The organism is Streptomyces sp. NPDC001135, from assembly GCF_053598395.1.
In genome coordinates this window covers 111,358-167,184 of sequence record NZ_JBSFKD010000016.1, presented here as the reverse complement: position 1 = coordinate 167,184, position 55,827 = coordinate 111,358, and the positions used below count along the sequence as shown (strand labels likewise).

The following is a 55,827-nucleotide window of genomic DNA, read 5'->3' as shown; positions in this document are numbered from 1 at the left end:
CCGGCGTGCGGCCCAGGAAGAGCACCTCCAGCTTGTGGGCGGTGGTGCCGTTCCGACCGCTGCCGTCGGCCGCCGACAGCCGCACGCCCGCGTACCCGGACTCGCCCGGCGCCAGGGACACCACGGCCTGCGGCTCGCTGTCCTTGATCACCTCCGGTGCCCACTGCGCCTCGTCGAAGCGCGGGGTCGGCCAGTACAACAGGTCGCAGCGCTTGCCGCTGGTGTTCGTCGCGGTGAGCAGCAGGTGGTTGAGCGGGCGGGACACCGGCGTGGCGGTCACCCTGGTGTTCGAGCCGTTGCAGGGGTGGAGCGCGGCGTCGGCCGTGTGCCTGCCCGGCTTCCCCGCCAAGGTGCGGGAGGACAGGGTGCCGGCGTGGGAGGCGGGCGCGTCGGTGCCGGGCGCGGTGCTCCTGTCCGCTGCCGCCGTGGAGGCCGTCGTGGGCTTGGGCTGGGCGGCGCCCTCGTCCTTCGTGCCGGTTCCGTCCGCTCCGCACGCCGTGAGGGCGAGAGCGGTCAGGGCGGTACCGGCCGCGACGTACAGACGGATGTGGCGCAAACGCATGGCAAGTCCTCTTTCGGGCCGGGTCCGTTGGCGTGTTTGGATGACACACAGCCTGTGCGGCGTTTCGTCCCGGTGGCCAGCGGCTACGGGAGATCCGGGACGCTGGAACGGCTGCATGGGGGATGACCTGCGGAAACATTCCCTCCCTGGAACGCCGGGATGGGACACGGGGGTGGAGGAACGGTGGCGGACGGCAGCACGGAGACCGGGTTCGCGGAATTACTGCGGGAGTTGAAGAACCGGTCCGGGCACAGCTACGGCACGCTTGCCAAGCGGCTCCACATGAGTACGTCGACGCTGCACCGCTACTGCAAGGGGGACGCCGTACCGGCCGACTACGCCCCCGTGGAACGCCTGGCCCGCCTGTGCAGGGCCACCCCGGGGGAACTCGTGGAACTGCACCGCAGGTGGGTGCTGGCGGATGCGGGCCGGGGACGGAAGCAGCCGGCACGGGAGGAGCCGGTGCCGGAGGAGCGGGTGCCTGACGTCCCGGTGCGGGAGGGGCCGGTGCCCAAGGAGCCGGTGTCTGACGTCCCGGTGCCGTTGGAGCCGGTACGTGGTGAGGGGGCCGTTCAGGAGCGGGGGCCCGGTGGACGGTCCCGCCGGCGCACCCGGACCGTCCTCCTCGCCGCCCTCGCCGTCACCGCCCTGCTGGGCACCGCGGCGCTCGCCCTCGGCACCGACCCCTCCTCCGGTGGCGCCGGACTCGACGGCAGCGCCGCCTCGCCCGCCGCCGGCACCCCCTCCGTACCGCACCGGACGCCGACGGCCGGTGCCACGCACGGAACGCGATCCGCCCGCCCGGCCGCCTCTCCCCCCGCCTCGCCCTCGACCGCCGGCACGCCGTCCGGGGCCGAGCCGGGCCCCCCGGGCACCGGCCGTACACCGGAGCACCGTGCGGCCGGCGCCCCGCCCCTCGCGGTCACCACCCACCCCTACGCCTGGCCGGGCCCCTGCTCCCAGCACTACCTGATCGACCGGGCCCCGGCCGGCGTCTCCCCGCCCCCGCTGGAACAGGACGCGCCCGCCTGGGTGGCCGTGCACAAGGCGGTCTCGGCGCGGGAGCAGTACGTGACGTTCACCGTGCAGGGCACCGGCTCGGACACCGTCGTCCTGGAGGGGCTGTCGGTGCGCATGGCGGGCCGGCGGGCGCCGCTCGCCTGGAACGACTACGCCATGGGCTACCCGGGCGTGGGCTGCGGCGGTGGCGTGCCGACCCGTTCCTTCACGATCGCCCTGGACGCCCTGCGCCCCGGGGTCGTACCGGACTCCGGGCACCGCGGCTTCCCGTTCAAGGTGAGCCGGTCGGACCCCGAGGAGTTCCACATCACGGCCGACGCCTCCGCGTACGACGTCAGCTGGTACCTGGAGCTGTCCTGGTCCAGCGGGACGCATCACGGCACACTGCGGATCGACGACGGTGGCCGGCCGTTCCGCACCAGCGGAAACAACGGACGGCCCGCGTACGCCTTCCCGCTGGGCGGCCGGAAGTGGGAACCGGCGTCGGACGCGAACGCGAGCTGAGCGACCGCATGCCGGGTTCGCACAATGGGACCGGGTGACGCGGTCCCGTGGCCGCCCGCCCCGCCGTCAGTCCCACCAGAAGGTCCAGACGGGCTCCCCGACCAGGTCCTTCGCGTACGCGCGGAGGGTGTCCTGCTCGCCCTGGAGCACGTTGTCCGGGCAGAACGCGAAGTGCTCCGCCGCCACCGCCTCGGCCTCCTCCTGCGTGGCCGGCGGGGCCGCGACGGACACGACGAGGGTGTCGAGACCGAGCGCCACGACCCGTATGCCGAAGCGGTCCTCCCAGGAGCGCAGCACCGCGCACATCCGGGCCACGTCGGCCTCGTAGTTCACCGGGCCGGTCCAGCCGATCGCCGCCGGGATGTCGGCGGACCGGCGGGCCGGAACCAGGGCGAGGTGCGCCTCCTCGACGCCCGACTCCGGATCCCCGCCCAGCGCGTCGGCGACCTGCGCGGCGCGGGTGTCCGGGTCGGCGGAGAGGGCGGCGGGGGCGGGCGCGAGTCCGGGCCACTCGTCCCCGAACGGCTCGACCTCCTCGGCTGTCCCGACGTCCTCCGTCTCCTCCTCCCAGTACTCCGCGAGGACGTCCTCGGCGTCGTGATCGCCCGGGTACGACGTCTCGCCGGGCAGCAGCACCCAGCTCTCCACGCCGTCCCCGGAGCCGCCTGCATCCACGAGTACCGGCAGCAGACCGGCGCGGGCAGCCGGTGCGCCCAGCGCCTTCCAGGTGCCCGGCGCGGCGGGCTTCTCCGCGTACCACAGCAGAGGTTCGTGCCAGGAGCCGTCGTAGGACAGGTCGACGAGCCTGCCGGGCGGCAGTTGGAGCCCGAGGGAACGCCCGCTGGGGTCGGTGGCCAGCTTGGGCAGCGGATTGGGAAGAGTCGCCATGCCCGTGACTGTAAAGCCCGGCACTGACAACGCCGTTGACCGGCCTTACCGATGAACCGGCGCCCGCCGAAGTCTCTCTTACCAGGCGGTGCTGTGATGGGGGCGGGTGACGGGTTGACGGGTGAGGGAAGGACGGAACGTGCGGATCGGGCGTTACCCGGTGCGATGGCACATCGTGCTGCTCACTCTGTGGACGGCCGCCTGGTTCGTCGTGGCCGAACGCCACGCCGCCATCTCCTGGCACTACCTGACCGACGGCCGCCAACTCCTCTTCGGCCAGAGGACAGGCGGCGGCCTCGCCCTCTATGCCAACCACCCCGAGTTGCAGATCGGCCCGGTCAGCTTCCTGACCGCCGGACTCTTCGCGCCCTTCCCGGCCGACGTCGGCGAGAAACTGGCCGACGCGTTCATGTCCGGCCTCGGCCTGTACATGCTCGTCCTGATCGGCCGCGCCGCCGCCGGCCACAACCTCGGCACCGGCCTCAACCACAAACGCCTCCAGCAACGCGTCCTGATCGCCGGCGCGGCCTTCATCCCCATGTGGGTCGAGGTCTCGGTCCGCTTCGCCCACCTCGACGACGTCCTGGCCCTGTTCTTCACCACCCTCGCCGTCCGCGCACTGGTCCGCGGCAACGCGACGGCGGTGGGTGTGCTCCTGGCACTGGCGGTCGACTCCAAACCCTGGGCGGTCGGTTTCCTGCCCTTGCTCCTGGCCCTGCCCCGCCCGACCCGGCTGCGCGCGGCGGCCTGGACCGTCGGCCTGGTGGCGGTGGCCTGGCTCCCCTTCTACCTGACCCACCTGGACACCCTGCACGCGGCCCGTTTCACCATCCCCAACCAACCAGCGACCTCACTGCGCTGGTTCGGTGTGAACGACCCTGTGACCCCGTGGTGGGACCGTCCCGCCCAGATGGCCCTGGGCATGGTGCTGGGCGCCCTCGCGGTACGCCGGAACCGCTGGCCGGCGGTCGTGTTCCTGGCCGCCGACGCGCGCATCCTGCTCGACCCCAGTGTGTACACGTACTACAACGCCTCGGTCCTCCTCGGCACCCTCCTCTGGGACTCGATAGGCCAACGCCGCCTGGTCCCGTGGGTGAGCTGGATCGCGTTGATCTCCCTCTACGGCAGCGCCCTGGTGGTCCCGTCGGACGCCGCCCAGGGGTTCATCCGCCTCGCCTTCGGGATCGGCTCGGCGGCGTACGTACTGTTCTGGCCCCAACGCGCGCCACGCGGCGGCCGGGGCCGACGGTCACGCCGGGACCCCGTCCGGGAAACCCTCATCAGCAGCTGACTAGACCAGCGTCGTGATGCAGAACGGGTGCCCGGCAGGGTCCAGCAGCACCCGCCACCGCTCCCCACCGGGCTGGAACCCGGGCTTGCCGGCGCCCAGTTCGAGCAGCCGCTGTTCCGCGGCGTCCAGGTCGTCGACGCCCAGCTCGATGTGCGCCTGCTTCTCCTGCGCGGGGTCCGGCCAGGTGGGCGGGCGGTAGTCGGCGAGACGGTTGAAACCGAGGCCGGTCGCGCCCTCCTTGCCGAGCAGGACGAAGTCGTCGCTGGAGTAGAGGACGGACATGCCGAGCAACTCGCCGTAGAAACGGGACAGTTCGGCGGGATCGGCGCAGTCGAAGGTGACGGCGGCGTAGCGGAAGGCGGGTGCGGAAGTGGTCTGTGTGGTCATGGGGAGGACGCTAGGACATGACCAGGACAGTTCCGGTCCTGGTCATCCCGGAAACGTGCCAGACTTCCCGCCGTGCTGAGCTCCTCCGCGCGCCTCCTACGGCTGCTGTCCCTGCTCTCCTCCCGCCCGTCCTGGACCTGCGCCGAGCTGGCCGAACGCATGGAGGTCACGGACCGTACGGTCCGCCGGGACGTGGCACGGCTCCGGGACCTCGGCTACTCCGTGGACTCGGAGGCCGGCCCCTGGGGCGGTTACCGGCTGCGCGCCGGGTCCCGGGTGCCGCCGCTGATCCTCGACGACGAGGAGGCGCTGGCCGTGGCGGTCGGCCTGCGCGAGGCGGCCCTCGCCGACGCGCTCGGCGGTGACCAGGCAGCCCTGTCGGCCCTGCTGAAGCTCAGGCAGGTCCTGCCCCGGCGCATCGCGGACCGCCTCGGTGACCTGGACGACGCCTTCGTACGGCTCCCCGGAGCCGACGGCCCCCGGATCAGGCCGGGCCTGCTGCTGGAACTGGCGGTCGCCTGCCGCCGAGGCGAACGGGCCCGGCTGTCGTACACGGACGGGGAGGGGAGGAGCACGGTCCGGGACGTCGACCCCTACCGACTGGTCCACACCGGCCGGCGCTGGTACCTCGTCGCGCGTGACGTGTCGCGAGGCCAGTGGCGTACGTTCCGCGCCGACCGGGTCGACCGCCTCCAGCCCACCGGCCACCCGGCGGACCTCACCGACTCACCCGACCCGGCGCGCCTGGTCTCCCGCAACATCGCGAACGGTCCCTACCCCGTGTCCGCGACCGTCCGCCTCCCCCTTCCCCTTGACCGGGCCCTGCGCCTCGTCCCGCCCACGGTCGGCACCCACCGCCCCGACGGCCCCGACGCCACCCTGGTCGACATCGGCGGCCCCGACCCGGACGGCCTCGCCCGCTACCTCCTCGGCCTGGGGACACCCCTGCGGGTCCTCGCCCCGGACGCCGTACGCCAGGCCCTGGCACGCCGCGCCCTGGAGCTTGCCGAGGAGAACGCGGCGCTCAGCCTCTGACGGAGATCATCGGGAGCGTTCCGACAGTGTCAGCAGCAGGTGGGCGGACTCGGCTCGCTGGAAGTCGGAGTGGGCGCCCGCGGGAGCCAGGCGGGTGAGCCGGCCGCCCCGGTAGAGCCAACCCGCGTCCACGTTGACGATGCGGTGGTCCAGCGCCTGCTGCGGATACACGGCGTCGGTGGGCAGCAGCCGGGTGGTGAACTGGGCCACGGGGGCGGCGCCGACCCCGGAGTGCCCGATGCCGGCGGCTCCTTCGGCGCGCAGATGCCAGAAGCCCGTGGCCCGGTCCCAGCGGGAGTGCGTCAGGACGAGAGGGCCCCTGAGCGGGGCGCCGGGATGCTCTTCGGAGGGGAACAGTCGGGGGAAGTGGCGGACGAAAGCGTCACGGGGAGCGGCCATCTGGAAGATCAGCATGCTGTCGACGGTGAAGGGCAGGCTGCGGTGTCGCGGAGTGCTCCAGCCGAGTACAGGGGGACGCGGTGGGCGTTCGGCCGCCCGCTGCACCGCCTCGCAGAGGAACCGCCCCCCGAAGGAGTGTCCCATGAGGTGCAGGTACTGCCCCGAGCGGTTGGCCAGCACCGAGGGGTCGGCGGGATGGGCCCGCCGGTCGTCCAGATAGCCGAGAAGATGGGCGAGTACGTAGGGCGCCTGGCCGACTCCCTGGGCGCTCATCGCATGGGCCCGGTCCCGGATCCTGCGGTAGCCCCTCAGCGAGGGCAGGCTGGAGGAGGGCCAGCGGATCACCACGCACCAGGGCCGGTAGCCGGCGCGTACGCCGGGATACCGTTCCGGCCGGGCGGACCGCAGGTCCGACGCGTGCCGCAGGAGCCGGGCCGCGCTGCGTACCGCTGTTTCGGGCGCGGTCTGCCAGCCGTGGACGTACACGTATATGTCGCTCGCCCAGGCGGGGATCCGCAGACGGCGTTCCAGATGTTCGCGGATCCTGCGGTCCGGCACCGGTGTGCCGGTGCCCGGCGTCCGGATCCTCCCCTGTTCGTCCAGGTCGATGACGGCGGGTCGGGGCGATGAAGGGGAACGTGCCGGCGTGCGTGTCACGAAGAGAGGTCCAGTCTGCTGTCGAGGCCGCAGTGCAGTGAGTAGGTCAGCGCGAGTGGATTGTGGAAGTCCTCGGCGAAGCGGCGCACCAGCCCTCGGCTGATCTCGCCCGCCGTGCACTCACCGCTCAGGTAGAGATTCAGGAACTCGTACGCGTACTCGCTCGCGAAGTCCTGGGGTATCTCGATCTGCGGTCCCAGTACACCGTCGGCGCCGAACTTGATGAGCGCCCGGCCCAGGTGCTCCAGCTGGGGAGCGGCTGCGGCCTGTCCGGCGTGGCAGGCGTTGAGCAGGACGAAGGGCTTGAAGCGAACACGTCCGGGATACTTGATGCGACTGCGCCTGAGTTCGACGCTGTCGGCATCGATGTGCCGCTCGTCGGAGAGCCGGAGCACCAGGTGTGGATGCGGCGATCCGTTGTCGACGAAATGGCCGTGGCACCAGAAGTACATGAGGTCTTCGTCGAAGTCCGAGCCGGACAACGCTTCGAGGAGCGGACCGGCCTCGGTGCGCACGGTGAGCCTGGAGCGTTCTTCCAGCAGTTTGCGTACGTCGGGTGCTCTGCCGACCGAGTCCAACTGGGTGTCGGTGTTGAGGCTGGTGATCGCCTGGGCGCGTGAGCCCCATCCGGTGTCGTACGGCGGCCACGGGCCGCCGGTCTGTTCGATCTGGTGCCGGTAGCCGAGGAACGAGCCCCACGGCCCGTCGTGGTCCGCCGGATCCAAGGACAGCATGGGCCAGGGCAGGTACAGCTCCGAGTCGAAGCTGATCCGCAGGGACCGGTCCCCGCCCAGGGCGTCCATGACGAGAGCCCGCAGCGAGCGCTCCTCGTGGCTGTCGCCGCCGAGCAGGCAGTCGAGCAGATAGGCGCCCTCCTCGGCCATCTCGCCGGTGAGCCGGTTCATCAGCTCGGCGTGCGCGGAGAGATCCGCCGTCTCGGCGAGCGGATAGCGGTCCTCTCCGTCAGTGGTTTCCGTGTGTCCGACCACGCGGTCCCGCCAGATCGACCGCAGCCGGGCGGCCTTCTGCACCAGGGTCGGGGCCGGGACGGACAGGGAGGCACGCGGTGAGCGGGTGCGTACGGGGGGTACCGCCTGCCCCCAGACCAGGAGTGAGAGGTCGTCCCCTCCGTTGTGACGCAACACGACGTTGAGGTCCAGGGGTTCACTGCGCGGCGGGTTCTTCGAGCCGGTTCGCTGCCGTGGCAGCATCGTGTAGTCGAGCGAGGGGTTGTCGCGTATGTCGACGGTCAGGTCCTGGGGCATGGTGGGTCAGCCTCTCCCCGGGGAGTCCGGGACAGGGGGATCGGGGACGTGGACGGTTGCCTCCAGGTCCTGCAGGACGGAGCCGTACTCCTGGTCGTAGACGGTGAACCTGATGCGGTGCGGGCCGGGTTCCTTGGCGGTGAAGCTGAACCGGGCCGGCTCGGCCCCGGGCACGTACTCCTGTGCGGCCGGCTCGATCACCGCAGCCGTACGTGTTCCCGCCACCAGCAGCAGCGGCGGCAGGTCCGGCGTCGCCGTGCCCCCGGAGCGTTGCAGCCATACCTCGATGGCCGCCCCGGTTCCGACGCCCGGGTCGTCCAGCAGCGTCATGCGCGGCAGCCAGGCGGGCTTCAGCCGGGCCAGCTGCGCGCGGAGCGCCTCCAGGCGCGGATGGTCCGGCCCGAGCGACTGCTTCCAACGCGTCAGCAACTCGTCGTGGGAGGGCTCGGCGTCGTGCTGTCCCGCCTCCGCGCAGACGAATGCCAGCATGGTCAGGGTGTCCAGCGTGTCCGGATGTCCGGGACCGAGGACGCGTTCGCGGCCGGCGTGCACCGCCCGCAGCAGCTCTACGGCTCCGCCGGGATCCCCCGCTTCGGCCATCGCGCGGGCCAGTCTCTCCGCCCACGTCGGATAGCCGTCGTCGGGACGGTACGCACACACCAGGACGACCGACCTGGCATGGCCGTCGGCGTGGGCGGCCCCGGCTTGCCGGTGAGCCTCGGCGATGCCCTCGGGGGTACCGGGGTAACCCAGCCGTTCCAGCAGCCGGGCGCGATCGGCGAGCGACGCGCGGTAGACGGCAAGGGCCCTTTCGGGGTCGCCCGCCTGCACCAGCGCATAGGCCAGGGCGTTCCGTAACCGGAGCGGGACGCGGTGGCAGGAGCCGTACACCCTCGACGCGTCCTCGACCAGCTGTTCGAACTGGGTCACGGCTCGCTGCGGGGATCCGAACTCGGTGGCCAGCAGCGCGAGGTGGGAACGGGCGGCCAGGGTCGTGGGGTGGTTCTCGGCCAGAACGGTCCGGCAGTCGCGGAGCAACTCCTCCATGACCACGATCGCCCGCCAGTGATCGCCCGCGTCCCGGCACGCGAAGGCCAGATCGACGCGCCACCCGATGGTGTCGGGGTGAAGGGGGCTGTACAGCCGGAGGCCGTCGTCGACCAGCGAGTCCAGTTCGCCCACGGCGTCCTTGTAGGCGCCGGAGAGCCGAAGAGCCCTGGTCAGCGCGGCGCGTGCGCCGAGGACTCTGGGATGGTCCGCATGCCGCGTCCGGACGAGATCGGCCAGCCCTTCCCGCTGGAGCCGGACGGACCGGGCGTAGTGCCCCGCCGCGCGGTGCGCGAACGCGAGCCTGCTCCGCGCCGCGAACGTGAGCGGGTGATCCTTTCCCAGGAAACGGGCACAGTCGGCGACGATCCGCTCCGAAAGCCCGATGGCCTGCGCGGTCCGCCCCGACCGTTGAAGCACCAGGGCGAGGGTGAGCCGAGCGCTGAGCGTGTCGCGGTGCGAGGCGCCCAGCGTTCGCTCCCGGTCCGCCACCAGCGCCTCGACGTCGCGCAGCGCCCCGGCGAAGTCGTCGGCGGCCAGCCGGGCGCGCACCAGCCCATGCCGTGAGGTGAGCACCTGGGCGTGGTCGCGTCCCTGGACCTCGAGCCGCCGCTCCAGCCAGTACTCGTAGAGCTGGACGGCCCGTTCGTGGTCCTCCGCGCCCCGGCAGGCGTAGGCCAGATTCTCACCGGCGATGATGGTGGCGAGGTGGAGCGGGCCCTGGATACGTTCGCGGTCCGCTACGAGCACCTCGAACGCGCCGATCGCCTCGTCGTGGTCCTCCGCCAGTTGGTGCGCATAGGCCAGCCAGTTGCGGGCGAGCAGCGTCTGGGGGTGGTCCGGGCCCTGGAGCCGGCTCCAGTCCTCGACGCTCTGCTGGGAGAGGAGCGCCGCTCGCTGGTAGTCGCCCGCGTCACGGCAGGCGCCGGCCAGGTCGTCGCGGGCGGCGAGGGTGTCGGGGTGATCGGCTCCGTTCGACCGTGTCCGGTCGGCCAGGATCGCCTCGAACTCGGCGAGCGCGAGTCGATGCTCCTCGGCCTCCCTGAACGACGAGGCGAGGCTTCGGCGGGCGTTCAGCGTCTGCGCGTGATCCCTCCCCTTGAGCCGGACCCACGCGCGGATCACGTCCTCCAGCAGGGACCTGGCCTCGTCGTGACGCTCGGCGGCCGCATACGAGTGGGCGAGGTTCGCGCGGACGACCAGGGTGTCCGGGTGGTCCTCGCCCCATACCCGCCGGTAGTCGGCCACGAGCGAGGTGAACTCGGTGATCGCCTGCTCGTGCTGACCCGCGTACTGGCGGCAGAGAGCCACCTCGTTGCGTTCGATCAGCGTGCTCCGGCTGTCCGCGCCGTGCAGCCGGATACGGTCCCTGAGGACGTCCTCGTAGATCTCGATCGCGCGTCCGTACTCGCCGGCGGACCGAAGCGCCCACGCCAGCTGGTGCCGGGCCTCCACGAGACTGGGGTGGTCGGCCCCCTGGACACGCCGGCGGTCCGCGACCAGCGCCTCCCACGCGGAGATGGAACGGTCGTACTGGTCGGCCAGCCGATAGGCCTCGGCGAGCCAGCCTCTTGTGTTGAGGACGTCCCGGTGATCCGCCCCCAGTGCCCGCTCCATCTCCTCGATGAGCTGCTGGTACAGGCTGATCGCCGTAGCGTGCTCCTGGGCGGCGGTGTGCGCCCCGCCCAGTGACCGGCGAGTGAAGTACACGTCCGGGTGCTCGGCGCCCAGGACGCGCACCTGGTCCGCCACCAGGCCACGGAACTCGGAAACGGCACGCTCCGGGAAACCGGCCAGCTGACGGCAGCGGGCGAGATTCCCGCGCGTGTCGAGGACCCGGGGGGCTTCGTCACCCGTGATCCGGATCCGGTCGCGCAGGACGCGCTCGTACAGCGCGATGGACTGTGCGTGATCGGAAGCCGTCTGGTACGCGTAGGCGAGGTTCTCGGCGGCGGCCAGTGTGGCGAGGTGGTCCTCACCCTGGATGCGGACGCGGTCGTCGAGCAGGGCCTGAAGCTCCCCGATCGCCCTCCGGTGATCGCCGGCCAGCTGCCTGGTGTAGGCGAGGGCATGGCGCGTGCGCAGTGTCTCCGGGTGCTCCGCGCCCCGGACCCGGGCATAGTCCTCGACCAGTTCCTCGTACCCCGCGATCGCTTGTGCGTAGTCCTTGCGGGTCCGGTGGGCATAGGCGATGTCGTCGCGGTAGTCGAGCGTGTCGGGGTGGTCGGGGCCCTGACACCGTCCACTGTCTTCGGCGAGCGAGACGAACTCCGGGAGAGCCGCGTCAGGGCCCTTGGCGTTCATCAGGGCGTAGGCAAGGCTCTGACGGGTCTTCAGCGTTTCCGGATGGTCCTCGCCCTGGATGCGGCTGCGATCGTCCCGCAAGGCCGTGTACAGGGAGATGGCCTGCTGCTGGTTGCCCGCTGTCTCATGGGCGGAGGCCAGCCATCCTCTGCTCGTCAGGGTGTCGGGGTGGTCGGCGCCCAGGACCCGCTCCCGGTCGGCCACCGCCTGCTCGTACAGCCGCAGCGCCAGCTGGTGATCCCCGGCTCTGCGGTGCGCGTAGGCCAGGTTGTTGCGGCTGGTGAGGGTGTCGGGGTGGTCGTCGCCGAGGACGCGCCGGCGGTCGGCGACCACGGCCTCGAACTCCTCCACCGCGAGCCGGTACTGACCTGCCATCTGGCGTGCGTAGGCCAGGTCGTTGCGGCTGGTGAGGGTGTCGGGGTGGTCGTCGCCGAGGACGCGCCGGCGGTCGGCGAGCACGGCCTCGAACTCGCGCACGGCGGCCAGGAGGTTTCCGGCCTTCCGGTACGCGTAGGCGAGCCGGTGCCTGCTGGCCAGCGTCGACTCCGCGTCCCTGCCCGACAGCCGCATGCGGTCCAGGAAGGCGTCCCGGCACAGCCGCACGGCCTTGGCCGGGTCACCGGCCTTCGCGTGCAGCTCGGCGAGCCGGTCCTGGTCGGCGAGGGTGGCGCTGTCATCCATGCCGAGAAGCTGCAGCTGGTTCCCGACCACACACTCGAACAGGGGGATGGCCAGCACATGCTGCTCGCGGGCGATGAGTTCTCCGGCCGCACGCCGGTACATCACCGTCACTTCGTGACAGGGAGCGGACGAAGGGCCGGCTTTCGCCAGCGCCTGAACGTGCGGGAGCCACCGCTGCCAGACGGTCCGCTCCGCCTCGCCGGCCATGGCGGACATGTCGGGGAGCGCTCTGGCCAGAGCCTGTTCCGCGCGGCTGCGAATGTCGGCCGCCCGCGCGGAGGCAGCCGCCCGGAGGGTCTTCTGCATCAGCCGGTGCAGCGAGACGGAGTCCTGGCCGAGACCGACCAGGTGGTAGTCGGCCAGGATGTCCACGGCCGTGCGTGCCTCGGCCTCGCTCCCCGCCAACGACCAGAGGACCCGCACCGGGAGCGCTTCGGGCGCGTACCACGCCAGTGACATCATCAGTTCGACGGCGATCGGGCACCGCTCGCCGATGGCTCGCGAACTCGTCAGCCAGATCTGCGTGATGGCCCGGTCGAGCCCCTCGGAAGGCGCCGTCGCCCCCAGCGCTTCTCCGGTGGCGGCCAGCTTCGACCGGTAGGCGGAGAAGGACGTGTCTGTCTCGCGTACGTAAGCCGCTGCCTGTGCCAGGGCCAGGGGGAGGTGCCCCAGGTCCGACGCGAGCAGGGCCGCCTGGCTCCGCTCCGCCGCGGTTGGGCGACGGGCGGGGAACGCCACGTCGCACAGCAGGTCGACGGCCAGAGGCGGAGACAGCACATCGAGGCTCACCACGTGCGTTCCGGCCCGCCATCCGGCTCGCCTGCGGCTCGTGACGAGCTGATGGCCGGATCCGAGGAGCCGGCTGAGGTACGGATTGACGTGCAGCGGATCATTGACGTTGTCATAGACGAGGAGCCAGCCGGGATGGGCCTGCAGCCATCTCACGGCCCACTCGGTGCGCTCCCTGGCACTGGCCTCCGGCATCCCGGCCGGATGGATGCGGGCGGTCAGATCGGCGAGAGCCGAGGCGATCTGTTCCTCGCTCTCCGCGGTGATCCACCACACCAGCGAGTAGTCCGCGAGGTGCGTGTGCGCGTAGTGGAGAGCCAGCGTCGTCTTGCCCACGCCGCCGAGCCCATGGATGGCCGCCGCTTGTGAGATCACACCCGCACCGGATGTCAGCGACTCGCGAAGTCCTCCGAGGGTGTCCGTCCGCCCGACCAGACCGTCCTTGACGGCAGGAAGGTTGTGCAGCCCCGACGGTGCGGGCACCCGGGCGGCAGCCGCCTCGGCCGCCGGTTCGAGAACGACCGCGTGTTCCTCCAGATGAGGATTGCCGCCCGCGTCGATCGGTCCGGCACGCCACAGGGCGGTTGCCTCATCGGCCTGCCCGTACAGGCTCTCGGCGGTCAGCGAGCCCTGAGCGGTGATCATCGCGGCCGTCGGATGGGAGTGCGGTCCGCACCGGACAGGGAAGACCCGGGACGAACGGAACCTAATGCAGGCGAGACCACCACAACCAACGAGCACCCCCGACGCGCCGTCCCCCTGCCCGCCAGCGGGCAGGCGTCAACCGTACTGGAGCGCAAGCGAGTTGTCACGCTCCGTCGGCACCGCGCCCCGGGGACCGCGGGGCGCGGCGCCTTCGGCGCATACGGTCAGAGCTTCTCCGGCGTCCGGATGCCCAGCAGGGCCATGCCCTGGTGCAGGGTGCGGGCCGTGACGTCGCAGAGGAACAGGCGGTTCTCCACCTGCGCCGGCGTCTCGGCCTTCAGGACCGGGCACTTGTCGTAGAAGGACGTGTAGAGGGAGGCCAGCTGGTAGAGGTACGCGGCCAGCTTGTGCGGGGCGTACTCCGCCGCGGCCTCCGCCACCGTCTGCGCGAACGCGTCCACGTGCAGGCCCAGGGCGCGCTCGGCGTCGGCCAGTCCCAGCTCCGGGTGCGCGGCCGGGCGGGTCTCGCCGGCCTTGCGCAGGATGGACTGGATTCGGGCGTACGCGTACTGCAGGTAGACGGACGTGTCGCCGTTCAGGGAGACCATCTGGTCCAGGTCGAACTTGTAGTCCCGGTTCGCCGACGTCGACAGGTCCGCGTACTTCACCGCGCCGATGCCCACCTGGGCGCCCCGCTCGGCGATCTCCTCCTCGGAGAGGTCCTGGGCCTTCTCGCGTACGACGGCCGAGGCGCGGTCGATCGCCTCGTCGAGGAGGTCGACCAGGCGGACCGTCTCGCCCTCACGGGTCTTGAACGGCTTGCCGTCCTTGCCGAGGACCGTGCCGAAGGCCAGCTGGTGCGCCTTCACGTCGTCGCCCAGCCAGCCGGCCCGGCGCGCCGTCTCGAAGACCATCCTGAAGTGCAGGGCCTGGCGGGCGTCCACCACGTAGAGGAGGGTGTGCGCCTTGAGGTTGAAGACGCGGTCGCGGATCGCGGAGAGGTCGGTGGCCGCGTAGCCGTAGCCGCCGTCGGACTTCTGGACGATCAGCGGGACCGGGTTGCCGTCCGGGCCCTTGATGTCCTCGAAGAAGACGCAGAGGGCGCCCTCGCTGCGGACGGCCACCCCCGACTCCTCCAGGAGGCGGCAGGTCTCGGCCAGCATGTCGTTGTAGCCCGACTCGCCGACGATGTCGGCGTCCCGGATCTCCATGTCCAGCTTCTCGAAGACGGAGAAGAAGTAGATCTTCGACTCGTCGACGAACTTCTGCCACATGGCGAGGGTGTGCGGGTCGCCTGCCTGGAGGTCGACCACCCGGCGGCGGGCGCGGGTCTTGAACTCGTCGTCGGAGTCGAACTTCTTCCGCGCGGCCTTGTAGAGGCGGTCCAGGTTCGACATCGCCTCCTCGCCCGAAGCCGCGGTGTCCTCGGCGGACGCCCTGTGGTCCAGCTCGTGCGGGTGCTCGTCCAGGTACTGGATGAGCATGCCGAACTGGGTGCCCCAGTCGCCGATGTGGTGGCGGCGGACCACGTTCTCGCCGGTGAACTCGAGGAGCCGCACCGCAGCGTCGCCGATGACGGCGGAGCGCAGGTGGCCTACGTGCATCTCCTTCGCCACGTTCGGCTGGGCGTAGTCGATCACCGTCGTGCCGGGGTGCTCGGCGTAGGGCACGCCGAGGCGGCCCGTCTCGTCCGCGTACCGCGCGGCCAGGGTTTCGGTGATCGCCCTGTCCGCGATCGTGATGTTGAGGAAGCCGGGGCCCGAGACCTCGACGTCCTGGATCAGCTCGTCTCCGGTGACGACCTGGGAGACGACCTGCGTCGCCAGCTCCCGCGGGTTCGCCTTCGCCTTCTTCGCGAGCGCCAGGATGCCGTTGGCCTGGAAGTCGGCCCGGTCGCTTCGTCGCAGCAGCGGGTCCGCGCCGGCGGCCTCCGGCAGGGTGGCCGAGAGGGCGGACGCGAGGTGCTGCTGGACGGAGTCGCTGAGGGACGTGACCGAGGCCATAGGAAGGGGTGCCGTTCTCCTCGTGGGGATGGATAGTCCCGGTCAGTATCCCACGGCGGGTAAAGCCGTTTTCGCGGGCGCGAGTCGGTCTGTGAGAATGGAGTGTCACCCCGATCAGATGGAGTGCCACCCCGTTCAGAAAGAAGGACGTGCCGATCGTGGCTCAGAGCACCGAGACCACCGACTGGGTCTCCCGTTTCGCGGATGAGGTCATCGAGGAGTCGGAGCGCCGGGCCCCGGGTAAACCCGTAGTCGTCGCGTCCGGCCTGTCTCCCTCGGGTCCGATCCACCTGGGCAACCTCCGCGAGGTCATGACCCCGCACCTGGTCGCCGACGAGATCCGCCGCCGCGGGTACCAGGTCCGGCACCTGATCTCCTGGGACGACTACGACCGCTACCGCAAGGTCCCGGCCGGTGTCGAGGGCGTCGACGAGTCCTGGGCCGAGCACATCGGCAAGCCGCTGACCTCCGTCCCGGCGCCGCGCGGGTCGGGGTACGCGAACTGGGCCGAGCACTTCAAGGCCGCGATGATCGCCTCGCTGGCCGAGCTGGGTGTGGAGTTCGACGGGATCAGCCAGACGGCGCAGTACACCTCCGGTGTCTACCGCGAGCAGATCCTGCACGCCATGAAGCACCGCGGTGACATCGACGCGATCCTCGCCCAGTACCGCACGAAGAAGGCCCCGAAGAAGCAGCAGCAGAAGGCCGTCGACGAGGCCGAGCTGGAGGCCGAGGAGGGCTCGGGCGCGGCCGGCGAGGACGACGGCTCCTCCGGCTCCGCCGGGTACTTCCCGTACAAGCCGTACTGCGGCGGCTGCGGCAAGGACCTGACGACCGTCACCTCCTACGACGACGACAGCACCGAGCTGTCGTACACCTGCACCGCGTGCGGCTTCGCCGAGACCGTCCGGCTGAGCGAGTTCAACCGCGGCAAGCTGGTCTGGAAGGTCGACTGGCCGATGCGCTGGGCGTACGAGGGCGTGATCTTCGAGCCGAGCGGTGTCGACCACTCCTCGCCCGGGTCGAGCTTCCAGGTCGGCGGTCAGATCGTCGGCATCTTCGGCGGGAAGCAGCCCATCGGGCCCATGTACGCCTTCGTGGGCATCTCCGGCATGGCGAAGATGTCCTCGTCGCGCGGCGGGGTCCCGACGCCTGCCGACGCGCTGAAGATCATGGAGCCGCAGATCCTGCGCTGGCTCTACGCCCGCCGCAGGCCCAACCAGTCCTTCAAGATCGCCTTCGACCAGGAGATCCAGCGGCTGTACGACGAGTGGGACAAGCTCGCGGGCAAGGTCGCGGACGGTTCCGCTCTGCCGGCCGATGCGGCCGCGTACGCCCGCGCGGTGGGCACGGCCGCCGGTGAGCTGCCGAAGACGCCGCGTCCGCTGCCGTACCGCACGCTCGCGTCCGTCGCCGACATCACCGCCGGCCACGAGGACCAGGCCCTGCGCATTCTCTCCGAGCTGGACCCGGAGCAGCCGCTGGCCACCCTGGACGAGGCACGGCCGCGCTACGACCGGGCGGAGGCGTGGATCAACACGCACGTGCCCGCCGACCAGCGGACCATCGTGCGTGACGAGCCCGACGCCGAACTGCTGAAGTCCCTCGACGAGGCGTCCCAGCAGTCGGTACGGCTGCTGCTCGACGGGCTCGCCGAGCACTGGTCGCTCGACGGGCTGACCCACCTGGTGTACGGCGTGCCGAAGGTGCAGGCCGGGTTCCCGGCCGACGCCACGCCCAAGGAGCTGCCGCCGGAGATCAAGACGGCTCAGCGGTCGTTCTTCGCGCTGCTGTACCACCTGCTGGTCGGGCGCGACACGGGACCGCGGCTGCCCACGCTGCTGCTGGCGGTGGGGCAGGACCGGGTGCGGCACCTGCTCGGCGCGTAAACGGTGACGGAAAAGGGGCTCCCGGAAAGGGGGCCCCTTTTCTCGTGCCGTTCCTCTTGTGCCGGTCAGGCGATGTGCTCGTCCGCCAGTTCGGCGTTGAGGCGGTTGGAGAACCGGTTCAGCATGCGCTTCGACTCGGCCTCGGGGAGCTTGATCCCGTAGGTCGCCTCGACGTCGGCGATGAAACCGCGGGAGGTGGGAGCTCCGTTCCCGCTCTTGATCGACTCACGGAAGACCTGGTAGTACGCGTCCTCGTCCGGCTCCGGGGGACCGCCGCCCTCGCCCAGTTCGCGGGTGCGGTTGGGGCCCACCGGGATGGGGAAGCTGCCGGTTTCCTCCGGGGAGGGCTGCTGGAACTGCTCCGGGGGCTGGTCCTCGTACCACTCCCCGTACTGCTCCTCGGGGGCGTACTGAGGTTCCTGCATCATCGGGTCGTAGGTCGGGTCGTAGCCGCCCTGGTACTCGATCTGGCGCTGGGCCTGGAACCAGGGGCTCTCTTCGTCGACCGGGACGTTTTCCGGGTGCCCGGTGCCCTGACCGGGCAACTGGGGGCGCTGCTCGCCCTGAGGTGCCGCTCTCCGCGGGGCGGGCGCCGCCCCGGCGGCACGACCGCCCGCGACGGCCGGGACGAGGGTCGGCTCGATGCCCGCCGCCGCCAGGCCCGCCGGGGCCGTGTCCGCCAGGGGGACGCCGTAGCGGGCCAGGCGCAGCGGCATCAGGGACTCCACCGGGGCCTTCCTGCGCCAGGCCCGGCCGAAGCGGGAGCGCAGGCGGGCCTGGTAGACGAGGCGCTCCTGCTCCAGCTTGATCACCTGGTCGTAGGAGCGCAGCTCCCACAGCTTCATCCGGCGCCAGAGGAGGAACGTGGGGACCGGGGAGAGGAGCCAGCGGGTGAGGCGGACGCCCTCCATGTGCTTGTCGGCCGTGATGTCGGCGATGCGGCCGATCGCGTGCCGGGCGGCCTCGACCGCGACCACGAACAGCACCGGGATCACCGCGTGCATGCCGACACCCAGCGGGTCCGGCCAGGCAGCGGCGCCGTTGAACGCGATCGTCGCCGCCGTCAGCAGCCACGCCGTCTGACGCAGCAGCGGGAAGGGGATGCGGATCCAGGTCAGCAGCAGGTCCAGGGACAGCAGGACACAGATGCCCGCGTCGATGCCGACCGGGAAGACGTAGGAGAAGTTCCCGAAGCCCTTCTTGATGGCCAGCGCTCGGACGGCCGCGTAGGAACCGGCGAAGCCGATCCCGGCGATGATCAAGGCGCCGGTCACGACCACGCCGATGAGAACGCGGTGCATCCGAGTCAGCTGCAGTGGCGCGGCCACTCGTACTCCCCTCCCCTTGCCTGTTGTTGCGCGCAACAGGGTGGCACACGCGTACGGCGAACGTCGTACCGGTCGGGGCTTCGGGCCCTCGGTCAGTTCTTCTTCGCGGCCGACTTGGACGGAGAAGCGCTGGAAGAGGGTGACTTGGACGCCGGCTCGGAGGCGGAGCCGCCGTTGGCGGACGACACCGAACCGACCACCTCCTTGATCGCCGCCTGTGCGGCCTTCGTCAGGTCGTCGGCGTCCGGGGTCTTCTCGCCCGCGAGACCGGCGCCGTTGTAGTCGAGCGTGACGACCACGTTCTCGACCCGCGCGACCACCGTCTGCTGCTTGAAGAGCCCCTCCTTCTTCTTCAGGTCGTAGCGCACGGCCGTCGCCTCCGCGCCCGTGCCGGACAGCGGGATCTCCTTGGTGTTCTTCGCGCCGTCCACCGCCTCGGCGTCCTTGACCTGCTGGCCGAAGTACGTGTGGGCCTGCGCGTCACCGGCGCCGCGCGCGGTGTCCGAGTCGAAGCGGAGCAGGGAGACGTTGAGCCAGCGGAACTGCGAGCCCTTCACGCCGTTGTTGTCCAGGCTGCTCCAGGAGCAGGAGGCACGCGACGACGGGTCGTCCGAACTGCCCTTCTTGCCGGACGAGGCACCCTTGGGCACCAGATCCGCGAGGGTCTTCTTCGACAGCACCGCGCACGCGCCGGGAAGCTTCTTGTACGCCGCCGGCTTGACGGTCGGGGAGGCGCTCGCCGACGGCGCCGCGCTGCCGCCCGTGGACTGCTGCGCACTGCTGTCGGTGCCCTTGCTCTTGGCGTCGCCCGAGTCCGACGAACAGGCGGCGGTGATCAGGACCGCCGGAACGGCTGCCGCGCAGACAAGAACACGGCTCAGGCGCTTGCCACGCATTCCTTGCTGGGCACGGTCGTCTCGCTGGGCTGCTCGCTGCATGGTTCCTTCACTCATGACGCTCGGTGGTCGTGCGGGTTCCTGCGGGGCCACGGTACGCGGTGGAGGAGCCGTGCGGTTTCCGTTCGGGTGCTTTGCGGGCGGCGGGGCGAGCGGCGCCGGGGGCCGTCAACCGCCCAGCGTGTCGGCCAGTTGAGAGGCCAGATTACGGGCGCTGTCCTGCATTTCCTTGCTGTCGGGGACCGTTCCGGTGGCCGTCGGCTGCTCCTCGTACTGGAGGGTGACGACGACGTTGGACGTGCGGAACACCACAGTCACCGTCCGCTGCTCGGCGGTCGAACCGGACGAGGCGAGCCGGTCGTCCAGATACGCCTCGTCACCGAGATCGGACAGCACCCGCGGCTGCAGATCGGCCGCGGAGTCGGAGGGAGAGGCGTCGCCGCTCACGGAGGACGAGGGGGAGGAGGCAGTGGAGGAGGAGGGGGAGGCGGAGGACGCGGGGGAGGACGTGGGGACGCCACCGGGCCTGGACGTGGACGGCGAGGCCGTGGTCGAGGCCGTGGACGTGGGCGTCCCGCTCGTCGCCGGGGTGCTGCCCGGGTCGGGGAGGTCGGCGGCCGTCTCCTTGTCCTCGAACAGCTGCTGCGCCTGGTCGTCGTCGCTGATCGCGTTGTCGTACGACACCACGCGCTCGAAGTCGACCGAGAGGCGGTCGGTGGCGTCCGCGGACTCCACCTTCCAGTGGCAGCCGACCTTGCGGTCGGTGTCATAGGTGAGCTCGGCCTCGCCCTGGTACGCCTTGTCCCGCTGGACGGGGTCGGTGATCTGCTTGATACCGGGGAGCAGGGAGTCGAGGGCGTCGTGGCCGACGGCGCCGCAGGGTTCGGGGAGGGTGCGGTACTTGCCGGGCTGGGCGGCCGCCGTGGTGGTGCCGGCGTCGCCCGGATTGGCGTTGTCCGTGGGGCTGTCGCCGCCCGAGCCGCTCGTGCAGCCGGCCAGCAGCGCCACGAGGAGGGCGGCGGTGCCGGATACGTACGCCTTCCGCTGCACGGTCGGGCTCCTCTCGGGTGTGCGCTTCGGGTGTGCGCTCGCTCGGTGCTCCAGTGTCCCCGCTGGTTAATCGCTTGCCGCAGCGGGGCGCCCCCTGGAGACAATGTGTATCGCACGCACTGCCGTGGCCGCCGGTCCCTTGTCCTTTTTTGCCGACCTTGGCGCCGCTTTTGCGTTTTGCTGCCTATAGGCCTTGTGTAAGCATTTGTCGTTATTTTCGGGGGAATGAGGAACGTATGTCGTACGTGGAGATACCGGGCGCGAAGGTACCGATCCGGATGTGGACGGACCCCTCGACGGTCGAGGACGTGGCCCTGCACCAGCTCCAGAACGTGGCGACCCTGCCGTGGATCAAGGGCCTGGCCGTGATGCCGGACGTGCACTACGGCAAGGGCGCGACGGTCGGCTCGGTCATCGCCATGCAGGGCGCGGTGTGCCCGGCGGCGGTGGGGGTGGACATCGGGTGCGGTATGTCCGCCGTGCGGACGTCGCTGACGGCCAACGACCTGCCGGGGGATCTGTCGCGGCTGCGGTCGAAGATCGAGCAGGCGATTCCGGTGGGGCGGGGGATGCATGAGGACCCCGTCGAGCCGGGGGACTTCCACGGGCTTGCCACGGCCGGGTGGGACGACTTCTGGGGGCGGTTCGACGGAGTGGCCGAGTCGGTCAGGTTCCGTCAGGAGCGCGCCTGGAAGCAGATGGGGACGCTCGGAAGCGGAAACCACTTCATCGAGATCTGCACGGACACGACCGGTGCCGTATGGCTGATGCTCCACTCCGGCTCCCGCAACATCGGCAAGGAACTCGCCGAGCACCACATCGGCGTGGCCCAGAAGCTTCCGCACAACCAGGGCCTGGTCGACCGTGACCTGGCGGTCTTCGTCTCGGACACCCCGCAGATGGCGGCCTACCGCAACGACCTGTTCTGGGCGCAGGAGTACGCCGAGTACAACCGCACGCTGATGATGGCGCTCCTGAAGGACGTCGTCCGCAAGGAGTTCAAGAAGGCCAAGCCGGTCTTCGAACCGGAGATCTCCTGCCACCACAACTACGTGGCTCAGGAGCGGTACGAGGACATGGACCTGCTCGTCACCCGCAAGGGCGCGATCCGGGCCGGCTCGGGCGAGTACGGGATCATCCCCGGTTCCATGGGCACGGGCTCGTACATCGTGAAGGGTCTCGGAAACGAGCTGGCCTTCAACTCGGCCTCGCACGGCGCCGGCCGGCGGATGAGCCGTAACGCGGCGAAGAAGCGTTTCTCGACCAAGGACCTGGAGGAGCAGACGCGGGGCGTGGAGTGCCGTAAGGACTCCGGGGTCGTGGACGAGATCCCGGGCGCCTACAAGTCGATCGACCAGGTCATCGACCAGCAGCGGGACCTCGTCGAGGTCGTCGCGAAGCTCCGGCAGGTCGTGTGCGTGAAGGGCTGACGGGGCGGGTCCCCTGGTGCGGGGCCCCTGGTGCGGGCCCCATCGCCTAGTGGCAGGCGGCCCGGGTGGTACGGGTCGCGGGCCGGTGTCCGCTCATCGGCCCTTCTTGAACACGTCGACCAGCCTCTGGGCCGTGTTGTCGTCGGAGTCGATCTCGGCGATCTCGGCACCTTCGGTGGCGGCCTCGGCGCTGCGCGGGAACATGGCCTGCTCGTACTCGGTGAGCGCGGCCTCGATGTCGTCGGGGTGCGCGGCGAGGGCCTGGCCAAGTTCGGCGCCGTCGAGCATGGCCAGATTGGCGCCTTCGCCCTTGGTGACCGAGAGGTGGGCGGCGTCGCCGAGCAGGGTCACCCCGGGCACCCGGTCCCACCGGTGCCCGGTCGGCAGAGCGTGGTAGGGGCGCAGGACCGGGGCGGTGTCGCTGTCGGTGATCAGGGCGGTGAGCTCCGGTGCCCAGCCGTCGAACTCCTGCGCCATCCGTGCGGTCGCCGCGGCGGCATCGGTGAAATCGATGGCGGTGAACCACTCCTGGGGCTTGGACAGCACCACGTAGGCGTGCAGGGTGTCGCCGCTTTCCCGGTGGGCGAAGATCTGCCTGCCCGGCGCGGGCGCGATCATCGATCCGCCGCCGACCGCCTTCGCGGCGGCGGGGTGCCGGGTGTCGGCGTCGTACAGGTAGGTCTCGACGAACGACGTGCCGGTGTACTCGGGTGTGGCGGTGGAGAGCAGCGGCCGGACCCGTGACCACGCGCCGTCCGCGCCAACCAGCAGGCCGGTGACGACGGTGCCGCCGTCGGCGAACGTCACCTCGTGGCGTCCCTCGCCGAGGGCCCGGGTGGCGCTGACCTTGTGCCCCCAGCGGACGGTGCCCGCCGGGAGGGAGTCGAGCAGGATCTGCCGCAGCTCGCCGCGCTGCACCTCGGGGCGTCCGCCCGTGCCGTCGTCTGCCTCGTCGAGCAGGACGGTGCCGTCCGGGGCGAGGACCCGCATCGCCTGGCGGCCCTCCAGGACGATGGCGTGGAACTCGTCCATCAGGCCGGCCGCCTTCAGGGCGAGCTGCCCGTTGTAGTCGTGGATGTCGAGCAGCCCGCCCTGGGTGCGCGCCGACGGGGAGGTCTCCGCCTCGTAGACCGTGACCGGGATGCCGTGGACGTGCAGGACACGGGCCAGCGTGAGTCCGCCGAGCCCGGCGCCGATGATCGTGACGCGGGTGCGGGTGTGCATGGTGACTCCTCGGGATCGGGGCCGCCCGGTGGCTTCCGGCCGGCCGTCTCCGTGAAGGTGTCAGGACCCGCCGACAAGCCGCCGACATCGGACCGACAGGCCCCGACAGCCGGCCGACACCGCGATCGGCCGACACCCGACGGAAGCGCCGTTCGGCCGCGCGCCCGGAGTCGGGATCACCGAGGATCAGGGGTTGGTCATTTGGCGTGGCGTACGGCGTAGATCATCACGAAGGCCACGATGTGGATGCCGAAGAGGAAGTAGCCGAGGAAGTACCAGACCTTGCGTTCGTCCTTGGCTTCCTGGGCCAGGCGGCGTTTCTCCAGGGACTCGACGGAGTTGTCGTCGGACATCAGGGCTCCCGGTGGACCTTGGTGTTGGACGCCTGGGCGCGGGGGCGGAGGACCAGGAGGTCCACGTTGACGTGGCTGGGGCGGGTGACCGCCCAGGTGATGGTCTCGGCCACGTCGTCCGCCGTCAGGGGCTCGGCGACCCCCTGGTAGACCTTCTCCGCCCGCTCCCTGTCGCCGGCGAACCGGGTCAGGGCGAACTCCTCCGTCTTGACCATGCCGGGCGCGATCTCGATGACGCGGACCGGCTGGCCGACGATCTCCAGGCGGAGGGTCTCGGCGAGGACGTGGGCGCCGTGCTTGGCGGCGACGTAGCCCCCGCCGCCCTCGTACGTGCCGTGGCCGGCGGTGGAGGACACGACGACGACCACGCCGTCGCCGCTCGCCACCAGCCTGGGCAGCAGGGCCTGGGTGAGGTTCAGGGTGCCGATGACGTTCGTCTCGTACATCGTGCGCCAGTCCGCCGGGTCGCCGGTGGCCACCGGGTCCGCACCGAGGGCGCCGCCCGCGTTGTTGACCAGGACGCCGACCGTCTGGAACGCCGTGGCGAACTCGTCCACCGCCGCGCGGTCGGTCACGTCCAGCTGGTACGCCACGGCCGAGTGGCCCGCCCGGGTCAGCTCCTCCGCCAGCGCCTCGATGCGGTCCTTGCGGCGGGCGGTGAGCACGACGCGGTAGCCGGCCTCCGCGAGCTGCCGGGCCGTGGCGGCGCCGATGCCGCTGCTCGCCCCGGTGACGACGGCGATGCGGGAGGCGGGGGTCATGGGCAGCTCCTGTGGTCCGGTGGCGCGAACGGCTCCGTCCAGCGTAAGTGAGGCCTAACCGCCGTTCCTCGGCGCCCACATGATCACGGCCATGCCGCCGAGGCAGATCAGCGCGCCGGTGATGTCGTAGCGGTCGGGGCGGTAGCCGTCGGCGACGACGCCCCACAGGAGCGAGCCCGCCACGAAGATCCCGCCGTACGCCGCCAGGATGCGGCCGAAGTGGGCGTCCGGCTGGAAGGTGGCGACGAAGCCGTACGCGCCGAGCGCCAGGACGCCGCCGGTCATCCACAGCCAGCCCCGGTGCTCGCGCACGCCCTGCCAGATCAGCCAGGCGCCGCCGATCTCGAAGAGGGCGGCGACGACGAACAGGGCGGCGGAGCGGAGGATCGACATGGGCAGCAGCTTGGCATGCGGGACATGCGGGACATGGGGGGCGGCGGCCCGCCGGGCTCAGGCGGCGTCCTCGGCGTCGTAGCGTTCGCGGGCCGCCCGGACCTCCTCGAAGTGGGTCTCCGCCCAGTCCTTCACCGCGGTCAGCAGGCCGGCGAGGCTGGCGCCGAGCGGGGTGAGTGCGTAGTCGACGCGGACCGGGACGGACGGGGTGACCGTGCGGCTGACGATGCCGTCCCGTTCCAGGGCGCGCAGGGTCTGCGTGAGCATCTTGGGGCTGACGCCCGCGATCCTGCGGCCGAGGTCGCTGTAGCGCTGGGGGCCGGCGGACAGGGCGGCGACGACGAGGCTGACCCACTTGTCGCTGAGCCGCCCGAGGAGCTGGTTGGTGGGGCACTCGCGCAGGAAGGCGTCGTAGTCGGCGCGGGCCTGTTCGCGTCGCTGGGCCGCCGTCATGGTCGTCATGGCCGTCTCCTCGGGGTCGGTTACGCACTCTGAGGTAACTACTTACCGATGGATAGTAACTCTCCTAGGGTTGGTGCTGCGAACGGGAAAGCCCCTCGCGAGTCATCAAGTCCCTTGGTTTTCAGGAGAGTTGCCATGCGTGCTGTGGTCGTGAAGTCGTTCGGCGGTCCGGAGGTCGTGGAGATCGCGGACGTGCCCCTGCCGGAGCCGGCGGCCCGGCAGGTACGGATCAAGGTGGCCGCGGGCGCGCTGAACCCGGTGGACGCCGCCTCCCGCGCCGGTCTCTTCGGCGGGGCCGGCAAGGCGGTCGGGCTCGGCTGGGACGTGGCCGGCACGGTGGACGCGGTCGGGGTGGCCGCCGCCTGGCAGGTCGGTGACCCGGTGGTGGCGCTGGCGCCCGGGGTGGCCGACCCGCTGGGGGCGCACGCCGAGTACGTCGTCGTGGCCGCGGATGTCGTGGCCAAGGCGCCGGCCTCGGTGGACGCGGTGCACGCGGGCACCCTGCCGCTGAACGGGCTGACCGCACTGCAGGCCCTGGACCTGCTGTCTCTCGCGCCGGGCGCGTCCCTGCTGGTGACCGGTGCGGCGGGTGCGGTCGGCGGGTTCGCCGTGCAGCTGGCCGCGCACCGGGGGATCGAGGTGACCGGGCACGCGCGGGCGGCCGACGAGGGGCTGGTGCGCTCCCTGGGAGCCGCGCACTTCACGGCCGACGGCGTCGAGCCGGGCAGCGTGGACGCGGTGCTGGACGCCGCCGTGCTCGGGGCGCCCGCCCTCGCGTGGGTGCGGGACGGAGGCGCGTTCGTCGCGGTCCGTGACGGAGTGCTGCCCGAGACGGAGCGGGGGGTGCGGACGGAGAACGTCTGGGTGCGGGGTGACGGGGCGCAGCTGGCGGAGCTGGGGCGGCTGGTGGACGAGGGGGTGCTGACCCTGCGGGTGGCGGAGACCTACGCCCTCGAGGATGCGGCCAAGGCGCACGCGCGGCTGGCGGAGGGCGGGGTGCGGGGGCGACTGGTGCTGGTGCCCTGAGGGGGCGGGCGGGTGGAATATCCCGGGCCGGGGGGCCGTTCGACGGGTATAGTTGAACGGTCAACAACCTGGAGGATGAGCGACCATGCAGTTCGGGATCTTCACGGTCGGCGACGTCACGCCGGACCCCACCACGGGGCGCACGCCGACCGAGGCGGAGCGCATCAAGGCCATGGTCGCCATCGCGCTGAAGGCCGAGGAGGTCGGCCTGGACGTCTTCGCCACCGGCGAGCACCACAACCCGCCGTTCGTGCCGTCCTCCCCGACCACCCTGCTCGGCTACATAGCCGCGCGGACCGAGAGGCTGGTCCTCTCCACCTCCACCACCCTGATCACCACCAACGACCCGGTGAAGATCGCGGAGGACTTCGCGATGCTCCAGCACCTGGCCGACGGGCGCGTCGACCTGATGACGGGCCGCGGCAACACCGGGCCGGTCTACCCCTGGTTCGGCCAGGACATCCGGCAGGGCATCAACCTCGCCATCGAGAACTACGCCCTGCTGCGCCGGCTGTGGCGCGAGGACGTCGTGGACTGGGAGGGGAAGTTCCGCACCCCGCTGCAGGGCTTCACCGCCACCCCCCGCCCGCTGGACGGCGTCCCGCCCTTCGTCTGGCACGGGTCGATCCGCTCACCCGAGATCGCCGAGCAGGCGGCCTACTACGGCGACGGCTTCTTCCACAACAACATCTTCTGGCCGGCCGACCACACCAGGCGGATGGTCGAGCTGTACCGGACCCGGTACGCCCACTACGGGCACGGCACGCCCGAGCAGGCGATCGTGGGCCTCGGCGGCCAGGTGTTCATGCGGAGGAACTCGCAGGACGCGGTGCGCGAGTTCCGGCCGTACTTCGACAACGCGCCGGTCTACGGCCACGGGCCCTCGCTGGAGGAGTTCACCGAGCAGACCCCGCTGACCGTCGGCTCCCCGCAGCAGGTCATCGACAAGACGCTGGCCTTCCGCGACTACGCCGGTGACTACCAGCGCCAGCTGTTCCTGATGGACCACGCGGGGCTGCCGCTGAAGACCGTGCTGGAGCAGCTCGACCTGCTCGGCGAGGAGGTCGTACCGGTCCTGCGCAAGGAGTTCGCGAACGGCCGCCCGGCGGATGTGCCCGAGGCGCCCACCCACGCTTCCCTCAAGGCGTCCCGGGAGGTGACCGCCGTATGAAGCTCGTCGTCGTGTCCGCGGGACTGGGCGTCCCCTCCTCCACCCGGCTGCTGGCCGACCGGCTGGCCGCCGCGGTGGACCGGCGGGCGCCGGCCGGCATCGAGGTGATCGAGCTGCGGGACCTCGCGGTGGAGATCGCGCACACCTTCACCAACGGGTTCCCGGGCAGGGAGCTCGCCGCCGCGCAGGACGCGGTGGCGGGGGCCGACGGGCTGATCGTGGTCACCCCGGTGTTCTCCGCCTCGTACAGCGGGCTGTTCAAGTCGTTCTTCGACGTCCTCGACAAGGACGCGCTGGCGGGCAGGCCGGTGCTGATCGCGGCCACCGGGGGGACGGCCCGCCACTCGCTGGTGCTCGACCACGCCCTGCGGCCGCTCTTCGCCCACCTGCGTGCCGTCGTGGTGCCGACCGGTGTCTATGCCGCGTCGGAGGACTGGGGTGAGGGAGGGCTGGCGGGGCGGATCGAGCGGGCGGCGGGGGAGCTCGCCGCCCTGATGGCCGGGCTGCCGGCGGCCGGGGCGGGCCCCACGGGCGGGTTCGAGGTCGTGCCCTTCGAGGAACAGCTGGCGGGACTCGGCGCGTCCGTGGACGGTGGGAAGACGGCAGAACCCGGGGCCGGGTTGCCCCTGTGACGGTGAGAGGCCGGTAAAAAGGGTGATCGTAGGTCCGCTCGCCCCGGCCGAACCGCCGGGGGCCTTGGCAGACTGGGACCGTGCCCCAGACTGTGCTGCTCGCTGAAGACGACCGTGCCATCCGCCATGCCCTGGAGCGGGCCCTGACCCTGGAGGGGTATGCGGTGACGGCGGTGGCCGACGGCGTCGAAGCGCTGGCACAGGCCCACAAGACCCCGCCGGACGTCCTCGTCCTCGATGTGATGATGCCGGGCATCGACGGGCTCCAGGTGTGCCGGGTACTGCGCGCCGAGGGCAACCGCACGCCGATCCTCATGCTCACCGCCCTCGTCGAGACCGCCGACCGCATCGCGGGCCTGGACGCGGGCGCCGACGACTACGTGGTCAAGCCGTTCGACGTCGAGGAGGTCTTCGCCCGGCTGCGCGCCCTGCTGCGCCGCACCAGCCCGGTGCCCGCCGGCAGCGGCAACGGCGGCGGGGGCGGCGTCGAGACCGGCGGCCGGGAGGCCCAGCTGCCCGACCGGCAGGTGGAGGCCGCCGGCATCCGCATGGACCTCCAGGCCCGCCGGGCCTGGCGCGGCACGCGCGAGCTGGAGCTGACCCGCACCGAGTTCGAACTGCTGGAACTGCTCGTGCGCAACGCCGGCATCGTGCTCGACCACTCGACGATCTACGACCGGATCTGGGGCTACGACTTCGGGCCCGGCTCCAAGAACCTCGCCGTGTACGTCGGCTACCTGCGCCGCAAGCTGGACGAGCCCGGCGCCCCGCAGCTGATCCACACCGTGCGGGGCGTGGGTTACGTGCTCCGGGAGGACTAGGTGGGCCGGCCGTGGCGGCTGTCGGCCCTGCGCCGGCCCAAGCTGGTCTCCCTGCGCACCACCTTCGCCGTCTCCTTCGCGGCCGTCACCGCCGCCGTCACGATCCTCGTCGGCATCCTGTCGTACGGCTCCGCCGCGCGGCTGGTCCGGGTCGACCAGCAGTCGGTGTTCAGCCAGGTCGTGCAGGACGTGCGGGACGAGGTGCGCCAGCACGAGATGGTCCCCGAGGACTTCTCCTCCTCCCGTCCCGGGCACGACCTGGTCCGGCCCGCCCGCACCGACGTACAGGTGCTCGGCGCACAGGGCCAGATCGTCGACCACGGCAACCCCAGCCTGCCCGTCACCTCCCGTGACAAGGCCATGGCGCTCGCGGCGACGGCCGGGAAGGTCGTCGAGCACAAGGACGTACCGGTGGACGGGGACCTGTTCCGCATCGCCACCGTCTCGCTCGGCGACGGGCGGGGCGCGGTGCAGGTCGCGCAGGAGTTCAGCGACACCGAGGACCTGCTGCGGGCGCTGCAGCAGCGCACCCTGATCCTGATGGCGGCGGTCGTGGTGGGGGCCGGCCTGTTCGGGTGGTGGCTGGCCCGCCGGATCACCCGGCGCCTGGTGATCCTCACCTCCGCGGCGGAGGACGTGGCCCGCACCCGCCAGCTGGGCATCGAGGTGCCGGTCGCGGGCCTGGACGAGGTGGGCCGGCTCGGGCGCGCCTTCGACCGGATGCTGGGCCGGCTCGCACAGTCCGAGGAGGACCAGCGGCGGCTGGTGCAGGACGCGGGGCACGAGCTGCGCACCCCGCTGACGTCGTTGCGTACGAACATCTCGCTGCTGCGCCGGATCGACGAGCTGCCCCCCGCCACGCGGGAGGAACTGGTCGCCGACCTCGGTCAGGAGGCCCGGGAACTGACCGACCTGGTCAACGAGCTGGTCGACCTCGCCGCCGGGCAGTCCGACACCGAGCCGCCGCAGCGGGTGGACCTCGCCGACATCGCCGAGGACGTCGTGGGGCTGGCCAAACGCCGTACCGGGCGGGAGATCGTGCTGCACACGAGCGGCGACACGACGACCGACGGGCGGCCCGGGATGCTGCAGCGGGCCATGTCCAACCTGGTGGAGAACGCGGCCAAGTTCGACCGGGACGGGCAGGCGCCCATCGAGGTCGGCATCACCGGGGCCCGGCCGGGGACCGTGCGGGTGGAGGTGCTGGACCGGGGGCCCGGGATCGCCGAGGGCGACCTGATCCGTATCTTCGACCGCTTCTACCGCGCCGCCGACGCGAGGTCCCTGCCGGGGTCGGGGCTGGGCCTGTCCATCGTGCGGGAGGTCGCCATGGCGCACGGCGGAGCACCGTTCGCCTCCCGGCGGGAGGGAGGCGGCGCGGTGATCGGTTTCACGGTGGGCGGCTGAGCGCGGCCTACGGCCGGCGGCCGCCCAGTCCCGGCAGCTCGAGGAAGCCCTCCGCCCGGGCGCTCGCCAGGCCGATCCTCGGGATGTCGCTGCTCTTGGCGAACAGCAGGAAGCGGGGCTCCCACACCGGGCGGTACTTGGCGTTGGCCCGGTAGAGGGACTCGATCTGCCACCAGCGGGAGAAGAACGTGAGGGTGGAGCGCCACAGACGCAGGACCGGGCCCGCGCCGAGACGGGCGCCGCGTTCGAAGACCGAGCGGAACATCGCGAAGTTCAGCGACACCCGCTTGATGCCCAACTCCTTTGCGCGCAGCAGGAGTTCCACGACCATGTACTCCATCAGGCCGTTCTCGCAGTCGCGGTCGCGGCGCATCAGGTCCAGGGACAGACCGTGCTCGCCCCAGGGGACGAAGCTGAGCAGGGCACGCGGCTCGTCGTTCGCGTCGCGGCACTCCAGCATCACGCAGCGGCCGTCCGCCGGGTCGCCGAGACGGCCGAGGGCCATGGAGAAGCCGCGTTCGGTGGCGCCGTCGCGCCACTGGTCGGCGCGTTCGATCAGGAGGGCCAGCTCGTCGGCGGGGATGTCCTCGTGGCGGCGGATGCGGACCGTGTACCCGGCCCGCTTGACCCGGTTGTGGGCCTGGCGGACCACGCGCATGGCGCGGCCGTCGAGGGTGAAGTCGGCGATGTCCACGATCGCCTCGTCGCCGAGCTCCAGCGCGTCCAGGCCGTGCCGGGCGTAGATCGTGCCGGCCTCCTCGCTCGCGCCCATGACGGCCGGGGTCCAGGCGTGCCGGCGGGCCTCGCTGAGCCAGGCGTCGATGGCACCGGGCCAGGCCTCGGGGTCGCCGATCGGGTCGCCGGAGGCGAGGGAGACCGCGCCGACGACACGGTAGGTCACGGCGGCCTTGCCGGTGGGGGAGAAGATGGCGGCCTTGTCGCGGCGCAGCGCGAAGTAGCCGAGGGAGTCGCGGGCGCCGTGCTTGTCGAGCAGTCCGCGCAGTTTCTCCTCGTCCTCGGAGGTGAGGAGCCGGCGGCCGCGCGGGGAGCGGAAGCAGGCGTACAGGACCAGGCAGAAGGCCGCGGCGAGCAGGATGTTGATGATGATGTCGGCCCAGCGGGGCGCGTGCACGGAGTCGACCCGGTCGGCGAGCGGACCGACGCTGATGCCGCGCAGCAGGGTGTAGGCCAGCTCGTCGAACAGGGTGGCGCCGGTCAGGTTGTTGGTGGCGTGCACGAGCAGGGTGCCGAGTCCGCCGGTCACCAGGATGCCGCCCGCGCCGACGGCCAGTGCGAGCTTCGGGTTGGACGGGTCGCCGACGGCGTTGAACTCCCGGCGGCCGATCAGCAGCGCGGCCACGAAGAGGCCGGTGAGGGCGGTGGAGACCCAGTTGAAGGCGTGGTCGCGGAACGGGTGCTGGGTGAGGGCGAGGACGTAGAGCACGAACAGGGGGCCGGCGAGCAGTATGTTGACCACCCACCCGGCCCGTTTCCCGCGCCGCATCACCAGCGCCAGGAAGATCGCCGCCGCGGCCGAGGCCAGGCCTGCGGTGGCCAGGTAGGGGGTGAAGAACTGGCCGGCGTGGTGCGTGTGGGCGTGCACATGGCGGGCGGTGAAGAGCTTGCCGTCGTTGTGTTCTTCCACCTCTTTGCGGAACGGCAGCGACATCACCGCGATGATGTTGAAGACGGCGATCAGCCGCAGGTACCACACGGTGGCCGAGGCCGCCCCGGCGCGCAGCCTCGGGCTGGGCGCGGGCATCCGGAACTCGCGGCGTGTACCGCGCTGACCGGGGATCGTCGCGGTGGTCAGGGTCGACTGCTCAGCGGGCATGGTGACTGGTCACCTTGGGTGGGAGGGGACGGGGCAGAGGCTCACCCTACAGTTTGTAGGACAGCGTTCCTGTGTACCGGGAGCGTACCGGCATCGGCGCTCACCCAGGTCCCTCATGTGCCGTGCCTCTTACCCAACGCCTTCCCGCACCGCGCCTCTTACCCGGCTCTTTCCCTGTCGCGCCGGGCCGTCACCAGGTGCCAGGCCAGGTTGCCCACCGCCGCGCCGGCCGCGACCACGGCGACGATCACCCCGCCGGTCGCGAGGCCGTCGCTGAACAGGTGCGGGCGCCGGTCGAGGCTGTGCAGACCGAAGCCGCACAGCTCGTACACGCCGACGGCGGCGACGAGGAGGCTGACCGCCAGCAGGGTCAGGGTCGGCGCGAGACTGCGCGCGCAGACCTCCCCACCGGCTTCCGTTTCCGTGTCCTGCAAGGGGTCCCCCGTTGAACAGACAGGTGAACAGGCGCGTGGCCGCTCACGGTTGGGAACCTACAATACGTAGGGTCGGCTAGGGTCGACGCCGTGCGCATATACATCAGCGTGGACATGGAGGGCGTCACCGGGCTCGTGGACGCCGACGACGTGCAGCCGGGTGGCCGGGACTACGAGCGCGGTCGTTCCATGATGGCCGAGGACGTGAACGCGGCCGTGCGGGGCGCGCTGGTGGCGGGTGCCGGTGACATCCTCGTCAACGACGCCCACGGGCCGATGCGCAATCTACTGCCCGAGGCACTGCACCCGGCCGCCCGGCTGATACGGGGCAAACCCAAGCACATGGGCATGCTGGAGGGCCTGACCGGGGAGTACGACGCCGTGCTGTGTGTCGGCTACCACTCCCGGGCCGGTGCCCCGGGTGTGCTCAGCCACAGCTTCATGGGGCACGAGATCGAGGACATGTGGCTGGACGGCCGGCCGGTCGGCGAGATCGGGCTCGCCCATGCCACGGCGGCGGCCCTGGGGGTGCCCGTGGTGGCCCTCACGGGTGACGACGTGGCGTGCGCGGAGATGGCGGCCTGGGACGCGTCCGTCGTCACGGTCCCCGTGAAGTACGCCCACGACCGGTTCGCCGCCGAGCTGCGGCCGGAGGCGGAGGCGCGCGAGGCCGTCGAGGAGGGGGTCGCGGCGGCCCTGGGCCAGGCCCCGCGCCGTCCCGGGGCCGTCGCCGCCGAGGTCACCCTCACCGTCCGCTGGCAGTCCGCCTCCGTCGCCGCCACCCTCCTCGGTATCCCGGGCGTGACGGCCGACGACAGCCGTACGGTCCGTGCGACCGGCCGGCTCCCGGCGCTCTACCGGCAGTTCTGCGTGTGGATGCGGGTGGCCGCCTCACTCACCCACCAGGCGCCGTACTGCTAGGGGGTTTCGTTCGGATCGGGTCGGATCAGGCCGTGCCGGGCGTCGTGGACCCGGGCTGACCCAAACGAAACCCCCTGGGCGCTCCGCACCGCCAGACGCTCCGCTGGAACCGCGGCGGACTTCGCCGGCCGGGTGCGTTCAGTCCTCCTCGGCCCGCCCCGTGCGGCGGGCGTAGGCGCGGGCCGCACGGGCGCGGTCGCCGCAGCGGGTGGAGCACCAGTGGCGGCGGCCGTGGCGGAGCAGGTAGCGGTTGCAGGGGACGGAGCCGCAGGCGGTGAGGCGGTCGGCGTCGGGGCCGGTGAGCAGGCCCGCGGCGTCGGCGGCGAGGGCGGCCAGGGCGTGCTCGACGATCTGGGTGGCGGGGTGGGCGGCGGAGCGGTACAGACCGCGCTCGGCGGACCAGTGCAGCAGGGAGGCGGCCGGGGCGAGGGTGAGTGCCTCGTTGACCGCGTCGAGGGCGTCGGCGGGGGCGGGGCGGCCCTCGACGTGGGCGGCGAGCAGGGTGCGGATCCGTTCGCGCAGGGAGCGCAGCCGGCTCGCGCAGGTCTCGCGCAGGTCGGCGTCGGCGGGGGCGAGGCCGTGGTGGGCGAGCCAGTCCTGTGCCGCGGCGGGCGTGCCGAGCAGGTCGACGCGCTGTCCGCCGGGCAGGGTGACGGCGCTGTTGGCGAGGTCGAGGGCCGGGTACTGCTCCGCGCCCGGCGCCGGGGGGTACGGAGCGGGCCGGCCGGTCGTACGCACGGTCTCAGTCACGAGTCTCATGGTACGCCTTGCGTCCATCCGTGAGGAACCCGTAGTGTCTCTCACGGATGAAATCCTTCTATCCGTGAGGTGAGTCGTCATGGTCGCAACACCCTCCGCATCCCCCGCCGCCGAAGAGCGGATACCGGTCCGCGTTCTCGGCGGCCCCACCGTCCTCATCGAGTACGGCGGACTCCGTTTCCTCACCGACCCCACCTTCGACGACCCCGGCGACTACCCGTCGCCCGGCGCCCGGACCCTGATCAAGACCGCCCCGCCGCGCATGAGCGCCGCCGCACTCGGCCCCGTGGACGTCGTCCTGCTCTCGCACGACCAGCACGCCGACAACCTCGACCACTCCGGGCGGGCCCTGCTCGCCGGCACCCCGCGCACGTTCACCACCCCCGCCGCGGCCGGCCGGCTCGGCGGCACCACCGAACCCCTCACTCCGTGGCAGTCCGTCGACCTGCCCCGCCCCGACGGCGGCACCGTCACCGTGACCGCCGCCCCGGCCCTGCACGGACCCAAGGGCTCCGAGCCGATCGTCGGCGACGTCACCGGCTTCCTGCTGACCTCCGCCGACCTGCCCAGCGTCTACGTGAGCGGCGACAACGCCTCCCTGGAACTCGTCGAGGAGATCGCCGAGCGGTACGCCCCGGTCGACACCGCCGTCCTCTTCGCCGGCGCACCCCGGATGCCCGTCCTCGACGACGCCCTCCTCGTCCTGGACGGCGCGGGTACGGCCGCCGCCGCCCGGCTGCTCGCCGCCCGCCGGGTGGTGCCGGCCCACTGCGACAGCTGGGCCCACTTCACCGAGAGCCGCGACGACGTGGTGGCGGCGTTCGAGGAGGCGGGGCTCGCCGACCGGCTCCAGCTGGACTGACCGCCACGGCACGGGGGTACGGCCGCGGGCCCGCCGCGTGTCAGGACGGTACGGGCGGCGGCCTGACCTCGACGACGTCGAGCATCGCCCGGGTGGCCGGGCTCGGCTTGAACCCGGCTCCACGCCGGATCGGTCGCCGAGAACCCCGCGTACGTGCCGGACGAGTACCGTGCCGTGCGCTCGCCGGCGTGGCCCAACTGCGCACCTGCCAGGCCCGCTCCGGCGCCGGCTGGGTCTACCTGAGCCCGCCGGCCGTCCTCGAACCGGGCACACGGACGGGTCGTTCCCGGCGTGGCACCGACACCCTGCTCATCGATGCCGACGGCCAGCCACGACGAAGCCACAGACACGCCACGGCCCGTCAGGTCGTGAACGGCTGAACCGGCGGAGCGCCTAGTCGAGGTCCACCCGGCCGTCGTCCTCCGACGCCCCCTCCTTGCCCGAGCGCAGCTGGAGCAGGCCGTTGAGGTCCCCCTTGCCGCTCGGGTTGTCCTTGTTGTCCTGGCCGCCGTTCAGGTTCTGCCGGACGGAGTCGAGGATCGTCAGACCCTGGGACACCAGACCCGCGGCGATCTCGCCGAGCCCGTCCGCGCCGTTGAGGACATTGACGTTGGCGCCGGCCAGGCCCCCCGCGGCCTCCTTCACGATCTGCGGGAGCTGGTCGATGAGCATCCGGTCGAGGGCGACCCGGTCGTAGGAGGCGGCGGCCTCGGCCTGGATCTTCATGCGCTGGGCCTCGGCGGCGGCGAGGATCCTGACCCGCTCGGCCTCGGCCTCGGCGGGCTTGACGACCTCCGCGACCAGCTGCTGCTGGCGCAACCTGGCCTGGCGCTCGGCCAGTTCCGTCTGGGCGGCCAGCACCTCCTGCTGGGCATGGGCCTGTGCCAGCGGACCGGCCTGCCCGGCCTGGGCCTGGGCGCGGTCCACCTCGGCCGAGTACTCGGCCTTGACGATGGCGGTCTGCCGGGCGTACTCGGCCTGCTTGCGGGCCGCCTCCTGCTCCGCCTCGACCGCGGCCTGGGTGGCCTGGGCCTGGGCGATCTGCGCCTGCCGCTGGATCGCCGCCTTGTGCGGGGCGGACATCGCGTCGATGTAGCCGGTGTCGCCGTCGTCGATCGACTGGATCTGCAGCGAGTCGACGATCAGGCCGATCTTCGCCATCTCCGTCTTGGAGGTGTCCAGGACCTCGGCGGCGAGCTTCTGCCGCTCCGTGACGATCTCCTCGACCGTCATCGAGCCGATGATGGCCCGCAGGTGGCCGGCGAAGATCCGGCCGGTGAGCACCGACATCTGCTCCTGGTCGGACAGGAAGCGCTGACCGGCGTTGATGATGCTCTCGTGGTCGTTGCCGACCTTGAAGGCGATGACCGCGCGGACGTGCAGGGAGATGCCCTGCTTGGTCACACACGTCTCGGTGACCTCGGACTCGCACATCGACAGCGTGAGGAACCGGACCTTGCGGAAGACCGGGAGCACGAACTTGCCGTGGCCCGTCACCACGCGGAACGGCGCGCCCCCCAGACCCCGTCGGCCTCCGGAGATCAACATCGCCTCGTCGGGGGCGGGAACGCGGTATCCGAACATGCTTGTACTCCTCAGCCTGCGCCGACGGTGTCGCCGCCGAGCGCGTCCAATGGATCCACCCACTCGATGACGCCGACCTCGCGGCATCCCCGTGATTCGATCACGAGGACCGTGGCGCCCGCGGGCAGGGGATCCTCGGACCACGCCAGGAAGGTCTCGGAGCCGCCCCTGACCCGCACCAGGACCTCGCCGGGACCCGCGGATCCCCGCGTCCCGATGAGCACCTTGCCCATGCAGCCGATCACGGCCTCGTCCTGCGGCATCACCGGCCGTCCTCCTCGTCCTGGCCCCGGAATTCAGACGATAGACCCAGCGGGGCCGGGACCCAATGGGAGGGGGACCGCCTGCCCGGGACAGCATGGCGGCCACAGGTCCAGCCCCTGGCCCCCGGGAGTGCGCGCGCTCGCGGGGCGCCGGCCCGCGGGTGCCTACCGGTCGACGTCGGGACCCTCGGCGGCCGGGGCCGCGAACCGGTCGAGCAGGGCCGCGAACCGCCGGTGGCCGTCGGGGGCGATCGGCGACGGATGCGAGGCAGGCGTCCTCGGTCCGGGCGGGCAGTGCCGCCAGGGCGGGGGCGCTGGTTCTGCGCGGCTTCCCCGGAGCCCGTGGCGGCGGGCGGACGTCCCGCCGTGGCGAGGCCCGGCGCCGGCCCAGGTGGTCGGCGACGACACCGCCGAGGACGGACCGCCGATGGCGGCCGACCAGGCCCCTCAGGTGCGTCGGACTTCCCGGCACGTCAGTCGCGAAGGCCGCCGAGCCGGCGCAGGGCGGTCAGGCTCGGAAGGAAGCAGTACTCGCCTCCCCGGGTGACGACGAACCGCGGCAGCGGGGCGAGGCGCCGGCGCAGCGGCCGCCGCGGAATCGTGAAGCCGCCGGTGCCGTCATGGGATCCGGTGACGGGGTCCTTGGCGTCGTTCCCGCCGAAGAAGACGCCGTCGTTCATCCACTGCGACTGGACGAACTCGAACTGCCGCCCCAGGTGCGCGCCGATGAACGCGAACATCAGGCCACGGTCGGCTCCGTCGTCCTCCAGCACCCCCTCGGGCAGCGGTGGACCGTAGACGGCGCCGCGCCGGATCATGCGGTGCAGTCTCACCTCCCCCGCCACCGCGGCGTCGCGGGGGTTGGCCCGGCGGATGTGACAGCCCCCGGGCGTCTTGAATCCCGCCGGATCGTCGCTCTCGTACAGGAAGGTGTTGCGGCGGTACGGGTCGGTGCCGAGCGCGGGATCGTCGGCATGCGGAGCCAGCGCCAGGGGAGCACCGCTGCGCCAACGCCCCATGATCTTCGCGGCGATCAGCTCCTCGTCCTGGGGCCCGGTGGCGTTGTCCTTCAGATAGCGGCGGAACCCGGCGACGTTCTGATGCAGCTTGCGGAAGACCGCGTAGCTGCCGTTGCGCCCCAGCACGGCCGGCTGCGGGCTCTGGATGCCGCCGATCTCGTCCCGGTGGCCGAGGACGAACTCACCGGCCTTCAGCGGCACCTCCAACTGGTTGGACCCCGGTATGCCGCTGCCTTCGACGGCCGGGTGGCTGACCCCGTCGAGATAGCCGAAGTGCTCGGTCCCGGTGGGCAGCGCGTAGCAGTCCTGCCGCCAGATCGCCGTCACGCCGGACAGCCGGTCGTAGGCGGGGCGGGCCCGGTCGACGGCCGCCTCCAAGTGGGCGGGGTCGGGCGCGACCGCCGTGACCACCACATGGATGTCCGGGCTGCCCAGCGGTGCTTCCCAGTGCGCCGGGCTGCTCCCGCCCACATCGCCCAGCGCCCTGGCGCGGGCCGCCATCCCCTGCCGGAACTCCCAGGCGAACGTGTCCAACGAGGCGCCCGGCACCCCCAGCGCCTCCAGCCCGCGGCAGGTGACGGCCACACTCACCCAGGTCTCCCCGAGCGGGCTGACCGGGTCCGCCGCGGAGGTCACCGCCGTACTCGCGCGCCGCATCAACTCCCGGCCGTGCCCCTGGTCGTCGATCCGGAAGGCGAGGTACGTCGCCGCGTAGGGCGTCGGCCGGGAACTGAGAACCCCGCGCTGGATGTCGTCGAGTTCCAGCGCGACGTCCGTGTGCACGCTCATGGATCCTCCCCGGCTGCCTCACGTGGAGACGAGGTTGCGCCAGAAGTTCCGCAGGCTGTCGTCCCCGCCGAACAAGGAGCTGAAGATCGTGGAGTCCGCCAGCAGCAGATCGGCCGCGCGGTCACCGCCGGGCGGCATCCACAGGAACATGTTGAACTCGGTGTTGCCGGCCTCGGTGAACGGATGCGGCCGGGCCATGTCGATCGGCTGCCTGGCCAGCACGCGGATGGCGTCCGGGTCGTCGGTCGTCGTGTCGTAGTGCGGCAGGTGCATGTGGAAGTTGAAGTTCGTCACCCCGTCCAGCCAGCCCTTCGGGTCCAGGTCCCGGACCGTGGACAGCGGGGCGATCCGATCGCCCTCGCGCGTCGCCGGACGCAGCCCGTACCGGTTCATCACCGGCACCCCGAGGCCCTTCATCAAGTCCCGCACATAGGTGGCGAAACGCTGCTGCCGGGGCACCAGGGGATCACCGTGGTGGCGGTATTCCATCTCCCGGACCTTCAGGTCGTCCGAGGCGCCGACATCGTGGTGCGGGCCCAGGACGAGGCAGGCGTCCTCCCGGCCGAGGAACGCCCGCAGGGCCTCGATCTCCCCGGGCTGGGCCTCCTGCCCGGTGACCGCGTGGTCCAGCCCGAACACGAACAGCACGTCCGTGTCGTCGAGCACCCGCTCGTCGAGCGGGGTGAAGAACCCCGCCTGGTCGATGCGCTGGTACACCGGGACGGGATGCCCCGTGACCTCCTCGACGTAGTCCTGGAACGGCACCCAGGCCCAGAAGAACAGTTCCAGAGACCCGGCGATGCCCTGCTGGAACCGGTACGGGTCCGACCACTTCGGGTCCTCGTACGAGGGCCATGCCACCCGCCTGACCTCGGTCATCGTGGAGAAGCGGTTGTCCAGTTCGGCCGCGTCGCGACCGGCCTCGGCCGGATAGCTCCACGAGACGTAGACACTCACCCGCCGCCCGCCCGGTGTGTACTTCCGCGGAATGTGCCGCTGGTTGTACGTGCGCGCGGTTCTGACCTCGCTCATTTCGATCGTCTCACTGCATCTGGTCGAGCATCTCCGAGAGGGCGCCCTTGATCCGCAGAGCCTTCTTGATCTCGTCCGACGTCACGTACGGATACTCTCCGTACTCGATGAAGCTCGGGCAGTGGTGTTCCCTTACGAAGCGTACGAACCCCTCCGGGTTCGACTGCCAGTCCTCGGGAAACCCCTCGAGGTTCTCGAAGACGGTGCTCGCGCCGACCTTCGTGAAGAGGGCGACCGCGTCCTCGGTGTACTTGTCGAAGTCGGTGTCGAAGATGCCCTGGTACATGAAGCGCGTGTCGTCGTCGAAGAGAACCCAGCGAAGGTAGTGCAGCTTCAACGGCGCCAGCAGGTACGGATCTTCCTCCAACGCCTTGACCAGCGTGTGCCCGTGCGCGCGCACCGCCTCGGCCCGGCCCGGCTTGATCCGCGCGATGATGGTGAATCCGTAGCACGCCGGAGTCCTGGGAAAAACGGGGCCGTACTTCCCCTGCTCCAGATGGTCGGTTTCCTTGGGGATGGCGACCATCTGCGGCTTGATCTCCATGTCCGCTCCTCCCACGCTCCAGAGGCCGGGACAACCTCCAGCGTGTCACTGGACGGCTGAGCCCGCCCGCCGAGCAGGAGGGAGCCGACGGGTCCACTCCCGTCCGGTCGGTCCCCCTTCGCCCCCCCCGCGCCCGCAGATCACGACCAGCCACCCCAACGGCTGTCTCTGGAAGCGCGACCACGTCGACACCTGACTCGGCGACGCACCAGTCGTGCGGATCGGCGACGACTTCACCGCCCTCGATCACGAAGGGGCGAGGGAGCGCACGCTCCCGCAGGCACGCGCTCCGGCCCGGCTACGTGAGTACCTCGGCCACTCGGTCCCGGCTTCGCCCTGCGGACGTACACGCACCTGCCGCTGTCCAAGGCGCGTCAGTGCCCCAAGCGAAACCAGCGAAACCCCGGCTCAGGGCCACACCAGGCAATACGGCTGATGCCCCGCCTCGTGCAGCCGGTGGCTGAAGTCCTGCCACTCGTGCAGCAACTGGTACACGTTGAACGCATCCCGCGGCCCGCCCCGGTCCGGGACCGTCGACCAGATGAAGGCCGCCGCGCCGACCGCCTCCTCGCCGATGTCGCGCAGGGGGTCGACGACGGTCATGGGGAGTTTGACGACCGCGTAGTCGGGGTGCAGGACGACCAGTTCCAGCGGCGGGACCTTGTGCAGGGGGACGCCCTCGATGCCGGTCAGGACCATCGCGGCCATCGTCTCCGGCTTGATCTTGGTGAACATGCCGTTCATGCCCAGCTCGTCGCCGCCGAGTTCCTCGGGACGCATCGAGATGGGGACACGGGCCGCCGTCGCGCCGTCCGGCGCGCCGAAGTATTTGTATGTCACCCCCACCCGACCACCATTCCTGCTCCCCGCCCTCAGGCGGTCGGCCCGGTGGTCGAGCCGGCCGTCGACCGGTCGCTCCAGCTGGCTCTCCAGCTGCCGATCACCGTGCCGGTCGTACCGCTCGGGCTCACTCGGTACACCCTGTGCCTGACGTGCGTCGCTCTGCCGTGCTTCGGTCGATTCCTCCGCGTCGCGCCGGTGCCTTCCCCGCCGGGCACGTCGAGGACCCAGGTCATCAGTCCCCTCGCCCAGTCCGCCACCGCGATGCATATCTCCACCCGACTGCTTTTCTAGGACGCGTGGCCCCCGCCGCGCAACCCGATCATCGTGTCAGTGACCTCCCCCACGGCCGCCCGCCGAAACGTGCGGTGAAACAACAGTCCACGGGTTCTTGTCCGGCCCCTGATCATTACGTGCGTAAGAGCTGTGTGTATCAGGTGTCAGTCTCGCAGATGGCGGATGGCGGCGCTTGGATCTTGGGACGCGGTGCCTGGATCCCGAGGCGGGCCACGCGCCCGTCGGGTCGCGGCCTACCCTGAGGAGGTCACCCCAGCAGCCGGAGTCCGAGAAGCCGGAGAAGCAGCACGTCATGAGTGCCCTGAGCGAAACGCCCTATCCCTACGACGCGCCCGCCTCCCAGGCGCTCTTCGACCGAGCCTCCACCGTCACCCCCGGCGGTGTGAACTCGCCGGTGCGCGCCTTCCGTGCCGTCGGCGGCACGCCCCGCTTCATGGCGTCCGGCCGCGGCCCGTACCTCACCGACGCCGACGGCCGCGAGTACGTCGACCTCGTCTGCTCCTGGGGGCCGATGATCCTCGGGCACGCGCACCCCGAGGTCATCGCCGCCGTCCAGGAGGCCGTCGCCCGCGGTACGTCCTTCGGCACGCCCGGTGAGGGCGAGGTCGCGCTCGCCGAGGAGATCGTCGCCCGGGTCGAGCCCGTGGAGCAGGTGCGGCTGGTCAGCAGCGGCACCGAGGCGACCATGAGCGCCATCCGGCTCGCCCGTGGGTTCACCGGGCGGTCGAAGGTGATCAAGTTCGCCGGGTGCTACCACGGGCACGTGGACGCACTGCTCGCCGCCGCCGGGTCCGGGGTCGCGACCTTCGCGCTGCCCGACACCCCGGGTGTCACCGGCGCCCAGGCCGGCGACACGCTCGTGCTGCCGTACAACGACCTGGAGGCCGTGCACGAGGCCTTCCACCGGCACCCGGGTGAGATCGCGTGCGTGATCACCGAGGCCTCGCCCGGGAACATGGGCGTGGTGCCGCCGGACCCGGGGTTCAACCAGGGGCTCAAGGACGCCTGCCACAAGAACGGCGCCCTCTACATCTCCGACGAGGTCATGACCGGGTTCCGCACCAGCCGCGCCGGCTGGTACGGCGTCGACGGGGTCAAGCCGGACCTGATGACCTTCGGGAAGGTCATGGGGGGCGGTTTCCCCGCCGCCGCCTTCGGCGGGCGGGCCGACGTCATGGCCCACCTCGCCCCCGCCGGGCCCGTCTACCAGGCCGGCACCCTCTCCGGGAACCCCGTCGCCACCGCCGCCGGGCTCGCCCAGCTGAGGCTGCTGGACGACGCGGCGTACGAGACGGTGAACGCCGTGTCCGCGCAGATCCAGTCACTGGTCACCGAGGCGCTGGGCAAGGAGGGTGTCGCGCACCGGGTGCAGACCGCCTCCAACATGTTCTCGGTGTTCTTCACCGACCGGCAGGTGCGCACCTACGAGGACGCCAAGCGGCAGGAGTCGTACCGCTTCACCGCGTTCTTCCACTCGCTGCTGTCGAACGGCGTCTACCTGCCGCCGTCGTCCTTCGAGTCCTGGTTCGTGTCCACGGCCCACGACGAGCGGGCCATCCAGAAGATCGCCGACGCCCTTCCGGCGGCGGCCCGGGCGGCTGCGGAGGCCACCGCGTGAGCATCAGCAACGGCAGCAGGGACAAGGACGTCACCGTCGTCCATCTCATGCGGCACGGTGAGGTGGACAACCCGGACGGGGTTCTGTACGGGCGGCTGCCCGGGTACCACCTGTCCGAGCTGGGGCGGCAGATGGCCGACCGGGTCGCCGAGCACCTCGCCGCGCGGGACGTGACGTACGTCTGCGCCTCGCCGCTGGAGCGGGCGCAGGAGACGGCCACCCCGGTCGCCAAGACGCACGGCCTCGACCTGGACACCGACGAGCGGCTCATCGAGGCCGACAACGTCTTCCAGGGCAAGACCTTCGGGGTGGGGGACGGCGCGCTGCGCAAGCCCGAGAACTGGAAGCACCTGGTCAACCCGTTCAAGCCGTCCTGGGGTGAGCCGTACGTCGACATCGTCGTGCGGATGATGGGCGCGCTGAACGCGGCCAAGGACCAGGCGCGCGGGCACGAGGCGGTGCTGGTCAGCCATCAGCTGCCGGTCTGGATCGTGCGGTCCTACGTCGAGCGGCGGCGGCTGTGGCACGATCCGCGCAAGCGGCAGTGCACGCTCGCTTCCCTGACGTCTTTCACCTACCTGGGCGACAGGATCGTGTCGGTCGGCTACAGCGAGCCCGCCATCGATCTCGTCCCGGTCCACCTGCGGGCCGGTGCCAAGCCGCAGAAGGGCACGGGCACCGCCCAGGGGAAGGCCTTCGGCGCCTGACCCAGCGGTTTCTGACGGTCCGTTTGGCGCTGCTTAGCGTGCTTTTTCGGTATCCGTTACGAAAACCATACAAATCAACGGAACCTCCCCGATCGTCGCGCCCTCTGACTGGGTGACCATCAGCAGGCGCAACGAATCGGGGAACTCCATGCGCACCGTCTCCCGGACCCTCTCCCGCAGGGGAATGCTCGGACTCGGCGCGGGCGTGGCGGCCTCCGCCACCCTGGCCGGCTGCGGGAGCCACACGTCATCGGACGGCTCCGGGCACCCGGACGGTTCCGGTCAGGGGAAGAACGCCGAGGGCGGCGCCGGCTCGCGTCCGGGCAAGCCGATCGGGGACGGCTCCACGTCGTACACGGGCAAGCAGCCGCACCAGCCGAACAAGCCCGAGCCGCTCCAGCCGGGCCAGACCCCGCCGCAGTTCGTCATCTTCTCCTGGGACGGTGCCGGCGAGGTCGGCAACGGACTCTTCCCGCGCTTCCTGGATCTCGCCAAGGAGCACGGCGCGAGCATGACCTTCTTCCTCTCGGGGCTGTATCTGCTGCCCGAGTCGAAGAAGCGGCTGTACCTGCCCCCGAACAACCCGCGCGGCGCCTCCGACATCGGCTACCTCACCGACGAGCACATCAAGGCGACCCTCGCCAACGTGCACCGGGCCTGGCTGGAGGGCCACGAGATCGGCACCCACTTCAACGGGCACTTCTGCGGCGAGACCCACGGCTCGGTCAAGTGGTGGACCCCGCAGCAGTGGAAGAGCGAGATCGAGCAGGCCAAGTCGTTCGTGAAGCAGTGGCGGACCAACACCGGCTGGCACGACCTGCCCTCGCTGCCCTTCGACTACGACAAGGAACTGGCCGGCGGCCGTACGCCCTGCCTCCTGGGCCAGAACAACCTGCTGCCCACCGCCCGCGAGCTGGGCTGGCGCTACGACGCCTCCTCGCCGGGCGGCCGCCAGGTGTGGCCGGAGAAGAAGCTCGGGATCTGGGATCTGCCGCTGCAGCAGATACCTTTCCCCGGACATTCCTTCGAGGTGCTCTCGATGGACTACAACATGCTCGCCAACCAGTCCGTGAACTCCACCAAGGCGCCCGCCTACAACTACCCGGGCTGGCGCAAGCAGTCCGCACAGGCCTACATATCAGGCTTCCAGCGGGCATACGAGACCAACCGGGCGCCGCTGTTCATAGGCAACCACTTCGAGCACTGGAACGGCGGCATCTACATGGACGCTGTCGAGGAGGCCTTCAAGCACATCGCGCGGGAGAAGGAGAAGGGCGCGGACGTGCGGCTGGTCTCCTTCCGGCAGTTCGTCGACTGGATGGACGTGCAGAAGCCCGAGGTGCTCGCCAAGCTGCGCACCCTGGGTGTCGGGCAGAAGCCCACCGCCGGCTGGAAGCAGTTCCTGGTCTGAGCGCGGTGCCGGAAATGTCCTGTGTAAATACGCCCTGAAATGCGGTTTTCCGCCCGGCAGGGGGGCGCCACCGATCGCCGGAACGGGCATGCGAAACTTTTCACATGAGTACCCGTAGCCGCGCCGTCCTGCTCGGTGCCGTGGCCGCCGTGGCGGGCCTGACCCTGTCCGCGTGCGGCAAGGGCGGCATGTCCGGCGGCGGTGGCAACACCAACTTCGTCACCGGCCACAACGGCATCGAAACCGTGCCCGCAGGCAAGCGTGCCGCGGCCCCGGACCTGTCCGGCGAGACCATCGACGGCAAGACGCTGGACGTCGCCCGGTACAAGGGCCAGGTCGTCGTCATCAACGTCTGGGGCTCGTGGTGCGGCCCGTGCCGCGAGGAGGCGCAGTACTTCTCCAAGGTGTCGAAGCAGTACGAGGGCAAGGGCGTGCAGTTCGTGGGCATCAACACCCGCGACACCAGCACCACCCCCGCGGTCGCCTTCGAGAAGGAGCACGGCATCGGCTACCCGAGCCTGTACGACCCGTCGGGCAAGCTGATGCTCCGCTTCGAGAAGGGGACGCTCAACCCGCAGCTGATCCCCTCCACGCTCATCATCGACCGGCACGGGAAGGTCGCCGCGAGGGCCCTGGAGGCGCTCGACGACACCTCCCTGCTGGACATGCTCAAGCCGGTCCTCGCGGAGAAGTGACGTGAGCGCACTCGTGACGCTGGCTGCGACGGGCCAGAACCAGACCGTACTCAACGGCGCCCTGATCGTCGCCGCGCCGATCGCCCTGATCGGCGGGCTCGTCTCGTTCTTCTCGCCCTGTGTCCTGCCGCTCGTCCCCGGCTACCTCTCCTACGTCACCGGGGTCGCCGGCACGGACCTGGCCGAGGCCAGGCGCGGGCGGATGGTCGCCGGAGCCTCCCTGTTCGTGTTCGGCTTCAGCGCCGTGTTCGTCTCGACCGGGGCGCTGTTCGGCTTCTTCGGCCGCAATCTGGTCGACTACCAGGACACCCTCTCCAAGGCGCTCGGCGTGCTCATGATCCTCATGGGCGTGTTCTTCATGGGGCTGCTGCCCGGCCTCACCCAGCGCGAGTTCCGCTTCCACCGGCGGCCGGTGACCGGCCTGGTGGGCGCTCCCGTACTGGGGGCGCTCTTCGGCATCGGCTGGACCCCCTGCCTGGGCCCGACCCTCTCCTCCGTGAGCTTCCTCGCCATGCGCGAGTCCAGCGCCGGGCGCGGCGCACTCCTGTTGGTCGTCTACTGCATCGGTCTGGGCATTCCCTTCGTCCTCACGGCGGTCGCCTTCCGCAAGGCGCTCGGCGCCTTCGGCTGGGTCAAGCGCCACTACGCCTGGGTGATGCGCGTCGGCGGCTCGATGATGATCGTGACCGGTGTGCTGCTGCTGACCGGTGCGTGGAACAGTCTGGTGCAGCAGTTGCAGATCTGGTCCGGCGGCTTCGATGTGGGGATCTGACCGATGAGCAAGACCGAAACGGACAACAGCCGGGACCAGGACGACCTCGGCGCGGCCGGCTCCCAGCTGTCCACCGCGCCGCGCGAGGAACTCTCCTCCGTGCCCGGCCTCGGCGTCATCGGCTGGGTCCGCTGGTTCTGGCGGCAGCTGACCTCCATGCGGGTCGCGCTGCTGCTCCTCCTGCTGCTCTCGCTCGGTGCGATCCCCGGCTCGCTGATCCCGCAGACCGGCGCCGACCTGAACAAGGTCGACGAGTTCCGCAAGGCCCACAAGACGCTCGCGCCCGTCTACGACAAGCTCGGCCTGTTCCACGTCTACAGCTCGGTGTGGTTCTCCGCGATCTACATCCTGCTGTTCGTCTCCCTCATCGGCTGCATCGTCCCGCGCACCTGGCAGTTCGTCGGCCAGCTGCGCGGCCGGCCGCCGGGCGCGCCCAAGCGGCTGACCCGGCTGCCCGCGTACACGACGTGGCGTACGGAGGCCGACCCCGAGCAGGTCCGCGAGGCCGCGCTCGCCCTGCTGAAGAAGCGCCGCTTCCGCGCCCACGTCGCCGGTGACGCGGTCGCCGCCGAGAAGGGCTATCTGCGCGAGCTGGGCAACCTCGTCTTCCACATCGCCCTGATCGTGCTGCTGGTCGCCTTCGCCTCCGGCCAGCTGTACAAGTCGGACGGCACCAAGCTGGTCGTCGAGGGCGGCGGCTTCGCCAACGCGCTCCCGAACTACGACGACTTCAAGTCGGGCAGCCTGTTCCAGAACGACGACCTGGTGCCGTTCAGCTTCGACCTGAAGGACTTCAAGGGCACCTACGAGGTCACCGGCCCGAACAAGGGCACGCCGCGCACCTTCGAGGCGAAGATCGACTACAGCGAGGGTGCGTACGGCAAGGAGAAGCCGACCACCATCAAGGTCAACCAGCCGCTGCACATCGGCGACGCCAAGGTCTACCTGGTCAGCCACGGCTACGCGCCCGTCATCACGGTCCGCGACGGCAAGGGCAACAAGGTCTTCCACGACGCCGTGCCGCTGCTGCCGCTCGACGGCAACGTCACCTCCAACGGCGTGGTGAAGGTCTACGACGGCTACCGCAACCCGCAGGGCAGGACGGAGCAGCTCGGTTTCCAGGCGTTCTTCGTGCCGACGTTCAACCCGAAGAGCGGCACGATGCTCTCGCAGTTCCCCGCGCTGGTGAACCCGCTGCTCGCGGTGAACGCCTACCACGGCAACCTCGGCGGCGTGAACGCGGGCATGGCGCAGAACGTGTACCAGCTGGACAAGACGCGGATGAAGGCGTTCAAGGACAGCAAGGGCCAGCTGCTGAAGAAGCTCCTGCAGCCGGGTGACACGCTCACGCTGCCGAACGGCGCCGGGTCCATCACCTTCGAGAAGGACGTCAAGGAATGGGCCGGCTTCGAGATCGTCCAGGAGCCCGGCAGCGGCTGGGCGCTCGGCGGCGCCCTCGCCGCGATCCTCGGTCTGGCCGGGTCCCTGTTCATCCAGCGACGCCGGGTGTGGGTGCGCGCGGTGCGCGGCGCCGACGGCGTGACGGTCGTCGAGATGGCCGGGCTCGGCCGTAGCGAGTCCGCCAAGGTGCCCGAGGAACTGGGCGATCTCGCCGGAACCCTCTACGACCGGGCGCCGGGGGCTGCCGACCCCGACGACGATCCCGACGACGACTCCACCGAATCTCCCGTCGTACCTGCCGAAGGGGCTGAGAAGTGACTCTCGCCGCCGCAACCAACGAACACCTCGCGAGCATCAGCAACACGCTGATCTACTCGTCGATGGCCGTCTACACCCTGGCCTTCTTCGCGTACATCGCCGAATGGCTCTTCGGCAGCCGCAGCAAGGTGGCCCGCACGGCCGCCGCGCTCACGGCGGAGACCGGGTCCGCCCAGGGCCCGGCCGTCACCGCCAGGCAGGCGGGCGGGGGCACCGCCGTGCTGGAGCGGCCCAAGGTCGTCGTCCGCTCGGCGTCCGGCGCCCGTGACGTGCCGGACGGGCCCGGCGCGCACGGCGGGGACGAGCAGGGCGACCTCTACGGCCGTATCGCCGTCTCGCTCACCGTGCTCGCCTTCCTGGTGGAGCTGGGCGGTGTGGTCTGCCGCGCGGCCTCCGTGCAGCGGGCGCCGTGGGGCAACATGTACGAGTTCAACATCACCTTCTCCACCGTCGCCGTCGGGGTGTACCTCGCGCTGCTGGCGCTGAAGAAGAACGTGCGCTGGCTCGGGCTGTTCCTGATCACCACGGTCCTCCTCGACCTCGGACTCGCCGTCACCGTGCTGTACACCGCGAGCGACCAGCTGGTTCCCGCGCTGCACTCGTACTGGCTGTACATCCACGTCTCCACCGCGATCTTCTGCGGCGCGGTGTTCTACGTCGGCGCGGTCGCCACGATCCTGTACCTGTTCAAGGACTCGTACGAGACCAAGCTGCAGACCGGCGGCAAGCCCGGCGCGTTCGCGACCTCGGTGCTGGAGCGCCTGCCCGCCTCCGCGTCCCTGGACAAGTTCGCCTACCGGGTGAACGCGGCGGTGTTCCCCCTCTGGACGTTCACGATCATCGCGGGCGCGATCTGGGCGGGCGACGCCTGGGGCCGGTACTGGAACTGGGACCCGAAGGAGACCTGGTCCTTCATCACCTGGATCGCCTACGCCTGCTACCTGCACGCCCGCGCGACGGCCGGCTGGAAGGGCCGCAAGGCCGCCTACCTGGCGATGCTGGCCTTCGGCTGCTGGCTGTTCAACTACTACGGCGTCAACATCTTCGTCAGCGGCAAGCACTCCTACGCGGGCGTGTGAGCCGCGGGTCGCCCACACTGGTGTCATGAGCGGTTCCATCGCACAGGGCATCAGCCAGACCCACGGGAACACGCACATACTCCACCTCCTGGTGCGGCTCCCGGGGCGCATGGAGGACGTCTGGCCGGCGGTGGCCACCCCCGAGGGACTCGGGGCGTGGTGCACCGCCGTCGACGTTCTGGAACCCAGACTCGGTGGTGCGGTCACCCTGCGGGACCTGGGCTCCGGCCGGGTCACGGCCTGGGACGTGGACCGGGTCGCGGAGTACACCGTCGCGGGCGGGCGGATCCGGTTCCATCTGGAGCGGGACGAGGGTGGCGGCTGCGTGCTGCGGTTCACGCACGAGTCCCAGGGCGAGGGGGAGTCGGAGCAGGGCTGGCGGGCCCGGTTCGAACGCCTGATCGGTCCCGGGGAGGGTCCGCGGGCCGTTCCGGGTCAGGAGCTCTCACGGCCCGCACAGCCCTCGGAGCCCGCGGAGCCCCTTCCCGGGCAGTTCACCTAGGACACCGCGGACAGGCTTCCGTGGGCCACCGAGGCGATGTGGTCGCGCAGCCGCTCGACGTACAGCCGCAGGTTCTTCGCCGCCACGTCCGTGTCCGGGTACCGGCTCGCCAGCCACAGCCCCTCGTGCAGCCGGTTCACCCACACGCACACCTGATCGCCGTACGACACCCGCAGCAGGGCGTGCGCCCGCTGCTCCGCCCAGTGGTCGGCGCCGGGAACGGCCCGTGTGTCGACGTAGGACACGATCGAGTACAGGTCGGGTGAGGTCGGCCGGAAGTCCGCGCCGAGCAGGCGCAGCACCCGGGCCAGCGGCATCCGGGCCAGGGACCGGTTGGCCTGCAACTGCGCACGCACCGCCCGCAGGGTCTCCGGGAAGCCCGCCGTGCGGCCGACCGGGACCTCGATGGGGGCGCCGCCCACGTACCAGCCCACCGAGTCGTTCCACCGCGACTTCACCCGGGTGTGGAACGGCACCACGGTCCGGTACACCGACTGCCCGCCCAGCTCGTGCACGATCAGCCCGGTCGCGGCCAGCAGGCCGACCATGCTGCCGCCGTACGGCCTGCAGTACGCCTCGAACGCCGCCGCCTCGTCCGCGTCCGTCAGCGGCTCGCACAGCATGCGCTGCTTCGGCAGCGGGCCGCCCGGTTCCAGCCCGAGGTCGACCGGGAAGCCCGGCAGCGTGCCGTCGCAGCGCCGGATGAACTCGCGCCAGCGGTCGACGACCGTGTGCCGGCCGTCGATGCCGTCCGCGTCGGCCCGCTCGATCTCGCAGAAGTCGACGTAACTGGCCGCGGGCGGCAGGGAGCCGGGCTCGGTGCCGGCCAGGGTCGCCGTGTACAGCTCGTGGATCTCGGCGGCGATCCGGGTCAGGGAGTAGGCGTCGACGTTGCTGTGGTCGAACGCCATGTACACGCTGGCGCCGTCGTCCCGTACGACCGCGGTGTAGATCAGGTTCGGCCAGCGCAGCGCGTCCGCGACGGTGTCGAAGCGGTCCTGGAGGTGCCGGACCAGTTCGTCGGCGTCGCCGAAGTCGCCCGCCTCCTCCCGGTGCAGGGACACGTCCGTGGCGTCCAGCGTGAAGCGGCGCAGTTCGTCCCCGGAGGGGCCCGCCCAGCGGAAGCCGCTGCGCAGCGTCTCGTGCCGCACCGTCCAGGCGCGCAGCGCCTCCTGGAGCGCGTCGAGGTCGACCGGGCCCGGCAGGTCGAAGGCGGTGCCGAGCCAGGTCGGCACGAACAGCCCGTCCTCCCGGACGCACCTGGCCGTCCTGATGTGCGACTCCTGGATGTAGGCGGGCGGCCGGGAGTCCTCCGGCAGTGCCGTCGCCGCCGCCACGGTCGCCGGGCTCAGCGTCCACTCGACGAGCCGTCCCGGTCGGACCTCGCAGCGCTGGATGTCAGTGATTCGCACGCGTCTCCTATCGGCATAAAAAGGGGGGCCCTGAAGACGGGCCCCCTGGATGGCAATGCCGTGGGACGCGGCCGGGACATGCCCGCCCGGTTCATTTCAACGGATCGGGTGGCAGACCGAACGCGGGAGTGAATAACCCACGGTGACGCGAGGGGCGGGGGTGGGGTCAGCCGACGGTGATCGAGTCGAGCTTCTCGCGCAGGTAGACGTGCGAGTCGACGGGCGGGTACGCCACCCGGCCCACCGGCGCCGGCACGGACTCCACCCGGGTGCCCGGGGTGCACTCGCCGAAGTACACGAGCGAGATCAGCTCCTCGGCGGGCGCGTCGAGCGGCGGCGGAAGCACCCGGTGCCGTCCGGACCGCCACCGGTCACCCGTCCAGCGGGCCAGCAGGTCCCCGACGTTGACGGTGAAGGCGTCCGGGTCGTACGGCGCGTCCTCCCAGCCCCCCGCGTCGGTGTGGATCTGCAGTCCGCCCTTCCCGGCCTGCCGGTCGAGGATGGTCACGGTCCCGAAGTCGGTGTGCGGCCCGATCCGGAACTGTCCCGGCAGCGGCTCGCCGGTCACCTCCGTGCCCGGATACCAGTTGATGTTGAAGCCGTACGTCGGATGGTCCATGTGCCGGGAGAAGAAGTCGCGCTCCAGCCCCAGCGCGTGGCCCAGCAGCGACAGCAGCTCCTTCTCCAGAGCGGCCATCTCCGCCAGGTAGCGCCGGCACAGCACCCGCAGCGCGGGAACCTCGGCCGGCCACACGTTGGGCGCGTACCACTCCGCGTTGACGACGGGATCCTCGAACGGTTCGTCGGTCGCGAAGGTCAGCGACTCCTTCAGGTCGGGCGGGGTCTCGGTGCCCTCCGCGTACCCGTTGGCCTCGGCGCCGGGCCCGAGCCATCCCCGGCCGCCGACCTTCGCCTCGTACGCCTGCTTGACCTCGACGGGCAGCAGGAAGAACTCCCGCGCGGCCGCCCGGATCCCGGCCCGCAGTCCCGGTTCCACCCCGTGCCCGGTGACCAGCAGGAACCCGGCGGTCCGCAGGGCCCGGTCGACGGTGCGGGCGAGGGTGCCGCGGGCCTGCTCGTCGCCGTCCAGCCAGGGCCCCAGGTCGATGGTGGGAACACGTGCACTACTCACCGATGTCCTCATTCCACAGCTCCGGGTTGTCCTTGACGAAGTCCGTCATCAGTGCGGTGCACGCGGGGTCGTCGAGCAGGACGATCTCCACGCCGTGCGCGGCGAGCCAGTCGTGGCCGCCGTGGAAGGTGGCGGCCTCCCCGATCACCACCCGGGAGATGCCGAACTGGCGGACCAGGCCGCTGCAGTACCAGCACGGGGAGAGCGTGGTGACCATGGTCGTGCCGCGGTACGTGCGCTGCCGCCCCGCCGCGCGGAACGCGGCCGTCTCCGCGTGGGCCGAGGGGTCACCGTCCTGGACCCGGCGGTTGCGGCCGCGGCCGAGGAGGGTGCCGTCGGGGGCGTAGAGCGCGGCGCCGATCGGGACCCCGCCCTCGGCCAGCCCGGCACGGGCCTCGTCGAGGGCGGTGGCGAGCCAGGCCCGGGCCTGTCGTTCATCCATGCCCTCACTTCTTCCCGTCGCTCACCCCCCGGCAGACACCGACCGCCAGATCCGCTCCGGGAGGAGCACCGCCGCCTGGTCCAGGTCCACGTCCTCGACACCGGACAGCCAGCGGCGGGCGACGCCGACGACCGGGCCGAGGATCAGGGACTCCAGCAGCGGGACCGGGAGCGGAGCGAGGTCGCCGCGGGCCACGTACCGGTCCGCCCACTGTCCGAGCGGTGACAGCCGGGCCTCCTGGGCGTCCCGGAGCCGCTTGCCGTCGGCCATGCCCCGCCGGTCGGCGTACGAGGAGTGCAGCAGCAGCGCCGCCTCCCGGTGCTCCTGCACGAAGTTCAGGTAGGCGCGGACGAGGGCACGAATACCGGTATGGGGGGTACGGGTGTGTTCCAGCGCCGCGACCAGCTCGCCGAGCAGCCGGCCGAGCCACCGCGTCAGCAGGGCGTCCATCAGCCCGTCGACGCTGCCGAAGTGGTGGTACAGGCTGCCGAGGCTCACCCCGCTCTCACGGGTGATCGCCGCGACCGTCAGCCCCTGCTCGCCCGAGGCGGAGTAGACCCGCAGTGCGGCGTTCAGGAGCTGTTCGACCGTGGCCTCGCCACGTTGCTGCTTGGGGCTCATATTGAAGTGCTTTTCTAGAAAGAAATTTTAGTTCTGTGGGCCGTGGGCCCACACTGGTTGCCTCATCCTCACATCCAGGAGCGGCTGGTGTCGTCACCCGAGAATCAAGGAACCCCCGAGATCCCCGTCTCCCTCACCCCGCAGCAGGCCGCCTCCGGGACCGTCCTCAGACTGCCGCCGGGCACGGGTGTTCCGCCCGTCCGCATACCCCCGGTGCGCGACGGCGACGTCGTACGGCTGCGTACCGCCGACGGCGAGGTGCGCCTGCGGATCCGCGTCACGGCGTCCCCCGCCGCGGCGGGCTCCGAGAAGAAGCAGGGCCTCGCCTGTCTGGGGGTGCTCGGGGTCGTCGCCGTCGTCGTGCTGCTCCTGGTGCTCACGAACCACGGCGGCGGCAGCGACGACGCGTCCGACGACACGGCCGGCTCGTCGTCGTACTCGCCGTCGTACCCGACCGCCACGGCGACCGACGAGCCGTACACCGGCGACCCGTACAGCAGTGACCCGTACAGCAGCGCTCCGGACACCGGCAGCACCTACTCCAGTGACCCGTACGGCACCGGTGACCCCTACGGCACCCCGAGCCCGGACCCGAGCCCCTACACCTCGGGCACCTGCCTCAACGGCACCCTGCCGGACTCCACCACCGCGCAGTCCGTCAGCGGTGTGGAGGAGGTCTCCTGCTCCGCGTCCGACGCGCACTACAAGGTGATCGAGACCATACCGCTGACCTCGGACATGAGCCGCTGCAACGACAACCCCCGAACCCAGTACGCCTTTTCCTCGCGCTACACGATCAACGGGGCGACCGTCAACGAGTACGTGTACTGCCTGGTGGGCCTCGGCTCGTACGCACGCTGAAACAGGGGGAAGAGGTGAACGGGGAACACAACGGGGTCGAGCCGCTCGAGGGGAGCTCGACTGCGGATCGGCAGGACGGGGTGGACGGCTCCGGCACCCTCCGCTGGACGACCGGCACCGGCGACTCCCTGCGCACGGTCTACGACGGCGGCTGCCTCGACCTCGCCTTCGGAGGCGGCGTGGCCGAGGCGAGCTGTCAGTCGGGGGCGTCCTCGCAGAGCTGGGCCCGGACGTGACAGTGCCGCCGCAGGGCTACCCGTTGATCATCCCGATGACCGCCCGTACGGCCTCGGCCACCGGCTGCCCGACCGCCCCGACGGCGGCGGCGATCCCGGCGATCGACCGCAGCGCCCGGTGCCGCTCCAGCGCCGGCACGGCGGCGTCGGGGCTGAGGGCGGGCAGGGACTCGTCCAGGAGCTGGGCGTCGGGCGATGACACCTGGGCCCGCAACTCCGCCACGAGACCGTTCAGTTCGGCGAGGGCGGCGGCCAGGGCCGGGTCCTGCTGCCCGGCCCCCGCGCCGCCCTGGTTCTTGACGATGCCCTGGTTGCCCTGGCCGCCGTACATGTTCACGTTGTCGCCGTAGTAGTAGTTCGTGCCGCTCATGCGCCGATCCCCACGTTTCCGCTGCCGCCGTACATGTTGACGTTGTCGCCGAAGTAGTAGTTCTTCGGCGAGACGGTGAGGCTCTCCACCGTCACCTTGAACTCCGCGTCCGGATGGTCGATGGCGTAGGAGATCTGGCCGACGACCTGGTCCAGATAGCGCTGGTCCCGGCTGGTGACCAGCGCCGTGGAGGCGCCCGAGGTCTCCACCGCGAGCACGTGGTGCGGTGCGGCGCCCAGGACCGAGATCATCTCGATGAGGAAGTAGATCTCGGCGAAGAGGGCCACGATCCAGACGAAGGTGACATAGCCCGCGGCGCCGGAGCTGTGCCCCCCGCCTCCATCGGTCGCGAGGGAGGGCAGGCCGGGCAGCATCGCGATGAACCCGACGACCAGCGTCCCCGCGGTGTACCGCAGGAACCGCAGCACCGCCTCCTTGCGCTTGGGGCGCAGGACGAAGGTGTAGACGCGGGCGATGTTCGCCAGCGGGTACACCGCCGCGCCGATCCAGAGGATCCGCTTGCTGACCCGGAGATCGACCCGGTCCGGCGCCGGCCGCGCGGGCGGCGCGGGGACGTCCGGCGTGAGCGGCGCCGTGGTGTGCGCGGCGGGCGGGGCCGCGGGCGCCGGAGGGGAGGCCTGCGCGGTCGGTGGATCCTGGGCCGGGCGTTCGGGTGGCTGGCCGGTCTGCATCTGTTTCTGTCCCCCAGAGGTCAGGCGATCCCTCGCAACTCAGTGACGACCATTAACCAC

The 55,827-nt window shown here is 71.1% G+C and carries 53 protein-coding genes and 1 pseudogene (1 of these 54 only partly in view); 24 read left to right on the top strand and 30 right to left on the bottom strand.

What is annotated here, in order from left to right; genetic code table 11:
* Nucleotides 1–562, bottom strand: the 5' portion of a protein-coding gene (locus ACWC94_RS21110) for a DUF4232 domain-containing protein (protein ID WP_450798321.1). Its footprint begins 116 nt before the window's first position; only the first 562 of its 678 coding nucleotides appear in the window; it begins with the start codon at nt 560–562; the stop codon falls past the left edge of the window.
* Between the two features lie 183 nt (nt 563–745).
* Here ACWC94_RS21110 and ACWC94_RS21105 point away from each other — a divergent pair, with 183 nt between their 5' ends.
* A complete protein-coding gene (locus ACWC94_RS21105; RefSeq protein WP_450798320.1) occupies nt 746–2,086 on the top strand; it encodes a helix-turn-helix domain-containing protein in 1,341 nt (446 codons plus the stop codon).
* 66 nt (nt 2,087–2,152) lie between these two features.
* On the opposite strand, the gene ACWC94_RS21100 is transcribed toward ACWC94_RS21105, so the two are convergent.
* Nucleotides 2,153–2,974, bottom strand: a complete 822-nt coding sequence (locus tag ACWC94_RS21100) for a DUF4253 domain-containing protein (protein ID WP_450798319.1) — start codon at nt 2,972–2,974, stop codon at nt 2,153–2,155.
* A 139-nt stretch (nt 2,975–3,113) separates the two neighbouring features.
* Here ACWC94_RS21100 and ACWC94_RS21095 point away from each other — a divergent pair, with 139 nt between their 5' ends.
* A complete protein-coding gene (locus ACWC94_RS21095; protein ID WP_450798318.1) occupies nt 3,114–4,265 on the top strand; it encodes a hypothetical protein in 1,152 nt (383 codons plus the stop codon).
* Here ACWC94_RS21095 and ACWC94_RS21090 read toward each other — a convergent pair whose 3' ends face one another.
* The gene (locus tag ACWC94_RS21090; RefSeq protein WP_450798317.1) at nt 4,266–4,652 is read right to left on the bottom strand and encodes a VOC family protein; all 387 of its coding nucleotides are present in this window, start codon (nt 4,650–4,652) and stop codon (nt 4,266–4,268) included. It abuts the gene before it with no gap.
* A gap of 72 nt (nt 4,653–4,724) precedes the next feature.
* Here ACWC94_RS21090 and ACWC94_RS21085 point away from each other — a divergent pair, with 72 nt between their 5' ends.
* The gene (locus tag ACWC94_RS21085; protein ID WP_450798316.1) at nt 4,725–5,687 is read left to right on the top strand and encodes a helix-turn-helix transcriptional regulator; all 963 of its coding nucleotides are present in this window, start codon (nt 4,725–4,727) and stop codon (nt 5,685–5,687) included.
* A gap of 6 nt (nt 5,688–5,693) precedes the next feature.
* Here the strand turns inward: ACWC94_RS21085 and ACWC94_RS21080 are convergent, their stop codons facing one another.
* The 4 genes from ACWC94_RS21080 to argS form a co-directional block, all read right to left on the bottom strand.
* Entirely contained in the window at nt 5,694–6,743 is a 1,050-nt protein-coding gene (locus ACWC94_RS21080) for a hypothetical protein (protein ID WP_450798315.1), read from the bottom strand.
* The gene (locus ACWC94_RS21075) at nt 6,740–8,008 is read right to left on the bottom strand and encodes a CHAT domain-containing protein (protein WP_450798314.1); all 1,269 of its coding nucleotides are present in this window, start codon (nt 8,006–8,008) and stop codon (nt 6,740–6,742) included. Before ACWC94_RS21075 ends, ACWC94_RS21080 begins: the two co-directional genes overlap by 4 nt.
* 6 nt (nt 8,009–8,014) lie before the next feature.
* A complete protein-coding gene (fxsT, locus tag ACWC94_RS21070) occupies nt 8,015–13,474 on the bottom strand; it encodes an FxSxx-COOH system tetratricopeptide repeat protein (RefSeq protein WP_450798312.1) in 5,460 nt (1,819 codons plus the stop codon).
* Nucleotides 13,475–13,698: 224 nt separating this feature from the next.
* Nucleotides 13,699–15,477 carry an arginine--tRNA ligase gene (argS, locus tag ACWC94_RS21065; protein ID WP_450798310.1) on the bottom strand — a complete coding sequence of 593 codons (1,779 nt, stop codon included), beginning with the start codon at nt 15,475–15,477 and terminating at the stop codon, nt 13,699–13,701.
* Nucleotides 15,478–15,626: 149 nt separating this feature from the next.
* On the opposite strand from argS, the gene lysS reads away from it, so the two are divergent.
* Nucleotides 15,627–17,366, top strand: a complete 1,740-nt coding sequence (gene lysS, locus ACWC94_RS21060; protein ID WP_450798309.1) for a lysine--tRNA ligase — start codon at nt 15,627–15,629, stop codon at nt 17,364–17,366.
* Nucleotides 17,367–17,431: 65 nt separating this feature from the next.
* Here the strand turns inward: lysS and ACWC94_RS21055 are convergent, their stop codons facing one another.
* The 3 genes from ACWC94_RS21055 to ACWC94_RS21045 form a co-directional block, all read right to left on the bottom strand.
* Nucleotides 17,432–18,667, bottom strand: coding sequence for a DUF2637 domain-containing protein (locus tag ACWC94_RS21055; protein ID WP_450798308.1), 1,236 nt, complete (start codon nt 18,665–18,667; stop codon nt 17,432–17,434).
* 119 nt (nt 18,668–18,786) lie between these two features.
* Complete coding sequence (locus ACWC94_RS21050; protein ID WP_450798306.1) at nt 18,787–19,632, bottom strand: DUF3558 domain-containing protein; 846 nt, start codon at nt 19,630–19,632, stop codon at nt 18,787–18,789.
* Nucleotides 19,633–19,758: 126 nt separating this feature from the next.
* On the bottom strand, nt 19,759–20,640 hold the full coding sequence (locus ACWC94_RS21045; RefSeq protein WP_450798305.1) for a DUF3558 domain-containing protein: 882 nt from the start codon (nt 20,638–20,640) through the stop codon (nt 19,759–19,761).
* Nucleotides 20,641–20,876: 236 nt separating this feature from the next.
* Between ACWC94_RS21045 and ACWC94_RS21040 the strand changes: the two genes are divergently transcribed.
* The gene (locus tag ACWC94_RS21040; RefSeq protein ID WP_450798304.1) at nt 20,877–22,070 is read left to right on the top strand and encodes an RtcB family protein; all 1,194 of its coding nucleotides are present in this window, start codon (nt 20,877–20,879) and stop codon (nt 22,068–22,070) included.
* A 93-nt stretch (nt 22,071–22,163) separates the two neighbouring features.
* On the opposite strand, the gene ACWC94_RS21035 is transcribed toward ACWC94_RS21040, so the two are convergent.
* From ACWC94_RS21035 to ACWC94_RS21015, 5 genes are all read right to left on the bottom strand, one after another.
* Complete coding sequence (locus tag ACWC94_RS21035) at nt 22,164–23,294, bottom strand: FAD-dependent oxidoreductase (protein WP_450798303.1); 1,131 nt, start codon at nt 23,292–23,294, stop codon at nt 22,164–22,166.
* Between the two features lie 197 nt (nt 23,295–23,491).
* Nucleotides 23,492–23,647 (bottom strand): hypothetical protein, encoded by a 156-nt coding sequence (locus ACWC94_RS21030; protein WP_450798302.1) that lies wholly within the window; start codon nt 23,645–23,647, stop codon nt 23,492–23,494.
* Nucleotides 23,647–24,408, bottom strand: coding sequence for an SDR family NAD(P)-dependent oxidoreductase (locus ACWC94_RS21025; protein ID WP_450798301.1), 762 nt, complete (start codon nt 24,406–24,408; stop codon nt 23,647–23,649). The genes ACWC94_RS21030 and ACWC94_RS21025 overlap by 1 nt, the downstream gene beginning before the upstream one ends.
* Before the next feature lie 54 nt (nt 24,409–24,462).
* A complete protein-coding gene (locus tag ACWC94_RS21020) occupies nt 24,463–24,801 on the bottom strand; it encodes a YnfA family protein (RefSeq protein ID WP_450798300.1) in 339 nt (112 codons plus the stop codon).
* Nucleotides 24,802–24,858: 57 nt separating this feature from the next.
* Nucleotides 24,859–25,263, bottom strand: coding sequence for a winged helix-turn-helix transcriptional regulator (locus ACWC94_RS21015; protein WP_450798299.1), 405 nt, complete (start codon nt 25,261–25,263; stop codon nt 24,859–24,861).
* Between the two features lie 135 nt (nt 25,264–25,398).
* Here ACWC94_RS21015 and ACWC94_RS21010 point away from each other — a divergent pair, with 135 nt between their 5' ends.
* The 5 genes from ACWC94_RS21010 (at nt 25,399) to ACWC94_RS20990 (ending at nt 30,320) form a co-directional block, all read left to right on the top strand.
* Nucleotides 25,399–26,289 carry an NADP-dependent oxidoreductase gene (locus tag ACWC94_RS21010; RefSeq protein ID WP_450798298.1) on the top strand — a complete coding sequence of 297 codons (891 nt, stop codon included), beginning with the start codon at nt 25,399–25,401 and terminating at the stop codon, nt 26,287–26,289.
* Nucleotides 26,290–26,374: 85 nt separating this feature from the next.
* Nucleotides 26,375–27,460 (top strand): LLM class flavin-dependent oxidoreductase, encoded by a 1,086-nt coding sequence (locus ACWC94_RS21005; RefSeq protein ID WP_450798297.1) that lies wholly within the window; start codon nt 26,375–26,377, stop codon nt 27,458–27,460.
* Complete coding sequence (locus ACWC94_RS21000; RefSeq protein WP_450798296.1) at nt 27,457–28,092, top strand: FMN reductase; 636 nt, start codon at nt 27,457–27,459, stop codon at nt 28,090–28,092. The genes ACWC94_RS21005 and ACWC94_RS21000 overlap by 4 nt, the downstream gene beginning before the upstream one ends.
* Before the next feature lie 80 nt (nt 28,093–28,172).
* The gene (locus ACWC94_RS20995) at nt 28,173–28,913 is read left to right on the top strand and encodes a response regulator transcription factor (RefSeq protein WP_450798295.1); all 741 of its coding nucleotides are present in this window, start codon (nt 28,173–28,175) and stop codon (nt 28,911–28,913) included.
* Nucleotides 28,914–30,320 (top strand): HAMP domain-containing sensor histidine kinase, encoded by a 1,407-nt coding sequence (locus ACWC94_RS20990; RefSeq protein ID WP_450798294.1) that lies wholly within the window; start codon nt 28,914–28,916, stop codon nt 30,318–30,320.
* A 7-nt stretch (nt 30,321–30,327) separates the two neighbouring features.
* Here ACWC94_RS20990 and ACWC94_RS20985 read toward each other — a convergent pair whose 3' ends face one another.
* Both ACWC94_RS20985 and ACWC94_RS20980 read right to left on the bottom strand, forming a co-directional pair.
* Entirely contained in the window at nt 30,328–32,154 is a 1,827-nt protein-coding gene (locus ACWC94_RS20985; RefSeq protein ID WP_450798293.1) for a phosphatidylglycerol lysyltransferase domain-containing protein, read from the bottom strand.
* A gap of 158 nt (nt 32,155–32,312) precedes the next feature.
* Complete coding sequence (locus tag ACWC94_RS20980; protein ID WP_450798292.1) at nt 32,313–32,588, bottom strand: hypothetical protein; 276 nt, start codon at nt 32,586–32,588, stop codon at nt 32,313–32,315.
* Nucleotides 32,589–32,678: 90 nt separating this feature from the next.
* Between ACWC94_RS20980 and ACWC94_RS20975 the strand changes: the two genes are divergently transcribed.
* The gene (locus tag ACWC94_RS20975; protein ID WP_450798291.1) at nt 32,679–33,509 is read left to right on the top strand and encodes a M55 family metallopeptidase; all 831 of its coding nucleotides are present in this window, start codon (nt 32,679–32,681) and stop codon (nt 33,507–33,509) included.
* Between the two features lie 138 nt (nt 33,510–33,647).
* On the opposite strand, the gene ACWC94_RS20970 is transcribed toward ACWC94_RS20975, so the two are convergent.
* Nucleotides 33,648–34,268, bottom strand: a complete 621-nt coding sequence (locus ACWC94_RS20970) for a CGNR zinc finger domain-containing protein (protein WP_450798290.1) — start codon at nt 34,266–34,268, stop codon at nt 33,648–33,650.
* A 79-nt stretch (nt 34,269–34,347) separates the two neighbouring features.
* Here ACWC94_RS20970 and ACWC94_RS20965 point away from each other — a divergent pair, with 79 nt between their 5' ends.
* Together ACWC94_RS20965 and ACWC94_RS20960 are read left to right on the top strand one after the other, a co-directional pair.
* Nucleotides 34,348–35,130, top strand: coding sequence for an MBL fold metallo-hydrolase (locus ACWC94_RS20965; RefSeq protein WP_450798289.1), 783 nt, complete (start codon nt 34,348–34,350; stop codon nt 35,128–35,130).
* 188 nt (nt 35,131–35,318) lie between these two features.
* A complete protein-coding gene (locus ACWC94_RS20960) occupies nt 35,319–35,510 on the top strand; it encodes a hypothetical protein (RefSeq protein WP_450798288.1) in 192 nt (63 codons plus the stop codon).
* Between the two features lie 13 nt (nt 35,511–35,523).
* Here ACWC94_RS20960 and ACWC94_RS20955 read toward each other — a convergent pair whose 3' ends face one another.
* The 5 genes from ACWC94_RS20955 to ACWC94_RS20935 all read right to left on the bottom strand — a co-directional run bounded on the left by ACWC94_RS20955 (nt 35,524) and on the right by ACWC94_RS20935 (nt 40,361).
* The gene (locus ACWC94_RS20955) at nt 35,524–36,714 is read right to left on the bottom strand and encodes a flotillin family protein (RefSeq protein ID WP_450798287.1); all 1,191 of its coding nucleotides are present in this window, start codon (nt 36,712–36,714) and stop codon (nt 35,524–35,526) included.
* A gap of 11 nt (nt 36,715–36,725) precedes the next feature.
* Nucleotides 36,726–36,977, bottom strand: a complete 252-nt coding sequence (locus tag ACWC94_RS20950; protein WP_363214272.1) for a hypothetical protein — start codon at nt 36,975–36,977, stop codon at nt 36,726–36,728.
* 473 nt (nt 36,978–37,450) lie between these two features.
* Nucleotides 37,451–38,785, bottom strand: a complete 1,335-nt coding sequence (locus ACWC94_RS20945; RefSeq protein ID WP_450798286.1) for a Dyp-type peroxidase — start codon at nt 38,783–38,785, stop codon at nt 37,451–37,453.
* Between the two features lie 18 nt (nt 38,786–38,803).
* Nucleotides 38,804–39,817, bottom strand: coding sequence for a hypothetical protein (locus tag ACWC94_RS20940; protein ID WP_450798285.1), 1,014 nt, complete (start codon nt 39,815–39,817; stop codon nt 38,804–38,806).
* A 10-nt stretch (nt 39,818–39,827) separates the two neighbouring features.
* Complete coding sequence (locus ACWC94_RS20935; RefSeq protein ID WP_450798284.1) at nt 39,828–40,361, bottom strand: hypothetical protein; 534 nt, start codon at nt 40,359–40,361, stop codon at nt 39,828–39,830.
* Between the two features lie 124 nt (nt 40,362–40,485).
* Here ACWC94_RS20935 and ACWC94_RS20930 point away from each other — a divergent pair.
* Nucleotides 40,486–40,797: pseudogene (locus ACWC94_RS20930) on the top strand (hypothetical protein); the annotation flags it as partial.
* Here the strand turns inward: ACWC94_RS20930 and ACWC94_RS20925 are convergent.
* A complete protein-coding gene (locus ACWC94_RS20925) occupies nt 40,770–41,207 on the bottom strand; it encodes a hypothetical protein (protein ID WP_010353923.1) in 438 nt (145 codons plus the stop codon). The pseudogene ACWC94_RS20930 and the gene ACWC94_RS20925 sit on opposite strands and share 28 nt — an antisense overlap.
* Before the next feature lie 592 nt (nt 41,208–41,799).
* On the opposite strand from ACWC94_RS20925, the gene hemL reads away from it, so the two are divergent.
* The 8 genes from hemL (at nt 41,800) to ACWC94_RS20885 (ending at nt 50,001) form a co-directional block, all read left to right on the top strand.
* Nucleotides 41,800–43,116 carry a glutamate-1-semialdehyde 2,1-aminomutase gene (gene hemL, locus ACWC94_RS20920; protein ID WP_450798350.1) on the top strand — a complete coding sequence of 439 codons (1,317 nt, stop codon included), beginning with the start codon at nt 41,800–41,802 and terminating at the stop codon, nt 43,114–43,116.
* Nucleotides 43,117–43,163: 47 nt separating this feature from the next.
* The gene (locus tag ACWC94_RS20915; RefSeq protein ID WP_450798348.1) at nt 43,164–43,823 is read left to right on the top strand and encodes a histidine phosphatase family protein; all 660 of its coding nucleotides are present in this window, start codon (nt 43,164–43,166) and stop codon (nt 43,821–43,823) included.
* 148 nt (nt 43,824–43,971) lie between these two features.
* Nucleotides 43,972–45,234 (top strand): hypothetical protein, encoded by a 1,263-nt coding sequence (locus tag ACWC94_RS20910; RefSeq protein ID WP_450798347.1) that lies wholly within the window; start codon nt 43,972–43,974, stop codon nt 45,232–45,234.
* 104 nt (nt 45,235–45,338) lie between these two features.
* Complete coding sequence (locus ACWC94_RS20905; protein WP_450798283.1) at nt 45,339–45,929, top strand: TlpA family protein disulfide reductase; 591 nt, start codon at nt 45,339–45,341, stop codon at nt 45,927–45,929.
* A 1-nt stretch (nt 45,930) separates the two neighbouring features.
* Complete coding sequence (locus tag ACWC94_RS20900; protein WP_450798282.1) at nt 45,931–46,701, top strand: cytochrome c biogenesis CcdA family protein; 771 nt, start codon at nt 45,931–45,933, stop codon at nt 46,699–46,701.
* Nucleotides 46,702–46,704: 3 nt separating this feature from the next.
* Nucleotides 46,705–48,420 (top strand): cytochrome c biogenesis protein ResB, encoded by a 1,716-nt coding sequence (resB, locus tag ACWC94_RS20895; RefSeq protein ID WP_450798281.1) that lies wholly within the window; start codon nt 46,705–46,707, stop codon nt 48,418–48,420.
* Nucleotides 48,417–49,499, top strand: a complete 1,083-nt coding sequence (ccsB, locus tag ACWC94_RS20890; protein ID WP_450798280.1) for a c-type cytochrome biogenesis protein CcsB — start codon at nt 48,417–48,419, stop codon at nt 49,497–49,499. The genes resB and ccsB overlap by 4 nt, the downstream gene beginning before the upstream one ends.
* A 25-nt stretch (nt 49,500–49,524) precedes the next feature.
* Complete coding sequence (locus tag ACWC94_RS20885; protein ID WP_450798279.1) at nt 49,525–50,001, top strand: SRPBCC domain-containing protein; 477 nt, start codon at nt 49,525–49,527, stop codon at nt 49,999–50,001.
* Here ACWC94_RS20885 and ACWC94_RS20880 read toward each other — a convergent pair.
* The 4 genes from ACWC94_RS20880 to ACWC94_RS20865 form a co-directional block, all read right to left on the bottom strand.
* Nucleotides 49,998–51,413, bottom strand: a complete 1,416-nt coding sequence (locus ACWC94_RS20880) for a condensation domain-containing protein (protein WP_450798278.1) — start codon at nt 51,411–51,413, stop codon at nt 49,998–50,000. The two genes, ACWC94_RS20885 and ACWC94_RS20880, sit on opposite strands and share 4 nt — an antisense overlap.
* 166 nt (nt 51,414–51,579) lie before the next feature.
* Nucleotides 51,580–52,557, bottom strand: a complete 978-nt coding sequence (locus ACWC94_RS20875; protein WP_450798277.1) for an isopenicillin N synthase family dioxygenase — start codon at nt 52,555–52,557, stop codon at nt 51,580–51,582.
* Nucleotides 52,538–52,987 (bottom strand): nucleoside deaminase, encoded by a 450-nt coding sequence (locus ACWC94_RS20870; RefSeq protein WP_450798276.1) that lies wholly within the window; start codon nt 52,985–52,987, stop codon nt 52,538–52,540. Before ACWC94_RS20870 ends, ACWC94_RS20875 begins: the two co-directional genes overlap by 20 nt.
* A 21-nt stretch (nt 52,988–53,008) precedes the next feature.
* Entirely contained in the window at nt 53,009–53,608 is a 600-nt protein-coding gene (locus tag ACWC94_RS20865; RefSeq protein WP_450798275.1) for a TetR/AcrR family transcriptional regulator, read from the bottom strand.
* 87 nt (nt 53,609–53,695) lie between these two features.
* Here ACWC94_RS20865 and ACWC94_RS20860 point away from each other — a divergent pair, with 87 nt between their 5' ends.
* Both ACWC94_RS20860 and ACWC94_RS20855 read left to right on the top strand, forming a co-directional pair.
* Entirely contained in the window at nt 53,696–54,469 is a 774-nt protein-coding gene (locus ACWC94_RS20860) for an LppU/SCO3897 family protein (RefSeq protein ID WP_450798274.1), read from the top strand.
* A gap of 14 nt (nt 54,470–54,483) precedes the next feature.
* Nucleotides 54,484–54,705, top strand: a complete 222-nt coding sequence (locus ACWC94_RS20855; protein ID WP_450798273.1) for a hypothetical protein — start codon at nt 54,484–54,486, stop codon at nt 54,703–54,705.
* Nucleotides 54,706–54,721: 16 nt separating this feature from the next.
* Here ACWC94_RS20855 and ACWC94_RS20850 read toward each other — a convergent pair whose 3' ends face one another.
* Nucleotides 54,722–55,075, bottom strand: a complete 354-nt coding sequence (locus tag ACWC94_RS20850) for a hypothetical protein (protein WP_450798272.1) — start codon at nt 55,073–55,075, stop codon at nt 54,722–54,724.
* A complete protein-coding gene (locus tag ACWC94_RS20845) occupies nt 55,072–55,767 on the bottom strand; it encodes a DUF6232 family protein (RefSeq protein ID WP_450798271.1) in 696 nt (231 codons plus the stop codon). Before ACWC94_RS20845 ends, ACWC94_RS20850 begins: the two co-directional genes overlap by 4 nt.
* Nucleotides 55,768–55,827 lie beyond the last annotated feature (60 nt).

What these genes read in the sequence shown, in the direction of transcription:
- ACWC94_RS21100 (WP_450798319.1), bottom strand. Translation starts at nt 2,974, where the DNA reads ATGGCGACTCTTCCCAATCCGCTGCCCAAGCTGGCCACCGACCCCAGC.
- ACWC94_RS21090 (WP_450798317.1), bottom strand. Translation starts at nt 4,652, where the DNA reads ATGACCACACAGACCACTTCCGCACCCGCCTTCCGCTACGCCGCCGTC.
- ACWC94_RS21075 (WP_450798314.1), bottom strand. Translation starts at nt 8,008, where the DNA reads ATGCCCCAGGACCTGACCGTCGACATACGCGACAACCCCTCGCTCGAC.
- fxsT (WP_450798312.1), bottom strand. Translation starts at nt 13,474, where the DNA reads ATGATCACCGCTCAGGGCTCGCTGACCGCCGAGAGCCTGTACGGGCAG.
- argS (WP_450798310.1), bottom strand. Translation starts at nt 15,477, where the DNA reads ATGGCCTCGGTCACGTCCCTCAGCGACTCCGTCCAGCAGCACCTCGCG.
- ACWC94_RS21055 (WP_450798308.1), bottom strand. Translation starts at nt 18,667, where the DNA reads ATGCACCGCGTTCTCATCGGCGTGGTCGTGACCGGCGCCTTGATCATC.
- ACWC94_RS21050 (WP_450798306.1), bottom strand. Translation starts at nt 19,632, where the DNA reads ATGCAGCGAGCAGCCCAGCGAGACGACCGTGCCCAGCAAGGAATGCGT.
- ACWC94_RS21040 (WP_450798304.1), top strand. Translation starts at nt 20,877, where the DNA reads ATGTCGTACGTGGAGATACCGGGCGCGAAGGTACCGATCCGGATGTGG.
- ACWC94_RS21035 (WP_450798303.1), bottom strand. Translation starts at nt 23,294, where the DNA reads ATGCACACCCGCACCCGCGTCACGATCATCGGCGCCGGGCTCGGCGGA.
- ACWC94_RS21030 (WP_450798302.1), bottom strand. Translation starts at nt 23,647, where the DNA reads ATGTCCGACGACAACTCCGTCGAGTCCCTGGAGAAACGCCGCCTGGCC.
- ACWC94_RS21025 (WP_450798301.1), bottom strand. Translation starts at nt 24,408, where the DNA reads ATGACCCCCGCCTCCCGCATCGCCGTCGTCACCGGGGCGAGCAGCGGC.
- ACWC94_RS21020 (WP_450798300.1), bottom strand. Translation starts at nt 24,801, where the DNA reads ATGTCGATCCTCCGCTCCGCCGCCCTGTTCGTCGTCGCCGCCCTCTTC.
- ACWC94_RS21015 (WP_450798299.1), bottom strand. Translation starts at nt 25,263, where the DNA reads ATGACGACCATGACGGCGGCCCAGCGACGCGAACAGGCCCGCGCCGAC.
- ACWC94_RS21010 (WP_450798298.1), top strand. Translation starts at nt 25,399, where the DNA reads ATGCGTGCTGTGGTCGTGAAGTCGTTCGGCGGTCCGGAGGTCGTGGAG.
- ACWC94_RS21005 (WP_450798297.1), top strand. Translation starts at nt 26,375, where the DNA reads ATGCAGTTCGGGATCTTCACGGTCGGCGACGTCACGCCGGACCCCACC.
- ACWC94_RS21000 (WP_450798296.1), top strand. Translation starts at nt 27,457, where the DNA reads ATGAAGCTCGTCGTCGTGTCCGCGGGACTGGGCGTCCCCTCCTCCACC.
- ACWC94_RS20985 (WP_450798293.1), bottom strand. Translation starts at nt 32,154, where the DNA reads ATGCCCGCTGAGCAGTCGACCCTGACCACCGCGACGATCCCCGGTCAG.
- ACWC94_RS20970 (WP_450798290.1), bottom strand. Translation starts at nt 34,268, where the DNA reads ATGAGACTCGTGACTGAGACCGTGCGTACGACCGGCCGGCCCGCTCCG.
- ACWC94_RS20965 (WP_450798289.1), top strand. Translation starts at nt 34,348, where the DNA reads ATGGTCGCAACACCCTCCGCATCCCCCGCCGCCGAAGAGCGGATACCG.
- ACWC94_RS20955 (WP_450798287.1), bottom strand. Translation starts at nt 36,714, where the DNA reads ATGTTCGGATACCGCGTTCCCGCCCCCGACGAGGCGATGTTGATCTCC.
- ACWC94_RS20950 (WP_363214272.1), bottom strand. Translation starts at nt 36,977, where the DNA reads ATGCCGCAGGACGAGGCCGTGATCGGCTGCATGGGCAAGGTGCTCATC.
- ACWC94_RS20945 (WP_450798286.1), bottom strand. Translation starts at nt 38,785, where the DNA reads ATGAGCGTGCACACGGACGTCGCGCTGGAACTCGACGACATCCAGCGC.
- ACWC94_RS20940 (WP_450798285.1), bottom strand. Translation starts at nt 39,817, where the DNA reads ATGAGCGAGGTCAGAACCGCGCGCACGTACAACCAGCGGCACATTCCG.
- ACWC94_RS20935 (WP_450798284.1), bottom strand. Translation starts at nt 40,361, where the DNA reads ATGGAGATCAAGCCGCAGATGGTCGCCATCCCCAAGGAAACCGACCAT.
- ACWC94_RS20915 (WP_450798348.1), top strand. Translation starts at nt 43,164, where the DNA reads ATGCGGCACGGTGAGGTGGACAACCCGGACGGGGTTCTGTACGGGCGG.
- ACWC94_RS20910 (WP_450798347.1), top strand. Translation starts at nt 43,972, where the DNA reads ATGCGCACCGTCTCCCGGACCCTCTCCCGCAGGGGAATGCTCGGACTC.
- ACWC94_RS20905 (WP_450798283.1), top strand. Translation starts at nt 45,339, where the DNA reads ATGAGTACCCGTAGCCGCGCCGTCCTGCTCGGTGCCGTGGCCGCCGTG.
- resB (WP_450798281.1), top strand. Translation starts at nt 46,705, where the DNA reads ATGAGCAAGACCGAAACGGACAACAGCCGGGACCAGGACGACCTCGGC.
- ACWC94_RS20885 (WP_450798279.1), top strand. Translation starts at nt 49,525, where the DNA reads ATGAGCGGTTCCATCGCACAGGGCATCAGCCAGACCCACGGGAACACG.
- ACWC94_RS20875 (WP_450798277.1), bottom strand. Translation starts at nt 52,557, where the DNA reads ATGAGGACATCGGTGAGTAGTGCACGTGTTCCCACCATCGACCTGGGG.
- ACWC94_RS20870 (WP_450798276.1), bottom strand. Translation starts at nt 52,987, where the DNA reads ATGGATGAACGACAGGCCCGGGCCTGGCTCGCCACCGCCCTCGACGAG.
- ACWC94_RS20865 (WP_450798275.1), bottom strand. Translation starts at nt 53,608, where the DNA reads ATGAGCCCCAAGCAGCAACGTGGCGAGGCCACGGTCGAACAGCTCCTG.
- ACWC94_RS20850 (WP_450798272.1), bottom strand. Translation starts at nt 55,075, where the DNA reads ATGAGCGGCACGAACTACTACTACGGCGACAACGTGAACATGTACGGC.
- ACWC94_RS20845 (WP_450798271.1), bottom strand. Translation starts at nt 55,767, where the DNA reads ATGCAGACCGGCCAGCCACCCGAACGCCCGGCCCAGGATCCACCGACC.